Source organism: Streptomyces sp. STR69 (assembly GCF_024519455.1).
In the GTDB taxonomy this organism is placed as follows: domain Bacteria; phylum Actinomycetota; class Actinomycetes; order Streptomycetales; family Streptomycetaceae; genus Streptomyces.
This window is the reverse complement of the sequence record NZ_JALJRY010000049.1, coordinates 1-49722: the sequence shown is the minus strand read 5'-3', so window position 1 is coordinate 49722 and position 49722 is coordinate 1. Positions and strand designations below refer to the sequence as shown.

Sequence of the window (49722 nt, the reverse complement as noted above, 5' to 3'; positions counted from 1 at the left end):
CTCAAGGAACGGACGCTTCCTTTGTACTCACCCTCTCGGGCTTTCCTCCGGGCTTTTCCCTTCGGTCTTGCGTTTCCGACTCTATCAGACCGTTTCCGGTCCCGATTTCCTCGGTGCTTTCCAGGTTCCCGCTTCCGCGTTTCCCTTTCCGGCGACTCCGACTTTATCAGAAGTTCCGGGCCGTACTTACCGGCCGCTCTTTTCCGATTCATCGGGAGTGTGGCTTCTTTGGAATCGAAGTTCCCAGAAGCAGACAGACACTCGCTGTTGCCGACCGGACCAGATCCAGTTCTAGGCAACTGTTCGAATCTACCTCCCCGACCGGTCCGTGTCAACGGCTCCTTTGGGGCGAAGAGGAGACTAGCAGCTCAGCGGGAGTGCCTGCACATCAGGCAGCCGTAGGGACGGTTGAGCTGCGTTCGGATGCCTCGACGTCGCCTGTCTCACCGGCGCGTACGGCACGACCGCCCAGGACGTAGACGTACGACAGGAAGGCTCCCTCGGCGATGATGCCGATGCCGACGCGGGCCCAGGTGGGGAGGCCCGACGGGGTGACGAAGCCTTCGATGGCGCCGGAGACGAACAGGACCAGGGCCAGGCCGATGGCCATGCCCACGGCTGCTCGGCCCTCTTCGGCGAGGGCTGTGCGGCGCGAGCGTGGGCCGGGGTCGATGAGGGTCCAGCCGAGGCGCATGCCCGTACCCGCCGCTACGAATACTGCTGTCAGTTCGAGCAGGCCGTGCGGGAGGATCAGGCCGAGGAACGTGTCGAGCCGACCGGCCGACGACATCAGGCCGATGCCGACTCCGAGGTTGAGCATGTTCTCGAAGAGGATCCAGAGGACCGGTAGGCCCAGGAAGATTCCCAGGACCAGGCACATCGCGGCGGCCTGGGCGTTGTTCGTCCACACCTGCGCCGAGAAGGCAGCTGCCGGATGGCTGGAGTAGTAGGTCTCGTACTCGCCGCCGGGACGGGTGAGTCGGCGCAGTTCACTCGGGGCCGCGATGGAGGACTGCACCTCGGGGTGGGTGCCTATCCACCAGCCCAGGAGGATCGCAACGACCGTGGACAGAAGTGCGGTGGGGACCCACCAGTGGCGTGCTCGGTACACCGCGGCCGGAAAACTGTGCCCCAGGAAGTGCGTGACATCACGCCAGGAGGCACGCCGGGTTCCTGTCACGGCACTACGCGCGCGTGCCACGAGTTGGCTGAGCCGGCCGGTGAGCTGAGGGTCGGGGGCACTGGACTGGACCAAGGAGAGATGGGTCGCCGTCCGCTGGTAGAGAGCGACGAGTTCGTCGGCCTCGGCGCCGTTGAGGCGACGCTGGCGGCGGAGCAGCGCGTCGAGGCGGTCCCACTCGGCTCGGTGGGCCGAGACGAAGACGTCGAGGTCCATCTGGTTGCCTGCTCCTCGGCTGCTCGTCGACTACTCGTTGGGGATCAGCTCGTCGTACTGGGGCACGATGCGCCCTCAGCTTGGCAGACTGGCTGTTCCAGGGGCAGGGCAGGGGAAGGGCGGCAGGCGTGAGTGAGCTGGTGACGGGCGAGGCGGTGGCGCTGGAGTTGCGCCCCGCGAGGCTGCCCAGCAGGGCGCTGGCGGTGTTGCTCGATCTGATCGTGGCCATGGCCGCCTACATCGGTGTGAGCGTGGCTTTGATGTTCTCCACGGCCTCTTTGGACAACGCGGCGCAGATCGCGCTGTCGATCGCGGCCTTCGTGCTGGTCCTGGTCGGAGCGCCCATAGCGGTGGAGACGCTGAGCCATGGGCGTTCGCTCGGGAAGCTGGCGTTCGGGCTGCGAGTGGTGCGGGACGACGGCGGGCCAATCCGGTTCCGGCACGCGCTGGTGCGGGGTGCGATCGGTGTGATCGAGATCCTGATGACGTTCGGGACCGTCGCCTGTATCGCCTCGCTCGTTTCGGCGCGTGGTCGGCGACTCGGGGATGTGTTCGCAGGCACTTTGGTCGTACGGGAAAGGGTGCCCGCCGGACAGACATCCTTCGTGCCGCCTCCACCGATTTGGCTGACGGGACGTTTCGCCGAGCTTGATCTGTCCGCCGTTCCCGATGGGTTGTGGCTGGCCATTCGGCAGTACCTGACGCGGATGCAGCAGTTGGACCCGCAGGTGGGTTGGGCCATGGCCGAGCGGCTTGCCACGGATCTCGTGGCCCGTACGGGAGCCCCGGCGCCGCAGGGTGTTCCGCCGTCCGCGTATCTGGCGGCGGTGGTGCAGGAGCGGCAGGAGCGGGACATGCGGCGGGCCTTCGGGAACCGTGGGGCGGGCGCCTATTCGCCGTCCCAGCCGTTCGGGGGCGCATCGGCCGGCGGGTTCAGGCCTGGGACCGGTGTGCCTGGCGCCTTCGGGAACGCGGCGCTTCAGCCGTCGTCGGCTCCACAGCAGCCTTCGGCTCCCCCTCAGACTTCCGGTTCTGCTCCCGCGCCTGCTCCCTTTGGCTGGTCGGCCCCAGCCGCTCCCCCTTCGCCCTCCGCGAGCGGCACGGGAGCCGATCCGGTCCCGTCGGCGCCCGGCCCGCAGCCCCCGGCGCTGCAGAAGGCATCCCCCGCCGAGCCTCGGCCCTCCAGCGGATTCGCGCCGCCCGCCTGAATCTGCCGACCGCGCCTCCTCACCGGTCAGACTCACCGGGGCCGGACCGGAATCCCTTCCCCCTCGGCCGGCGGGGAACGGCGTCGCTCAGCCGAAGACGGCCGGCGGCGACTCCAGCTCCTCCAGCTCGATACCGGGTGCCGCGAGCACGACATCGCCGGCGATGTGTACGGCGTGCTGCTCGCCCGTGTCCAGGGCTGTGACCTGGTATTCGTCCACGGTCAGAGGGCCGTTGTCAGTGCCGTGTGTTTCTCTTTTCAGCAGAGCCCAGGACTGGTCCACGGTGCGTGGGGCGAGGACCGGGTCCGTGAAGGCGACCAGACGGACACGGGCCGCGGCGGAGGAAGGGGTGAGGCGCAGGAGACGGGTGGTGGCGATGAGGAACGCGGGGGAGGTGCCGGTGAAGGCGTGGGCGCGGACATTGCCTTCGGCGGCATCAGTGCCGGTGGGGTCGGTGCGGACCCAGGTGACGCCGTCGAGGGCGGCGCCGCGCACCTGCCAGTTCGCCGCGTGGAGTTCGAGGCGGATGGGGCGGCCGAGTTCGTCGAGCGTGAGGTCGACGGAGCCGTGGTGATCGCCGGAGGGGGTGGTGAGTTGGGAGACGTAGCGCCAGCCGGACGGGCCGGGGGCGCACTGGAAGTGCTCGTCTGCGAGGGGGGTGTGATCGTGCGGATCGTGGAGCGAATAACGGCCGCGGGGCATCGGAGTCCTGGGTCTTGACGGGCCGGTCCGGCCGAAGGAGCCAAAGGGGCAGGCCCCCGGCACGGGGGTGCGGGGGCCTGCCTCGGAGGATCTGCTGCTGAGGACCTGTCGCTGATAACCGCGTCAGTGCACGGACGCGGTCACAGCGGTCGGGGTCGTCGGCTCAGTAGCGGTAGTGGTCCGACTTGTACGGGCCATCGACCTCTACGCCGATGTACGAGGCCTGCTCGGGGCGGAGCGTGGTCAGCTTCACGCCGAGCGCGTCCAGGTGGAGGCGGGCGACCTTCTCGTCGAGGTGCTTGGGCAGCACGTAGACGTCGGTCGGGTACTCCTCGGGCTTGGTGAACAGCTCGATCTGGGCCAGGGTCTGGTCCGCGAAGGAGTTGGACATCACGAACGAGGGGTGGCCGGTGGCGTTGCCCAGGTTCAGCAGGCGGCCCTCGGACAGCACGATGAGGACCTTGCCGTCGGGGAACTTCCAGGTGTGGACCTGCGGCTTGACCTCGTCCTTGACGATGCCCGGGATCTTCGCCAGGCCGGCCATGTCGATCTCGTTGTCGAAGTGACCGATGTTGCCGACAATCGCCTGGTGCTTCATCTTGGCCATGTCCGCGGCCATGATGATGTCCTTGTTGCCGGTCGTGGTGATGAAGATGTCGCCCTTGTCGACAACCTCGTCCAGCGTCGTGACCTGGTAGCCGTCCATCGCCGCCTGCAGCGCGCAGATCGGGTCGATCTCGGTGACGATCACGCGGGCGCCCTGTCCGCGCAGGGACTCCGCGCAGCCCTTGCCCACGTCGCCGTAGCCGAGGACGACCGCGGTCTTGCCGCCGATGAGGACGTCGGTGGCACGGTTGATGCCGTCGATGAGGGAGTGGCGGCAGCCGTACTTGTTGTCGAACTTCGACTTGGTGACGGCGTCGTTCACGTTGATCGCCGGGAACAGGAGGGTGCCGTCGCGGTGCATCTCGTAGAGACGGTGGACGCCGGTCGTGGTCTCCTCGGTCACGCCGCGGATCTCCGAGGCGAGCTGGGTCCACTTCTGCGAGCCGTCGGTGATGGTGCGCTGCAGGACCTGGAGGACGACGCGGTGCTCGTCGGACTCGGCGGTGTCGAGGGAGGGGACCTTGCCGTCCTTCTCGTACTCGACGCCCTTGTGGACGAGCATGGTGGCGTCGCCGCCGTCGTCCAGGATCATGTTCGGGCCGCCGGTGGGGGTGTTCGGCCAGGTCAGCGCCTGCTCCGTGCACCACCAGTACTCCTCCAGGGTCTCGCCCTTCCAGGCGAAGACCGGGATGCCCTGGGGGTTCTCGGGCGTGCCGTTCGGGCCGACCGCGATGGCGGCGGCGGCGTGGTCCTGGGTGGAGAAGATGTTGCAGGACACCCAGCGGACCTCGGCGCCCAGGGCGACCAGGGTCTCGATCAGGACGGCGGTCTGCACAGTCATGTGCAGCGAGCCCATGATCCGGGCGCCGGCCAGCGGCTGGCTGGCGGCGAACTCCCTGCGGATCGACATCAGGCCGGGCATCTCGTGCTCGGCGAGGGTGATCTCCTTGCGGCCGAACTCGGCCAGGGAGAGATCGGCGACCTTGAAGTCCTGTCGGTTGTCGACAGTCGTCATTGCGAGGTACTCCTCGGGGTTGGGGCGAGGTGGGTACGGCTGGTCTGCGCGGCGGCGGACACAGGGGTGCCCCAAGGAGGACACAGGCATGCCCGCGTACGCGCAGCGCAGTCCGTCGGAGGCCCTCTCTCCCTCGGCCGGTCCGCGGTGGGACCGCCCGACCGCCATCAGCAGCGACGTCTGGCTCCGTCCCAAGTTACACCGGTAGGACCGGCGGTCCCCAGTCCGCTCCGGACAGTTCAAGCCGAACCGAGCGGGCGCCCGCCGTCGGAGCGGGCCTCCGGGAGCGCGCCAACGGGGTGCGTACGCACGTCGGACGGAAGGGCGTGGACGCAGGCGATCAGGGATGTTCGCGTCTTTGAGTCGGGCAGCGGATGTGGCGGGATCCTCAACGACAACGATGTCGGCACCGCCGACGGCAAGATCATCAGGCGGTATGGCCGCAGCAGCAACCGTGCCCAGCGTCCTGGGGGAAGTCGGTCAAGCGAAGTCGGTCAGCGGTGGTCGGCTCGTGGCTGTGGCGGGTCTCGGGTCCGCACAGTCCGTTCACAGACGCCCGCTACCCTCTGCGCCGCGGAAGTGCCGCATGGGGAGGGAAACGATGTCGGGCAAGGGGCGGGGACTTGGGGTCGCGGCTGTGGTCGTGGGGCTGTTGGGGGTGGTGCTGGCGCTCGGCTCCTTCGTGTACGCGCGGAACTCTTACGGGAGTTCCACCATCAGCAGCCAGAGCATGGCGCCGACGTACAAGCCGGGTGACCGGATCATCTTCGAGAAGGTGGGCGGCGACGAGGTGCACCACGGTGATGTGGTGCTGTTCTCGGCGCCGGACCGCTATGGGTTCACGGCGAATGTGATGCAGCGGGTCGTCGGGGTGGGCGGCGACGAAGTGGTGTGCTGCACGGGCTCGGGCACGGGTGCGCGGATCACCGTGAACGGAAAACCGCTGTCGGAGCCGTATGTCGCGCGAGGTGATGTCGACGGTGTGCACAAGACGTACGACGTGAAGGTCCCGAAGGGGCGGCTGTTCCTGCTCGGTGACAACCGTGCGAACGCGATGGACTCGCGTTTCTTCGCGAGCGATCACGACGGGACGGTGGCCGAGTCCGCCGTCCGGGGGCGGGTGACCGACGACCGTACGAGTGCTGTCGGCATCGGATCGACCGTCATCGGCGGAGTCGTCCTCGCCCTGGTCGGGATCGGCCTGGGCATCGCCGCGTTCGTCGTACGGCGGCGGAGGGCGGCCCCGGTGGCGCCGTGGCCCGTGCAGCAGGGGTAGCCGGATGGGGAGGCCCGTCGAATGTCCCGGCGGGCTCTGTTGCGTAGGCGTAGGCGCCGGGGAAGTCAGTGCTCGGCGGGGTGCTGGGCCGGGCCGCCGGGGGTGGCTTCGCGGTCGGGGCCCTTGGTGGCTTCGGACTCGCTGTAGATGTCGGGTTCGAGATAGATGACGCGGGCGATCGGGACGGCCTCGCGGATGCGGGACTCGGCGGCGTTGATCGCGGTGGCGACCTCGGTGGCCGTGTCGTCGTGCTGGACGGCGATCTTGGCGGCGACGAGCAGTTCCTCGGGACCGAGGTGGAGGGTGCGCATGTGGATGATGCCGGTGACGGTGTGGCCGTCGACGATGGCGGCCTCGATCTTCTGCACGTCCTCGATGCCGGCGGACTCGCCGAGCAGCAGGGACTTGGTCTCGGCGGCCAGAACCAGGGCGATCAGAATCAGCAGGATGCCGATGCAGAGGGTGCCGATGCCGTCCCAGATGCCGTCGCCGGTGAGCAGAGCGAGGCCGACGCCGCCGAGGGCGAGGACCAGGCCGATGAGCGCGCCGAAGTCCTCCAGGAGGACGACCGGCAGCTCGGGGGCCTTGGCGCGGCGGATGAACTGCGACCAGGAGTGTGTGCCGCGGAGTTCGTTCGACTCCTTGATGGCCGTGCGGAACGAGAAGCCCTCGGCGATGATCGCGAAGACGAGGACGCCCACCGGCCAGTACCAGTGCTCGATGTCGTGGGGGTGCTTGATCTTCTCGTAGCCCTCGTAGACGGCGAACATGCCGCCGACGGAGAAGAGGACGATCGAGACGAGGAAGGCGTAGATGTAGCGCTCGCGGCCGTAGCCGAAGGGGTGCTGGGGGGTGGCTTCGCGCTGGGCCTTCTTGCCGCCGATCAGGAGCAGTGCCTGGTTGCCGGAGTCGGCGAGGGAGTGGACGCCCTCGGCGAGCATCGAGGACGAGCCGCTGAAGGCGAACGCCACGAACTTCGATGCCGCGATCGCGAGGTTGGCGCCGAGTGCCGCCACGATCGCCCTGGTGCCGCCTGACGCGCTCATGTGTTCGCGGTGTCCCTTCGCCTTCGTACGTCTGTGCCGGACGGTCCAGGTCGGATGTCCACATCGGACGTCTGCCCCGGACGTCTGCCCGGATGGGTCGTCCGGCCGTCTTTGCCCGTCCTTTGCCGGTGGGCCATTCTTGCAGCCCTGCCCGGCGACGGCGCGTCAGGTATCCACAGGCCCGGTCATACGATCACAGTGGCCCGGAAGATCGTGCCGACTCCGGACACCTCGGCCTTGTCGCCTGCCGGGACGAACACCGACTGGCCGGGGGCGAGTTCGAACTCGCCCGCCGTCACCGCACCGGCCGTGCAGAGCAGGATCTGCGGGGTGTCGAGGGTGAGGTCGTGGACGCCTGTGCCCGCCGGGAGGACGTACCGGGACAGCCGGAACTCGTCGATGGGGGTCTCGTAGACCTCCTCGCCGTCGGGGGACGCCTCGGGGCGCAGCACTCCGGGGTCGCTCGCCTCGAAGCGGACGACTCGCAGGAGTTCCGGGACGTCGACGTGCTTGGGGGTGAGGCCGCAGCGCAGGACGTTGTCGGAGTTGGCCATGATCTCGACGCCGAGCCCGTTGAGGTACGCGTGCGGGATACCGGCGCCGAGGAACAGGGCCTCGCCGGGCTGGAGTCGGACGTGGTTCAGGAGCATGGCCGCGATGACGCCGGGGTCGCCCGGGTAGTGGTGGGCGATGTCGGCGTAGGGCGCGTAGTCGCCGCCGAGGCGGGTGCAGGCGGTGGCCGCCGCGGTGACCGTGTGGCGCATGTCCTCGGGGTCGGCGGTGAGGATCGCCGTGAGGACCTCGCGCAGGGCGGCTTCCTCGGGGTGCGCGTGCAGGAGGTCGACGTACGGCTTCAGGGAGTCGACGCCCAGGCCCGCGAGCAGGTCGGCGGCGCGCAGCGGGTCGCGGAAGCCGCACAGGCCGTCGAACTCCGTGAGCGCGCAGATCAGTTCGGGCTTGTGGTTGGCGTCCTTGTAGTTGCGGTAGGGGGCGTCCACGGGGATGCCCCGGCGCTCCTCGTCGGCGTAACCCTCCTTCGCCTGCGCCAGGTTGGGGTGCACCTGGAGGGAGAGCGGGGCGCCGGCGGCGAGGATCTTCAGCAGGAACGGCAGCCGGGGGCCGAACTTCGCGGCGGCCTCCTCGCCCAACTCCTGCTCCGGGGCCGCCTCGACGACCTCGACGAGCGTCCCGCGCGCGGTGCGCGAAGGTGCCCCCGGGTGCGCGCCCATCCACATCTCCGCCTGCGGTTCGCCGCTCGGCTCCACGCCGAGCAGCTTGGGGATGGCGGTGGTCGAACCCCAGGCATAGGGGCGGACGGTGTTGTCGAGGCGGTCCATGTGGCTCTCTACCGGTTCTCTCTGCGTACGACCCGAGGACGACCTGGGTACGACGTGGCTTCGCGCCTCGTACGACGGTGTACGGCGGCTCAGGGCTTCGACGACAAGATCAGGCGCCGGAGGCGAGCGCCAGGTAAACGGCGGCGAAATCCGTCATGGCGATCAGCTCCGCGAGGGTCTCCAACTCGCCGCCGTCCTCGGGCTCCAGCTCGCTGATCGGCGTGTCGTGGCTGAGGGCCAGGTCACGGGCGGTGGGCGCGGCGGTGAGGCCGCCGATCGGACGGTCCCGGAGCAGCACCACGCGTGCGTGCAGCGCGGGCGCCTCGTCGACGCGGTCGCGGAAGAAGTCGTCCGGGTCGGCGCTCGCGGCGAGCGGGCCGGCCAGCAGGGCGTTGTGCTCGGCGAGTGCCTCGGGCAGTTCGGAGACCAGGGCGGGGCGGCCGGCCAACTCCGCGAGCGCGGCGGCGAATCGGCGGCCGGCCGGACCGGCCGACGCGCCCTCCGTCCAGATCACCGGGAGCGAGTCGGCGAGTTCGGAGGCGAGGGTCTTCGCGGGGTTGCTGTACGTCGCGACGGCGGGCCCGCAGCGCTCGGCGACCTGGTCGAGGCGGTCGGCGACCTTCTCCAGGGCCTCCGGCGGCGCGCTGAGCAGCCCGGTGCGGTCCAGGATCGCGAGCAGCGGGGTGAGCAGCGCCCAGAGGACTCCGGGGGCGGAGGCAGCCAACGGCTCGTCGTGCTCGTACGGTGCGGTCGCCATCGGTACGAAGAGGCCGTGGGCGCCGTCCACCGCCTCCGTGAGGGGGCTGCGGGACGGGGCCACGGCGACGACGGTGCAGCCGCGGCGGTAGGCCTGCTCGGCGAGCAGGGCCAGGCCGGGTTCGCTGCCGTCCGGGGTGGTGATCAGCAGCAGGTCCACGGAGCCCGCCCAGCCCGGGAGTTCCCAGCGCAGGGCGCCGGCCGCGGGGGCGACGCCGGTGGGTGTCAGGCGGGTGACGGGGCTGCTGGCGCCGGCGAGCTTGCCGAGCAGGTCGGCGACGCAGGTGGCGGCGGCGCCGGGGCCCGCGATCAGGATGGCACGCGGGCGGCCGTCCGGTTTCAGGTCGTTCACACCGGCCTCGGCGGCGTGCCGGGCGGCTGTGCGCACCCGGGCACCGGCTTCGGCGGCACCGCGGAGCAGGGCTCGGCGGTCGGCCTCGGTCAGCGCGTCCGGGGAGTCGAGCAGCGATTCGTCGAGCATGGGCGGCGGCCTCCGATCGCGTCGTCGTCGGTTACGCGGGGTGGCGGGCCTCGTCGACGAGGAGGACGGGGATGCCGTCCCGTACGGGGTAGGCCAGGCCGCAGTCCTCACCGGTGCAGATCAGCTCGGTGTCCTGCTCCTTGAGGGGGGCGTGGCAGGCCGGGCAGGCCAGGATCTCCAGGAGGCCGGCTTCGAGCGGCATGGGGTGTCCCTCCAGGGCGAGTGTCTACGACGGTGCGTGCGGATGTGCCTGGTCAGGTTACCGCCGGTGGGAAGTGCTTGCCGGGGTTGGGGCCGACCCACCTGGGGGCTGCGCCCCCTGACCCCCGCTTCGGCCTGAACGGCCTCGTCCTCAAGCGCCGGACGGAAGCGCCGGACGGGCTGGAAATCGACCGGCGCCCAGAACGTACCGCCCGCCGTCACCCCCTGATGATCCCCAGCACCTCGTCCCGCACCTTCCCCATCGTGGCCTCGTCCCGCGCCTCCGTGTTGAGCCGCAGCAGCGGTTCCGTGTTGGAGGGGCGGACGTTGAACCACCAGTCGGCGGAGGTGACGGTGAGGCCGTCGAGTTCGTCGAGCGTCAGGTCGTCCTGGCTCTCGTAGGCGGCGCGGATCGCCGCGAGGCGGGCTCCCTGGTCGTCGACCGTGGAGTTGATCTCGCCTGAGCCCACGTAACGGTCGTACTGGGCCACGAGGGCGGAGAGCGGGCCGTCCTGGCCTCCCAGCGCGGCTAGGACGTGGAGGGCGGCCAGCATGCCCGTGTCGGCGTTCCAGAAGTCCTTGAAGTAGTAGTGCGCGGAGTGCTCGCCGCCGAAGATCGCGCCGGACTTGGCCATCTCGGCCTTGATGAAGGAGTGGCCCACGCGTGTGCGTACCGGTGTGCCGCCGTTCTCCTTGACGACCTCGGGGACCGACCAGGAGGTGATCAGGTTGTGGATGATCACGCCTTTGCCGCCGTTCCGCGCCAGCTCGCGGGAGGCCACCAGGGCGGTGATCGCGGACGGCGGGACCGGGTCGCCGTTCTCGTCGACCACGAAGCAGCGGTCGGCGTCGCCGTCGAAGGCGATGCCGAGGTCGGCGCCCTCCTCGCGGACGCGCGCCTGGAGGTCGACGATGTTGGCCGGATCGAGCGGGTTGGCCTCGTGGTTCGGGAAGGTGCCGTCCAGCTCGAAGTACATCGGGACCAGGGTGAGCGGCAGGCCGGCGAACACGGTCGGGACCGTGTGACCGCCCATGCCGTTGCCCGCGTCGACGACGACCTTCAGGGGGCGGACGGAGGTCAGGTCGACGAGGCCGCGGAGGTGCGCCGCGTAATCCTCCAACGTGTCCCGTTTCGTGATCGTTCCCGTCGGGCCGGAGGCTTCCGGGGCGCCCGAGTCCAGCCAGGACTCCACGAGTTGGCGGATCTCGGCGAGGCCGGTGTCCTGGCCGACGGGGGCCGCGCCCGCCCGGCACATCTTGATGCCGTTGTACTTCGCCGGGTTGTGCGAGGCCGTGAACATGGCGCCGGGGAGGTCGAACGCGCCCGAGGCGTAGTACAGCTGGTCCGTGGAGCACAGGCCGATCTCGGTCACGTCGACGCCGCGAGCCGCCGCCCCGCGCGCGAAGGCTGCGGAGAGTCCGGGGGACGAGGGCCGCATGTCGTGCCCGGTCACGATCGCAGTGGCGCCGGTCACCTGAACGAAGGCCGCCCCGAACAACTCGGCCAAGGACTCGTCCCACTGGTCCGGGACGACGCCCCGTACGTCGTACGCCTTCACGAGCTGCGACAAATCAGCAGACACGGCCAACCCTCCAGAAAGTCCTATCGGTCGCCCCAAACTACCCGCAGGGACCGACAGCGCGACGTGCGGTAACTGAGCCGTCCACAGACTCTTACCTGAGCTCAGGGCAGCGCTCTCGCAGCAAGGCCCGCTCGTGGGTGGCGATCACCATGGGATCGTCGAACGAACTCCCGGACAGCCGACGTCAGTTGTCCGGCGACCGCAGCACCCGCAGATGCCCCCGGCGCGCGACCTCCATCGGGTCCGCCGTACGAGCCCCGCCCCCGCCGCCGGCTCCTGCCGCCCGCTCCTGCGGGCGGGCCGCCTCGCGTACCGCGTTGGCAAGCGCTTCCAGGTCGTCGCCGCTCGGGCGGGCCGGAGCGGAGCTGTCGAGGAGGCGGACGACCTCCCACCCGCGGGGCGCGGTGAGGCGCTCGGAGTGCTCGGCGCACAGGTCGTAGCAGTGGGGTTCGGCGTAGGTGGCGAGCGGGCCGAGGACCGCGGTCGAGTCGGCGTAGACGTACGTCAGCGTCGCGACGGCGGGCCGGCCGCAAGCGGTGCGCGAACAGCGACGTACAGGGCTCACGACGTTGGACGGTACCGCACTCTTGAGCGGGCCGCGACGACTCTCCCCCAGGTCACTCCACCGTGTCGGGTTGTGAAACGCCCCACACACCTCTCCGGGAACGCGCTGCTGACCTGCGCGAACACCCCTTCCCGGGATCTCGAACGGAGTCGGGTCCGGTCACCACTCGGCACAAACACCGTCAATTGCCTTGAGAGCGACGGTCTTGGAGACATACGGAATCGAGCCCAACCTTGGCCGGAATGGTCATCCGGCGACATGGCGCCCGAGGGCCCGGACGGCGAGTGGAGTCCGGCGGCCGGACCTGACGGGGACTACGCTTCACCAGTGATGGACACCCCCGTACCGCCCCCCGCCGCCGGCCCCGGGCCCCGCCGCCGCGATCGCCACGGCCGGGGCATGCGCGGCCCGATCGCACCGCCGCAGGTTCCGCTGGCCGCGAGCCGGGCCGAGGCGTTCGCGGATCTGGTGCAGGACTCCGTGGAGCGCCTGGAGCGACGCTGGCCGCAGTTGGCCGACATCGATTTCCTCGTCCTGGAAGTCCCTCGACTGGGTGGTGCGGGCGAGGGCTGGAACGACGAGTCGGTGCCTCTGGGGGGCACGATCGCAGCCCGTGAGGGGCATCCCGCGCGCGTGGTGATCTATCGGCGGCCGGTCGAGATCCGCACGAAGGGGCGCGACGAACGCGCGGCCCTGGTCCACGAGATCGTCGTGGAGCAGGTCGCCGAACTGCTGGGCCTCACCCCGGAGACCGTCGATCCGCGCTACGGGGAGGACTGATCCCTCCCCGCGCGCGTGGGGTCGTGGACCGCTACTTCTGAAGGACCGACAGGTCCTCGTCCGTCTGCGGCACCGACACCGTCCCCCGGTCGTCGGGCAGGGTCTGGATCGTGAAGCCCGGTACGCCCTCCTCGGTCGCCGACAGCGTCCGGGCCGCGTACACCGGGCCGCCCGACTGGGGCTCGACGGTCAGCGCGTAGGTGCCCTTCAGGCCGCCGGGGACCGGGAGTTCGACGTCCTGTGTGGTGCCTGCCTTGATCGTGTACGTCTTGGAGACCGGCGTACCGCCGCCGCTGCCGGCCGACGCGGTGACCTTGACGGTCGCGGTGCGGGTGGGCGCGACCAGGGACAGCGTGGAGCCCTTGCCGCTGTTGTCGGCGGACGTCGCGCGCGTGCCGACCGGGGCGGTCGCCGGGATGAACGCCGTCTCCTGCTTGCTGCCCTTGCCCCGTACGACCTTCAGGGCGGCGACGACCGGCACGGACTGGTCGGTCGGTGTCAGGACCAGGGAGCCCGGGTCGCCGCGGGTGACGTCGCCCAGGTCGACGCCGATCGTCATGCCCGCCTTGACGTGCACGGTCTCGTGCCCGGCCGGCGTGATCATCCCGGTGGGCGAGGAGAGCCGCACCTTCAGGTCGGCGTCCGAGTCGCCCGGTGTGAAGACGATCAGCCGTACCGAGGTGGCGTCCTTCGGGATGCCCGGCATGACCAGGCTGCCCGCCGGGTCGGTGGACGCGGCCAGCCAGTCGCCGCCGAGCTTGGCGTCGAGGGCCTGTACGGACGCGCCGACCCGGCCGCTGCGCACGGTCACGTGCACGGTCAGGTCGGTCTCCTGGTCGTCGGTGAGGGTGGACAGCAGGATCGGCTCGTCGGCGTGCGGCTCGACCGTGATGCCCTCCCCCACGGTCGACTTGAGGTCGCCGTCCTTGCCGTAGAGGTCGATGTCGACGACGGCTGCGGAGTCGTCCGGGTTGGTGAGGTTCACGTAGTCGGTGCGGTCGGCGGAGGTGCTGGCGCCCGGGAACCAGAACTCGGTGTCCGGGGCGGTGCAGTTGACGCCCTGGAGGCCGCGTCCGTTGCCCGCGGCGACCTCGGTGGTCTCCTGGACGGTCCAGCCGGGCGCGTACTTGCCCTCAGCCGTGCCGAGCAGCGCGGGCGAGTCGGCGCCGGAGCTGTCGCCGGTGGCCGGCGTGCCGGGGGCCTTGGGCGTCAGGACGGGCTTGGCGGGCTTCTTCTTGCCCTTGCTGCTCGTGCCGTCGCCCGACTCCTCGCCCGCGGCCTGGAGTTCGGCCTTGCCGCTGTCGTCCGTGCCCGTAGTGACGGGCGTGAAGGACGTGTACGACGTGTCGGCGAGGTCGGAGGTGCTCGGTGCCGGGCACAGCAGGCTGGTGCGCTCCACGGGCAGCTGGGCGGCTGCCTCGGCGGTGTGGGTGCCGGACGCGGCCGGTGTCTTCATCTCGGCGAACCCGGTGACGGCGGCGAGCGCGGCCACGCCGGCGAGGAAGGACAGGGTGGTGCGGTTCACTGCTGGCTCCCGTCGGGGCGCTCACTGCCGTGCGGATGCTGTTGGGCCGGGTCGTAGGCGGGGTCGTAGTTCGGGTCGTAGTTCGGGTCGTAGCCCTGGTTCTGGCCCTGGGTCTGGCCCTGGTTCTGGTCGTAGCCCGGTTCGTACGTCGGGTCGTACGCCGGTGTCGGGGGCTGGCCGCCGTAGGCGTACGGGTCGTACTGGCCGCCCTGGTAGGGGTCCGCCTGGTACGACTGGTCGTAGGTGCCCGCCGGGTACTGCTGGTCGGCCTGGTACTGCTCGCCGCCGTAGGTGCCGTACTCGGCGCCGGCGTAGCTCGCGGCATCCCACTCGCCGTAGGACTGCTGCTGCGGGATCGCAGCGGCGACCTCCTCCTCCGCAGGAGGAGGAGTGGTGTCCGAGGCGAACGCGTCGAACTCCCCGGTGCCCGCGATGTCCGCCGCCTCGTCCGCCTGGTCGGCTGCCTCGGTCTCCGCCTGGGCGCGCAGGCGGCGGGCCCGGCGGCCCTCGCCCGCGACCGCCTGGGCCGGGATCAGCTCCTCCTCGGGGAGGTCGTCGTCGACGTCACGTCGGCGGCCCGGCAGGGCGAGCACGACGAGGACGAGGGCGAGCGCGCCCTGGGTCCACAGCCAGGCGGTGTGCCCGATCGGGTCGTCGTAGGTGACGTCCAACCTGCCGCCGGTGGCGGGGAGTTGGAAGCCCTGGGCCCAGCCGTCGACCGTGGTGCGGGTGAGCGGCTTGCCGTCCAGGGTGGCCGTCCAGCCCGCGGCGGCCGAGTCGGCGAGGCGCAGGACGCGGCCGGTGGCGCCGGACGGGATCGTGGTGTGGATGTCGACGGGTCCCGCGGCGACCGGCTTCGGGGCGGCGGTACCGGCCACGACGGCCGCACGGGAGACCTGCGCGTTGACCCGCCACAGGGCGCTGCCGTCGGCCTGGCTGAGCCTGCTGAGGCCGGGGGTGGCGTCCAGGACACGACTGACCTCGCGGGGCGCGCCCTTGTGGACGAGGACGTAGCGCACGGCGAAGCCGCCGAGTTCGTCGGCCTGGTCGGCGCCGGAGCCGGCGACGAGGTTGGCGACGACCTTGTCGAGTCTGCTGTTCTCGCCGTCCGACGCGGCGAACTCGCCGTCTCCCATGCGGGCGCCGGAGCCGCGCACCAGCATGTAGCCGACGTGGGCGGCGGAGTCGCTGTCGAGGACGAGGGTGCGGGCCTGGTCCTGGGTGTCGCTCTCCTCGGCGACGAAGGCGGGCACCTGGGTCGGGTCGCGGCGCTCCAGGGGACCGTCGGCGCCGCCGATCATCCAGCCGGCGGCGACGAGCAGTGGGCCGGCGGCCGAGGCGAAGGCGATCAGGACGGCCACCGGCTGGCGCCAGCCGAAGCTCTGTTCGGCGACACGCGCGCGTGCCCCGTCGGCGCCGAGCGCGGCGGCGGCGAGGAGGGCGAGGCCGTAGACGAGGGTCGCGGGGCCGGCCCAGGTGGAGCTGTTGGACAGGACGGCGAAGACGAGGCCCACCAGGGCGACGCCCCAGGCGGCCCGGATGCCGAAGGTGCGCTCACTGCGCAGCAGGGCGGCGAGGGCGGCCAGCACGATGCCGATGAGCATCAGGCCGTTGACCGTGCCGGGGCCGCCGGGGCTGGCGCCGAGCAGGTCGAGGGGGGACGCGGACCCGGAGCCGTACTCCAGGCCGGCCTGCTGGAAGAAGCCGAACGGGAGCAGCGTCAGGGACCAGGGCGCCAGGATCAGCAGCGGGGTGCCGAGCTGGGCCAGGAAGCGCAGGCCGTAGGCGGTGATGTCGCTCCTGCGCACGGCCAGCAGGGCGATGCCGAGGATCAGGGCGATGGGCCAGATGATCGGCGTGAAGGCGGTGGTGACGGTCAGGAGCAGGGCGTAGGCCCAGGTGGCGCGCCAGCTGCCGCGGGCGCCCGAGGAATGCGTGAGGCCGCTGGCGGCGATGCCCGCGCGGGCGGCCAGCGGGAGCAGCACGGCGAGTACGGCGGTGCCGATGCGGCCGCCAGCGAGGGCGCCGGTGGCGGCGGGCAGGAAGGCGTAGACGACGGCCGCCCACGCGCGCAGCAGGCGGGACTCGACGAGCGGGCGGGAGGCGAAGTAGGCGGTGAACCCGGCCAGCGGCACCGAGGCGACCAGCAGGACGGTGACCACGAGGCCGGTCGAGCCGAACAGCAGCGAGGAGAGCATCGCGACGAACGCGAGGTACGGCGGTGCGGACGGGGTGCCGCCGGCGCCCACCGGGTGCCAGGAGTCCAGGAAGCGGGACCACAGTTCGCCGGAGTCGCCGGGCGCGGGCAGCATCGCGCCGCCCGTGAGCGCGCCGCTGCCGAGCAGGCCGCGGCAGGCGACGAGGGAGACGAGCAGCAGCACCAGGAACAGCACCGGGCCGGGCTTGCGGGCGATGCGCTTCACGCGCGCGAACTGCTCGATCTCCAGGAAGTCCGCGTCGTCGCCGCCGGGTCCGGACTCGACCGCTCCGCCGTGCCGGCCGGCCCCCGAGGTGATCTCGGGGTCGGAGGTGTCGACGAAGCTGGCGGCGGCCTGTTCGAAGGTGGCTCGCAGGGTCGCGCCGGGCGGCGGGAAGAGCGGCTTCAGCTCCGCCTTGTCGATCTGCGGGGTGCCGCGCCTGCGCCGTCCGGCGATGATCCGCTCGGGGCGCAGCAGGGTCCCCAGGAGACCGCGGATCTCGTCGAGGGCCTGTCCGGGGACCTTGCCGACGAGATAGGCGAGGGTCCGCAGCACGGTGCCGACGACGAGCCTGACGAGGACCCAGGGCAGCACGGCCGTACGGCTGTTGACGAGCAGGGTGTAGACGGCGCCGGCCTTGTCGACCTTGTGCGGGGAGGCGACGGTGCGGCCCGCGCAGTCGACCGCGCGGCGCTCGCGGGAGGCCGCCTCGGCGTGCCGTACGACCGCCTCTGGGGCGACCAGGACGCGGTGGCCGGCGGCGGTGGCGCGCCAGCACAGGTCGACGTCGTCGCGCATCAGGGGCAGCCGGCGGTCGAAGCCGCCGAGTTCGTCGAAGACGTCGCGCCGGATCAGCATGCCGGCGGTGGAGACGGACAGCACGGGCCGGACGTGGTCGTGCTGTCCCTGGTCCTGTTCGCGGCGGTCGAGGCCGGTCCAGCGGCGCCCGGAGTGGGCGATGGTGACGCCGACCTCCAGGAGCTGCCGGCGGTCGTACCAGCCGCGCAGTTTGGGGCCTACGACGGCCACGTCCTCGCGGCCGAGCTCGTACTCCTGGTCCACCACGCGCAGCAGTTGGGCCAGGGCGTCGGGCTCCGGGGCGGAGTCGTCGTGCAGCAGCCACAGCCACTGGACGGGCTCGCCGTGCGGGAGTTCCGGCATGTCGTAGGCGTCGTCGCGCCATGTGCGCGTGACGGGGTCCCAGCCGCTGGGGCGCTTCAGGTACGGCAGGTCGTCCGGGGTCAGCACAGGGGCGGTGCGGTTGGCCTCCTCGACGGCCTGGCCGAAGCCGGTGCGCCGGGCGAGGTGCAGCACGCGGTCGGCGCCGAGGGTGTCGGTGACCAACTGGGCGGAGTCGTCCGCGCTGCCGGTGTCGGCGGCCATGACGCTCTGCACGGGGCGCTCCTGGCCGAGCAGCCCGGCGAGCGCGTCGGGCAGCCAGCGGGCGCCGTCGTGGGAGACGAGCACCGCGGTGACTACGTGACGCGGGAACTCAGGAGTGGCAGCGTCGTGTTGGGCTGCCGTGTGGCTGTGCACGGACATCGAGGTACGGGCCCCGGTTCGATGGACTGCGGTGGACGCATGCGTCCCGAGGGGACTGCGGTACGTCTCGGACGAGCGCCCACACTATCGGCTGGGCACAGCGACGGCCCGCCGCCTGTGGATAACCCAGTCGCGACGGGCCGTTCAGTAGGTCCCGAGGTATGTCCCGAGGTGTGCCGTGCGGTTCAGACGGCGGCCTTCTTGAGCCGGCGGCGTTCCCGCTCGGAGAGACCGCCCCAAATACCGAAGCGTTCGTCGTTGGCGAGGGCGTATTCGAGGCATTCGGAGCGGACCTCGCAGGCGAGGCAGACCTTCTTGGCCTCGCGGGTGGAGCCGCCCTTCTCGGGGAAGAAGGACTCGGGGTCGGTCTGGGCGCACAGCGCGCGCTCCTGCCAGCCGAGTTCCTCGTCCGCGTCGTCGACCAGCAGTTGCTGCACCAGCTCGGTCATGTGCGCCCCTCGTCTGTCTTTCGCGTCCCCGTGATGTAGCCGTTACCGATGTCGGCTGAACGACACGAGTGAAATTACAAGTGTGCTGCTCCGGGCGAGTCAAGCCGAGATCTGCTATTGGGCCCCTTATTCACTCTGCGGAACCAAGGCCTAGCGGAAAGTGTTCAAATCGGCATAAACCTTGACAGGCAGCGGAGACCCTCGTGCGCCTCCTACCCCGAGACAGGGCCTGTACGGGGGAGGACGCTCAGGAGTTCGATCTCGTTCCCACGGGGTTTGTGCGCCCGGTTGTGCGCCATGTGTCCCGATAGCCTCCTGAACAAACCTTTCACCTCTCAGATGAACCGGATGAGGTGAAACATGTCCCACATACCGGGCGTCGAGTTGACAGTGCGGGTGTGAACCGATGTCCTTGTGGGCATGCTCGCGAACTCGGCACTCACCTCGACCCGCTCCGCCGGGTCCCTCGGTGCTGCCCACGCTCGCTGCAGCTGTTGTTGCTGTTCCGGCTGTTGAGCCCTTCGCGCTCCGGCCCCACTTGCTCTCTCTTCTTTTTGGTGACACCCATCCCCCGCCGTTACTTCTTACGCCGAGGAACCACCGCACCCCCATGAACAGCGACAGCGACCTCCAGATCGCCGGCGACATCCTCGAAGTCCCGCACCTCCTCCGGGCACCGCGCGAACACCCGGCCACCGTGGCCGAGTTCGTCGGCCTGGCGCGCTCGATCGCCGCCGACCGCGCCCAGTGGGAACACCTCGTCGAGTACGACGCGACGACCCGCTGGTACCACCGGCTGAGCACCGGCCCCGGCTACGAGGTGTGGCTGCTGTCCTGGGTGCCCGGACAGGGCAGCGGACTGCACGACCACGGCCCCTCCTCCGGTGTGCTGACCGTCCTGGACGGCACGCTGACCGAGCGCACCGAGCGGGGCACGCGCGCGTTGGGGGCGGGCGCGCAGCGGGTGTTCGCGCCGGGGTACGTCCACGAGGTCGTCAACGACACCCTCGAACCGGCCATAAGCCTGCACGTCTACTTCCCCGGCCTCACCGAGATGCCGATGCACACCGCGTGCGCGCGGCGCGACGGGGCGGAAGCGGTCGACGCCGTGACCGCCTGATCAGAACCGGTCGACGTGGTGGCCGTCCGGCCCTCGATGCGGTGGCCGTCCGGCCCGCGATGCGACGACTGCCTGCCGCGTTGTCACCCCCGCCTGCAAGACTTGTCCCCATGCGCATTGTGGTTCTTGCAGGAGGTATCGGTGGTGCCCGGTTCCTGCGCGGTCTTCAGCAGGCCGTGCCGGACGCCGACATCACGGTGATCGGCAACACGGGGGACGACATCCACCTCTTCGGGCTGAAGGTCTGCCCGGACCTCGACACGGTGATGTACACGCTCGGCGGTGGCATCAACGAGGAGCAGGGCTGGGGCCGTGCCGACGAGACCTTCCACCTCAAGGAGGAGCTCGGGGCGTACGGGGTCGGGCCCGAGTGGTTCGGGCTCGGCGACCGGGACTTCGCCACGCACATCGTGCGGACGCAGATGATCGGCGCCGGCTATCCGCTGAGCGCGGTCACCGAGGCGCTGTGCGACCGCTGGCAGCCGGGGGTGCGGCTGATCCCCATGACGGACGACCGCGTCGAGACGCATGTCGCCGTCGAGCTGGACGGCGAACGCAAGGTGATCCACTTCCAGGAGTACTGGGTACGGCTGCGCGCGTCGGTCGCCGCCGAGGCCGTCGTACCGGTCGGGGCCGAGCAGGCCAAGCCCGCGCCCGGGGTCCTGGAGGCGATCGCGGAGGCGGACGTCATCCTCTTCCCGCCGTCGAACCCGATCGTGTCCGTCGGCACCATCCTCGCCGTGCCCGGCATCCGTGAGGCGATCGCCGAGGCCGGGGTGCCCGTGGTCGGCCTCTCCCCCATCGTCGGGGACGCGCCCGTGCGCGGGATGGCCGACAAGGTGCTCGCGGCGGTGGGCGTGGAGTCCACGGCGACCGCGGTGGCCGAGCACTACGGCTCCGGGCTGCTCGACGGCTGGCTCGTCGACACCGTGGACGCCGCCTCCGTACCGGACGTCGAGGCGGCCGGGATCCGCTGCCGGGCCGTACCGCTGATGATGACCGACACCGAGGCGACCGCGCGGATGGCGCGGGAGGCGCTGGCGTTGGCGGAAGAGGTGCGGGCCGTATGAGCGAAGTGCCACCGGTGGAGGGTTACCGGGTCTGGGCCGTGCCCGGGATGCCGGAGGTCGCGGCGGGCGACGACCTCGCCAAGCTGATCGCCGCCGCCGAGCCCGGGCTCGTCGACGGGGACGTGCTCCTCGTCACCTCGAAGATCGTGTCCAAGGCGGAGGGGCGGATCGTCGAGGCGACCGACCGGGAGGCCGCGATCGACGCCGAGACCGTACGGGTCGTGGCGCGGCGCGGGGCCCTGCGGATCGTGGAGAACCGGCAGGGCCTGATCATGGCCGCCGCCGGCGTCGACGCCTCCAACACCCCTGCCGGGACAGTGCTGTTGCTGCCCGAGGACCCCGACGCCTCCGCCCGCGCGATCCGCGACGGGCTGCGGGACGCACTCGGCGTCGACATCGGCGTCGTCGTCACCGACACCTTCGGGCGGCCCTGGCGCACGGGGCTCACGGACGTCGCGATCGGCGCCGCGGGGGTGCGGGTGCTGGACGATCTGCGCGGGGGCACGGACGCGTACGGCAATCCGCTCAGCGCGACGGTCGTGGCGACGGCGGACGAGCTGGCTGCCGCCGGTGATCTGGTGAAGGGCAAGGCCGCGGGGTTGCCGGTCGCGGTGGTGCGGGGGTTGCCGCATGTCGTGACCGCCGAGGATGACGGGTTGGGCGCGCGGGCCATCGTGCGGGGCGGCCGCGACGACATGTTCCGGCTGGGGACGTCGGAGGCCGTACGGGAGGCGGTGACCCAGCGTCGTACCGTGCGGGCCTTCACGGATGAGCCGGTCGACCCCGGTGCGGTACGGCGGGCCGTGGCCGCGGCGGTGACCGCACCGGCGCCGCATCACACGACGCCGTGGCGGTTCGTGCTGCTGGAGTCGGCCGAGTCGCGGGGTGCGTTGCTGGACGCGATGCGGGACGCGTGGATCGCGGATCTGCGGCGGGACGGCAAGTCCGAGGAGTCCATCGCGAAGCGGGTGCGGCGCGGGGACGTGTTGCGCGGGGCGCCGTATCTCGTGGTGCCGTGTCTCGTCATGGACGGGTCGCACACGTACGGGGACGCGCGGCGGGACGGGGCCGAGCGGGAGATGTTCGTGGTGGCCGTGGGGGCGGGTGTGCAGAACTTCCTGGTCGCGTTGGCCGGGGAGCGGTTGGGGTCGGCGTGGGTGTCCTCGACGATGTTCTGCCGGGATGTCGTGCGGGAGGTGTTGGGGCTGCCGGAGGGGTGGGATCCGATGGGGGCGGTGGCTGTGGGGCATGCGGCGGCGTCGCCTGCGGCTCGGGCCGAGCGGGATGCGGGGGCGTTTATCGAGGTGCGGTGAATCGCCGTTGGGGCTGAACTCGTCTGCGAGTGCGGGTCGTTTGTGGCTGAGCGCGCAGTTCCCCGCGCCCCTGAAGGGGCGCTACCACCTAGGTTCGTAGGACATTTCCGTGGCCGGACGTTTTGCTTCTCGGCCCACTCGTACGACTGTGCGGGGTGGGGATGTTGTTGTGCCTGGGGGTGTGCCTCGGCAGGCTGCTGCCCCTGGGCGGGTGCGGAACTGGGTGCCGGACTGGCCGCTTGATCTCGGGCTGGTGCTGGGGCCGTTGCGGCGGGGGGCCGGCGATCCCACGTTCAGGGCGGACGCCGACGGGTCCGTGTGGCGGGCCAGTCTCACACCTGTCGGGCCGGGGACCTTGCGGGTGTCCGCGCACGGGGGTGAGGTGCGCGGGGAGGCCTGGGGGCCGGGGAGTGCGTGGCTGTTGGAGCGGTTGCCGGAGCTGCTCGGTGCCGCTGACGATCCCGACGCGTTCGTGCCCCGGCATCGGCTGGTGGCTGTCGCCCAGCACCGGCGGCCGGGGTTGCGGCTCACGCGGACCGGGCTGGTGCTGGAGTCGTTGATTCCGTCGGTGCTGGAGCAGAAGGTGACGACCGACGAGGCGTACCGGGCCTGGCGGCTGCTGGTGCGGAAGTTCGGGTCGCCGGCGCCGGGGCCTGTCGGCGGGCGGATGTGGGTGATGCCGGCGCCGCGCGCGTGGGCGTTGATTCCGTCCTGGGAGTGGCACCGGGCCGGGGTCGACGACAAGCGGGCGTCGACGATCCTGCGTGCCGTGCGGGTCGCCGCGCGGCTGGAGCAGGCGGTGTCGATGTCGGCGGAGGATGCGCGGGCCCGGTTGGAGGTCGTACCGGGGGTGGGGCCGTGGACGTCCGCGGAGACCGTGCAGCGGAGTCATGGGGCGGCGGACGCGGTGACCGTGGGGGATCTGCATCTGCCGGGGATCGTGGGGTGGGCGCTCGCGGGGGATCGGGACGCGGACGACGCGGTGATGTTGTCGTTGCTTGAGCCGTATGCGGGGCAGCGGCATCGGGCGGCTCGGTTGATCCTGCTGAGCGGGCGGACTCCGGCTCGGCGGGCGCCGAAGATGCCTCGCGGGGACATCGGGAAGTTGTGAGCGCGCCGGGCGGGTGGGGGTCCGGGGGCGCAGCCCCTGGGACGGCGCCCCTCCCCACCCGCACGAACTACCGGTCCGAAGAGAACCGCACCGCCCCCGCCGGGATCCGCGCGTCGCACCACACCCGCATGCCGTCCCGGAGTTCGTTGTCGGCGCCGATGACCGCGCCGTCGCCGATGACCGCGCCGGTGAGGACGGAACGTTCGCCGACTCGGGCTCGGGTGCCGATGAGGGAGTCGGTGATGACGGCGCCCGGTTCGATGACCGCGCCGGGGAGGATCGTCGAACCGAAGACCCGTGCGCCCTCCGCCACGAACGCGCCCTCGCCCACCACCGTGCCGCCCGTCAGCTTGGCGTCGGGGGCGACGCGGGCCGTGGGCAGGACCAGGCGGTCGCCGCAGCGGCCGGGGATCGCGGGGGACGGGGCGCGGCCCAGGACCAGGTCCGCCGAGCCGCGTACGAAGGCGGCCGGGGTTCCCAGGTCCAGCCAGTACGTCGAGTCCACCAGGCCCTGGAGGTGGGCGCCGGCGGCGAGGAGGTCCGGGAACGTCTCCCGTTCCACCGACACCGGGCGGCCCGCCGGGATCGTGTCGATGACGGAGCGGCGGAAGACGTACGCCCCCGCGTTGATCTGGTCGGTGACGATCTCCTCGGGCGTCTGGGGCTTCTCCAGGAAGGCCAGGACGCGGCCTGTCCCGTCCGTGGGGACCAGGCCGTAGGCGCGCGGGTCCGTGACCTTCGTGAGGTGGAGGGAGACGTCCGCACCGGTCGCCTCGTGGGTGTCCACCAGCGCCCGGATGTTCAGGCCGGTGAGGATGTCGCCGTTGAAGATCAGGACCGGGTCGTCGGGGGCCGAGTGGAGGCGCGGGGCCACGTTGCGGATCGCGCCGCCCGTGCCGAGGGGCTCGTCCTCCGTGACGTACTCGATGTGGAGGCCGAGGGCCGAACCGTCACCGAAGTGCGGTTCGAACACCTCCGCCAGATAGGAAGTGGCCAGGACGATGTGTTCCACGCCCGCCGCTCTCGCCCGCGCCAGCTGATGCGTGAGGAACGGCACCCCCGCCGCCCTGACCATCGGCTTCGGGGTGTGCACCGTGAGGGGGCGCAACCGGGTGCCCTTGCCGCCGACCAGGAGGATCGCTTCTGTCACCTGTCGTCTCTGCTTCCTGCCGGGACCGGCCGAGCTGTCTCTTCGGCCGGCCAGTGTGTGCGGACCGTGCACGCGTCCCGCAGACCCTTCCCCGGCACCCCCGCCGTCAGCGGCCCTGGAACCGGGCCGACGTGGAGCGGGCCGAGCCGAGCTTGCCGTAGAGCTGCCGTCCTGGGCACTCCGTGGCGAACCCGTCCCGATGGCCGGAGATCACATTGAGTCGTACGTTCTTTCCTTTTCGGTAGAGATTGCCACCCCCGGACTTCAGGTATGTCTTGCCGCGCGGATTGACTCCGTAGAGCCCGAGCTTCCATGCGGCGAGGCGGGCGATGGCCGTCACTGCCGCCGAGGACGGTTTGGCGGTGCCGAAGGTTCCGAGGACGGCGATCCCCATGCTGTCGGTGTTGAAACCGAGGGTGTGGGCGCCCATGACCGGTTTCGCCACTCCCCCGGCGCGCCCCTCGTAGATGGTTCCGCACTTGTCCACGAGGAAGTTGTAGCCGATGTCGCGCCAGCCGCTGCTCTCGACGTGGTAGCGGTAGATACCACGAATGACTGAAGGCGCTTGCGAGCAGCTGTAGTTGTTGCCGGAGGCGGTGTGGTGCACGAAGGCGGCCTTGACCTTCTTCGTGTAGACGAACCCCTTCTCGCGCAGCTTCTCGTCGGCGCCCCAGCCGCTCCGGGTGATGATGCGCGGGCGCGGGCCGATGTACGGCTGGGCCCGGCCGTACATCGTGACCGCCTCCCGCTCGGTGGCCTCCCGGCTGAGCGCCGGGAGCTCGGTGGCGGCGAGGGGCAGGGCGGCGCGGCGGGCGGTCGGACGGGCGCCCGCGGCCGGGGGTTCCGCGCCCGGGTCCACGAGTTCCAGGTGCAGGCCGGTGGGGAGCGGGGACGGCTGGTTCCCTACGGTCCGTGTCGCACCCGGGTCCGCTCGCACACGTACGTCCACTCCGTCCGAGTCGCCCACCCACAGCGGAGCGGTGGAGCCGTGGACGTGGCCCGAGTCGCGCTCGGCGGTGCCGGGGTCGGCGCCGTGGTCCTCGTTGTGGGTGTCGACGTCCTGCCAGCCGGACCACTCGCCGGTGCCGGTGGCCCGGGTGCGGACCTGGACCCGGCCGCGGAGTTCGGTGTCGGGGTCGGTCCAGGTGACGCCGACGAGAGAGAAGCGGTGGACGTCGGCGCGGGTCAGGCCCTGTTCGGGGGCCGCGCCCAGGGTGCGGTCGCGGGTCGCGGGGGCGAGGGGCAGCGACTCGGTGCTGCCGGGGAGGTCCGGTGCGGCGGCCGGCGGCGCGGATCTCGCGCCGCTCGTCGGCTGCGCCGCCTGAGCCGAAGCCATAGCCGTGGCCGGGGCGGCGGCTGCGGGCAGGGTGAGCGGGAGGGCCAGTGCGGCGGCGCAGGTGACGCCGATCGAGGAAGCAAGAAATCCACGCATGCTCCTGATCCTGAACATGGTCATACATATCTGTCTATTTGGGATTTGACGGACCGTCGGGTGCGGTTCGTCCGAACCGGTGGTCCCGCACTCCGTGCACGGCCGCGTGCCCGCGTACGCTTTCGCGGGTGAACGCCACCGATCGCACCCCTGCCGACCTGCTGCGTTCCGCGCTTGCCGCGGATCCCGGCCGTCCCCTGGTGACCTTCTACGACGACGCCACGGGGGAACGTGTCGAATTGTCCGTGGCCACCTTCGCCAATTGGGTGGCCAAGACCGCGAATCTCCTTCAGGGGGATCTTGGGGCCGGACCCGGTGATCGGGTCGTGTTGTTGCTGCCGGCGCACTGGCAGACGGCGGTGTGGCTGCTGGCGTGTTCGTCCGTGGGGGTTGTCGCGGACGTGGGCGGGGATCCCACGGCTGCCGATGCAGTGGTGAGCGGGCCGGAGTCGCTGGAGGCGGCCCGGGCTTGTCGCGGCGAGCGGGTGGCTCTCGCGCTACGGCCTCTTGGAGGACGTTTTCCGCAGACTCCCGCCGGGTTCGCCGACTACGCCGTCGAGGTGCCGAGCCAGGGGGACCGGTTCGTGGCGTTCTCGCCGGTCGACCCTGAGGAACCCGCCCTGGTCGTGGGCGGGGTGGAGTCGACGGGCGCGCAGGTTGTCGAGCGGGCTCGGGCCGACGGGGAGGCGGGGGCCCGGGTGTTGTCGGGGCTGTCGTACGACACGTGGGAAGGGTTGAGCGCGGGGTTGTATGCGCCGCTCGCCTCCGGGGGCTCTGTCGTCCTGTGCCGGAATCTCGCGGAGCTGAGTGCGGAGTCCTTGGCCAAGCGGGTCGAGAGCGAGCGGGTGACAGTCACCCGAACGGGTCAGTAACGCCCGCCTCCCCACCCCCGTCCACGCCATGGTCGTAGGAGCAGAACCACACGCAGGACCACGCGCTCCCACGACGGCCATGAGGGGTGGAACCGCACGTGTTGGACGACACCGCAGGACGGGTTCTCGGGCCGGGTGCGGGGGGTTCCGCTTCCGGGGCGGGGCTTGTGCGGCGGCGGCGCCGGCGGTGGGTGCGTGGGGTGGGGGTCGGGGTGGGGGTCGTCGTCCTCGGGGCCTTCGGGGCCGGGTGGGCCGTCTACGCGAAGCTCGACGGGAACATCACGCCGGACAACGCCGCCGCGGCCGAGCTAGCCCGGTACGAGAAGGAGCGGCCGACCGCGTTGGTCAAGGGGGCGCAGAACATTCTGCTCATCGGGTCCGACTCGCGGTCCGGGGACGGGAACGCGGAGTACGGGCGGGACTCGGGGACCGAGCGGTCGGACACGACGATCCTGTTGCATCTGGCGGCCGACCGGCGCAGTGCCACCGCGGTGTCGTTGCCCAGGGATCTGATGGTGGATGTGCCGGGGTGTCTGCGGCCGGACGGGACGCGGACCGAGCCGATGTTCGCGATGTTCAACTACGCGTTCCAGGTGGGGGGTTCGGGGTGCACGATCCGGACCGTGGAGAAGCTGACGAACGTGCGGATCGACCATCACATGGTGGTGGACTTTCACGGGTTCAAGGACATGGTCGATGCCGTGGACGGGGTGGAGGTGTGTCTCACGGCTCCCATTCGGGACAAGGCCGCCAGGTTGAGGCTGCCGGCGGGCCGGGTCACGCTCGACGGGGAGCAGGCGCTGGGATATGTGCGGGCGCGGAAGTCGCTGGGCAATGGCAGTGACACCGACCGGATGGACCGTCAGCAGCGGTTCCTGGGTGCGCTCGTCAACAAGGTGCAGAGCGACGACGTGCTGTTCAATCCGGCGAAGTTGTATCCGGTGCTGGACGCGGCCACCTCGTCCCTGACGACCGATCCGGATCTCGCGAGTCTGCGCGGGCTGTACGAACTGGTGCGCGGCGTACGGGACATCCCCACCGAACATGTGCAATTCCTTACCGTTCCGCGGGAGTCGTACATCTACAACGCGAATCGCGACCAACTCGTGGAGCCCGAGGCCGAAAAGCTGTTCGCCCGGATTCGCACGGACGCGACGGTCGCGGTGGCCGGGGAAGTTCCCGAAGTTCCACGGGATTCCGGTGCAAACGCCCTTAATCCGGCGCCCGGTTCGGGGGCCACGCCCGCGCCGACGTTTCGCGGAAACACCGCCGCCGAGGACGGCTGCGGGTAAAGCGCGCACCAAGTCGACGAACTTCTGTTCCGAAAAATAGGGCGGATTGACCGGTTGTAGGGAAGTGGAATTTGTCACCGCCGTCACTTGACGCTCAACTGGCCGGATAGTGTGAGCGATCCGGTGTGCTCGCGCACCGGATGAACGAGACCCGAGCGCCTGAAGGGGGAAGGCGCCGCGTGGCCCCGACGGAGGATTCGGTAAACCGTGGACGCGCAAGGCCGTGGGCGGGCGGACAACATCGACCCCGCAGACCAGTGGGTAATCAATCCGAACACTGGCGAATACGAACTGCGACTGACTCCTTCCACACCGCAGTCAGCGGTGCCTGGGCCCCGTAGAGCCACTGTGCGGAACAGCACGGTGGCTCCGGAGCGGGAGACGGTCCCGAAGAGCCCCGGGCGTGAGGTGCCCGCGCCGCGCAGACGGCGGGGCGCACCCGAGGAGCCACCGGCCCGGCGCGGTCGCCGGCCGGTCAAGAAGAAGGCCAAGGGCAAGAAGATCCTGATGTGGACCGGCGGCGGTCTGGCCTTCGTGCTGATCGCCGTCTCCGCGGCCGGATACCTCTACATCCAGCACCTCAACGACAACATCACGACCGCCTCGGACGACGGCGCGAGCACCGGTGGCTTCAGCAAGGGCAAGGCCATCAACCTGCTGGTGATCGGCACCGACAAGCGCACGGGCGCGGGCAACGAGGGCTACGGCGACGCCGGCAGCGTCGGCCACGCGGACACCACGATCCTGCTGCACGTGTCCAAGGACCGCTCGAACGCGACCGCGCTCAGCATCCCCCGTGACCTGATCACCGACGTCCCGGACTGTCCTACGACCCAGTCGGACGGCACGTCGAAGGTCATCCCGGGCTCGACGGGCGTCCGCTTCAACACCAGCCTGGGCCAGAGCGGCCGTACGCCCAGCTGCACCGTGCGAACGGTCACCGAGCTGACCGGGATCCAGCCCGACGACTTCATGGTGGCCGACTTCAACGCCGTGAAGACACTGACGGACGCGGTCGGCGGGGTCGAGGTCTGTCTCGCGAAGAACATCGACGACTCGGACTCGCATCTGAAGCTGTCCAAGGGCACGCACAACCTCACGGGCGAGCAGGCGCTGGCCTTCGTGCGGACCCGGCACTCGGTGGGCTTCGGCGGTGACCTGAGCCGGATCACACTGCAGCAGCAGTTCCTCAGCGCGCTGATGCGGAAGCTGAAGTCCAACTCCACGCTCACCAACCCCACGAAGATGGTGAAGCTGGCGGAGGCCGGCACCAAGGCGCTGACCGTCGACTCCAACCTCGACACGATCGGCAAGCTGAAGGACCTCGGTCTGGAACTGGGCAAGCTCAACCCGAAGAACCTCACCTTCACCACCGTGCCGGTCGTCGACAACCCGGCGGAGAAGACCCCGGTGACGGTCGTCCTCAACAACACGACCGCCCCGCAGGTGTTCTCGCTGATCAAGAGCGACACCTCCTTCACCGCGGTCAAGCAGAAGGCCGCGAAGGAGAAGGCCGCCGTGGCCGCCCGGCTCAAGGGCACCAAGTCCGCCGCCTCCGCCGTGCGGGTGCGGATCCTCAACGGAGGGGCCGACGCCGGCAGCGCACAGGAAACTCTTACGTGGCTGCAGAATGATGAGGGCGTGCTCAAGTCCGAGAACGCGGGCAACGCTCCGGCGGCGCTCGCGAAGACGACCCTTGAGTACGCACCCGACCAGGCGGACCAGGCTCGCAGGCTCGCCGCCATCATGGGCCTCTCGGGGTCCGCGATGAAGCCGGGCAAGAGTGTGCAGAACTCCCAGGGACTCCCGGCGATGACGCTGACCCTGGGCAAGGACTTCAAGGGAGCCGGCGTCCCGCTCACCTCGACCGCGGGGTCGACGCCGGAGGGGGTCCAGAAGTCCACGGCGGACAAGGTTGAGTGCGCCAAGTAAGTGACCACACGGGTCCGTTCCGCGTCTAACGGGGCGCGGGGCGGACCCGTGTGTCAGAGCGCGGCGTGGGAGGGGTGGGGACTTGACTCGGAGCAGCGTGCGTGGGGAGGGACCGGCGGTTGAGGACACGATGTCGCTCGCGCCGGTGGACGGGAAGAGACCGGCGGACGGTAAGGAACCGACGGGCGGGAACGGACCGGCGGACGGCGGCGGAGGCAGACGCAAGGGTCGTAGACGCCGGGTGCTGCGCTGGTCGGCGATCGTCCTCGCGGTGGTCATAACCGGGACGGCCGGCGCCGGATATCTGTACTACGAGCACCTCAACGACAACATCAACAAGGACCCCCTGTACATCGGGGACGAGAAGGACCGGGCGGCCGAGTCCAAGGCCAACGCGGCCGGGCAGAAGCCGTTGAACATCCTGCTGATCGGTTCGGACGCGCGGGACTCCGCGGAGAACCAGAAGCTCGGCGGCGCGAAGGACACCTACGGAACCCCGGCCCGCGCCGACGTCCAGATGCTGCTGCACGTCTCGGCGGACCGCTCCAACATGTCGGTCGTGAGCATGCCGCGCGACACGTTGACGGACATCCCCAAGTGCACGGACCCGGACACCGGCAAGACGTACGCGGCCGAGACCGACGTCATCACGAACGACTCGCTGGGCCGCGGCGGCCCCGGCTGCACGGTGGCGACCTGGGAGAAACTGACCGACATCCACATCGACCACTTCATGATGGTCGACTTCTCGGGTGTGGTGTCGATGGCGGACGCGATCGGCGGGGTGCCGGTCTGTGTGACCGCGAACATCTACTCGCACACCTCCTCCGGCAAGGGTTCCGGCCTGAAGCTGAAGGCGGGCACCACGTCCATCAAGGGCAAGCAGGCCCTGCAGTGGCTGCGCACGCGCTACGGCTTCGAGGACGACACCGACATCGCCCGCACCAAGGCGCAGCACCAGTACATGAACTCGATGGTCCGCCAGCTGCGCGAGAACGCCACGCTGAGCAACCCGACCGAGCTGCGCAGCCTCGCCGAGACGGCCACCAAGGCGCTCACGGTCGACAACGGTCTCGGGACGGTCGCCAAGCTCTACGACCTGAGCAAGGAACTGAAGAAGGTTCCGACCGGCCGGATCACCATGACGACGATGCCGTGGGAGTACTCGGGCAGCAGCGGCCGGGTGGTGCCCAAGCCGACCGACGCGGCGAAGCTGTTCCGGCTGGTCCGTGAGGACATCGCGCTGGACGGCAAGGACAAGAAGAAGACGACGACCCCGGTGAAGGCGTCCACCGATCCGGCCGCCGCCGACGACAAGATCGCCGTACAGGTGGAGAACGGCACCCGCACCAGCACGACGAGCGCGGTACGCGGGCGGGCGACGGCGGTGGCCGGGCTCCTCGTCGGCAAGGGCTTCAAGGAGGCCGTGGCGGACTCGTCCTCGGCCCCCAGCGAGGCCACGACGGTCGTCCGCTATCCGAGCGCCGATCTGGAGGGCGACGCCCAGCGGGTCGCCAAGGCGCTCGGCATCCCGACGAGCGCGGTGAAGAAGTCGACGAGCGTCTCCGGGGTCACCCTGGTCGTCGGCGCGGACTGGAGCACCGGCACGAAGTACAAGGCCCCGGCCGACGACGACACGACCCCGACATCGGCGGACGCCCTCAACGGCTCGGACACCACGGCCTGTATGCACGTCGACCCGAACTACGTCTGGTGAGCGGACTGTTGCCGGGGCGGGCCGGGGAGACCCGGCTCGCCCTCGCGCTCCTGACCGTCACGATCGCGCACTTCGCGACCGCCGTCGCCTTCGGCCACTCCGTCGCGGGCGCGCTGGAGTCGTTGGCCGAGGACCTCGTCATGCTCGTCGCCGTGGTCGCGACGGTCGCCTGGGTCAGGTCGCGGATGCGGCGGCGGAGGCCACAGGCGGGCTGAGCGGCTCACGGGCCCGACGCCCGCGGTACTTCAGCTGCTGGTCGAGCTGAGTACCGCCGGCCGCCGGGACGCGATGACGCGCTTCGCGAGGGACTTGGGGCTGGTGAGGAAGCCGTAGCCCCACGACATGTGCATGGTGGCGAGGGCGAGCGGGATCTGCAGGCGGGCCTTCAACGACAGGCCCTTGCCCGCCGGGAGTGAGCCGAGCGCGATCGCCGCGAGGTAGCCGCCGGGGATCAGGAAACCCCACGGGGTCAGGGCCGCGCCGACCACGATCCCGGCCGCGATCGCGCACACGGCGGTCGGCGGGGCGAGGTAGCGCAGGTTGATGGAGCCCTCGTGGTAGCGGGCGACGACGTGCCGCCAACGGCCGTAGTCCTTGTACTGCTTGGCGAGTGCCTTCACGCTCGGCCTCGGGCGGTACGACACCTTCAGCTCCGGCGAGAACCAGATCAGGCCGCCCGCCTCGCGGATGCGGAAGTTCAGCTCCCAGTCCTGGGCGCGGATGAACTCCTCGTTGTAGCCGCCCTGTTGCTCCAGCGCCTCGCGCCGGAACACCCCGAGGTAGACCGTCTCGGCGGACCCCGCTTCCCCTCCCGTATGGAAGGCGGCGTTGCCCACGCCGATCTTCGAGGTCATCGCGGCGGCGACCGCGTCCTCCCAGGCGTTCTCGCCCTCGGCGTGCATGATGCCGCCGACGTTCTGCGCGCCGGTCTCCTCCAGGAGCCGTACGGCGGTGGCGATGTAGTTCGGCGAGAGCATGCCGTGGCCGTCGACGCGGACGACGATCGGATGGCGGGAGGCCTTGATCGCGGCGTTGAGGGCCGCGGGTGTGCGGCCGGCCGGGTTCGGGACGGTGTGGACACGCTTGCTCTTAAAAGATGCAGTTTCGGCCACGAGCTCGGCCGCGATCTCGTCCGTGCGGTCCTTCGAGGGACCGAGGGCGAGCACGACCTCCATCTCGCCGGCGTACTCCTGCGCGAGGATCGCCTGGACGGCTCCGCGCAGATGCCGCTCCTCGTCGAGAACGGGCATGATCACAGAAACGGCGGGGAGTCGCACGTCGGGCTTGGCGTTCATAGAGGGCTCACGTTACCGCGAACGGGGGACACGGACGCGCCCCGCCCGGGCGGCTGCGGTGGTATCAGATCGTATGGGCCTACGGTGCTCAAGATCCCACGTACGGCCCTCGCGGAGGTGTCCCCCATGCCCACGCCGCCCCGCCGCTCTCCCGCCGCCCGTCCGCCGCAGCGCCGCCCACGGCCCCCCGTACGGCCCAAGAAGCCGCGCTGGGCCATGCGGGCGGCGACGACGCTGTCCGTGGTGGTGCTCGCGTCCGCCGGGATCGGGCACGCGGTGGTCACCAGCCTCGACGCGGACATCGCCCGCGTCGACCCCTTCAAGGACATGAAGAACCGCCCCCGCGCGGGCCACGGCATGAACGTCCTGCTCGTCGGCACCGACGGCCGCGACAGGATCACCGAGCAGGAGCGGCACAAGTACCACCTGGGCGGCGCGCCCTGTCACTGCACCGACACCATCATGATCGTGCACATCTCGGAGGACCGGGAGCGGGCCAGCGTGGTCAGCCTGCCGCGCGACTCCTACGCCGAGACGCCCCCGCACACCGACCAGACCACCGGCGCACGCCACAACCCGCACCCCATCAAGCTCAACGCGGCGTACGCGGAGGGCGGCCCCAACCTCACCGTGCAGACCGTCGAGAGCATGACCCACGTGAAGATCGACCACTACCTGGAGGTCGACTTCACCAGCTTCATGAAGACGGTCGACGTCCTGGGCGGCGTGAAGATCTGCACCGCCGAACCCCTGAAGGACTCCTACACGGGTCTCGATCTGCCCGCCGGCGCGCACACCCTGATGGGCGGTCAGGCCCTCCAGTACGTCCGCTCGCGGCACGTCGATGGCGCCTCCGACCTCGGCCGCATGAAACGCCAGCAGCGCTTCCTCGCCGCGCTGATCGACCAGGCCACCTCCTCCGGGGTGTTGCTGAACCCGCTGAAGTTCCGTGACGTGACCCGCGCGGTCCTCGGCTCGGTCCGCGCGGACAAGGGCTTCGGCACCGACGAACTCCTCGACCTCGGCCGCGCGATGCGCACCTTCTCGCCCTCCTCCTCCGAGTTCACCACCGTGCCCATCGGACAGATGGGTTACGTCGTGAAGGGCATCGGTTCCACCCTGAAGTGGGACGAGCCGAAGTCGGCGAAGCTCTTCGAGGCCCTGCGCGACGACAAGCCGCTGACCGTGCACCGGGCGCCGCGCGCCAACGCCGTGAAGGTGGATGTGGCCCCGCAGCAGATCCGGGTCCAGGTGGAGAACGGGACGGCGGCGGCCGGCCTCGGCAAGCGGGTCGACGCGGCACTGGCGGCGATCGGCTTCCGTACGACACATCTGCCGGTGAGCGCCGCCGACCACGCCGTACGACGGACGGTCGTCACCTACGACCCCCGCTGGGACCGGTCCGCGAAGTCCCTCGCGGCGGCGCTGCCCGGGAGTGAGCTGCGGGCGGTGAAGGGGCAGGGGCCGCTGCTGAAGGTGATCGCCGGGAGCGACTTCAAGCAGGTCGTGCGGGTGCGGGCGGCGGATGTGCCGCAGGGCGGGTTCGGGGTGGTGACCGGGGACGAGGTGGGGTGCTCCTGAAAAAAGTGTGTCACTTTAGGCGATTTCCGTGACACTTTTTCGGAGAGGGTCCCCCGCCCCGGCCCGACAGGACCCAGGTCAGTCGTCGAGGCCCTCCGCCGCCCGCTTCTCGCGCAGTTCCATGATCGCGCGGCGGCGCGACAGCCGGTGGGTGCGGCGGATCTGAGCCTCCTGGCAGCGGCGCTCGTCACGCTCGGTCTCGGGGATCACCGGCGGCACGGCCCGGGGCCTTCCGTCGGCGTCGACGGCGGCGAACACCAGATACGCCGAGCCGACCTGGGTGGCCGGGGTCGACTCGTTCCAGCGCTCGGCCAGGACCCGCACGCCGACCTCCATCGAGGTCCGGCCGGTCCAGTTGACCTGCGCCTTCACATGGACGAGGTCGCCGACCCGGACCGGTTCCAGGAACGCCATCTCGTCCATCGACGCGGTGACCGCCGGTCCGCCGCTGTGCCGCCCGGCGACCGCGCCCGCCGCGTCGTCGACCAGCTTCATGATCACACCGCCGTGCACGGTCCCCAGCAGGTTCGTGTCGGCATTGGTCATGATGTGGCTGAGGGTGGTGCGGGAGGCGGACGTCGGCTTGCCCGGCAGATCTGTCATGGTCATCACCCTATGCCGGTGGACATCTGCGGACTTTGTGTTGGCTTCGCAACAGCAGTGCCCTGATTTTCCTACGACCCTTGTATTGGGCATGGTCGCAACCTGCACACTGGGCCCCATGAACGATTGGCCCGAGGGATGGTCCGGCGGCAACCGCGGCAACGAGTACGGACGCGGTGGCGCGAACGCACAGCCGGAGAGCGCACGCGTGATGCGCCAGGTACGACGCGGCCCGCAGGCCCCGCCGTACGGCGCCGGAGTCCCGCCGCAGCCGTCGTACACGGGCGGCCAGGGCTATGACGAGGGCCAGCAGGGCTACGGCCAGGGCGGCTACGACAACGGCTACGACGGCTACAACACCGGCCAGGTCTACGGCGGCGGTGGCCCGGCCGGACCCGAGGGCCCGGACGGCGGGCGCGGTCCGCGGCGCGCGCCGAACTGGAGGCGTCGTATCAAGTGGACCGCGATCACCGTGGTCACCGTGCTGGTCGTGACCACCATCGGCACCTACTTCTGGGCCGACTCCAAGCTGAACCGCGATGTCGACCTGTCGAAGGTGATCGACCGGCCGGCGGGCGGCGACGGCACGAACTACCTGATCGTCGGCTCCGACAGCCGCGAGGGGCTGACGGCCGCCGAGAAGAAGAAGCTGCACACCGGTTCCGCGGCGGGCAAGCGCACCGACTCGATGATGATCCTGCACGTCGGCGACAGCGGCGACACGCTCATCTCGCTGCCGCGCGACTCGAACGTCACGATCCCGTCGTACGTGGGCTCCACCTCGGGCAAGACGTACAAGAACACGGGCCGCCAGACGAAGCTCAACGCCGCGTACGCGGAGGACGGGCCGACGCTGCTCGTCCGGACCGTCGAGTACAACATGGGCCTGCACATCGACCACTACGTCGAGATCGGCTTCAACGGCTTCGCGGACATCGTGGACGCGGTCGGCGGGGTCACCATCGACATCGACAAGGGCTTCAAGGACTCGTACTCGGGCGCCGACTTCAAGGCGGGCAAGCAGACGCTGAACGGCGAGGAGGCCCTGGCCTTCGTCCGGACCCGGCACGCGTTCGCCGCCTCCGACCTGCAGCGCACGAAGAACCAGCAGAAGTTCCTGTCCGCCCTGGCCCACCAGGTGGCGACGCCCGGGACCCTGCTCAACCCCTTCAAGCTCTACCCGACGCTCGGCGCCGGCCTGGACTCCCTGTCCGTCGACAAGGACATGTCCCTCTGGGACCTGGCGTCCATGTTCTGGGCGATGAAGGGCGTCAGCGGCGGCGACGGCACCTCGATGAACATGCCGATCTCCGGCTCCACCGGCGGCAACCTCATCTGGGACAAGGCGAAGGTCAAGACCCTGGTGAACGAGCTGAACAACGACCAGAAGGTCACGGTCTCCGGCAACTGACGCGACCGGTGGCACGAAGAAGGGGGCCCTTGTCGGACAAGGGCCCCCTTCTTCATGCCAACTCCGGTGCCTTTACGGCAGGTTGCGCGCCATCACGATCCGCTGGACCTGGTTCGTGCCCTCGTAGATCTGGGTGATCTTCGCGTCGCGCATCATGCGCTCGACCGGGTAGTCGCGGGTGTAGCCGTAGCCGCCGAGGAGCTGGACCGCGTCGACGGTGACCTCCATCGCCACGTCCGAGGCGAAGCACTTGGCCGCCGCGCCCTGGAAGGTGAGGTCCTTGTCGCCGCGCTCGGACTTGGCCGCCGCCGCGTAGGTCAGCTGGCGGGCGGCCTCGATCTTCATGGCCATGTCGGCCAGCATGAACTGGATGCCCTGGAAGTCGGCGATCGGCTTGCCGAACTGCTTGCGCTCCTTGACGTAGCCCTTGGCGTAGTCGAGGGCGCCCTGCGCGATGCCGAGGGCCTGTGCCGCGATCGTGATGCGGGTGTGGTCCAGGGTCTTCATCGCCGTGGCGAAGCCGGTGCCCTCGGCGCCGATCATGCGGTCTGCCGGGATACGGACGTTGTCGAGGTAGACCTCGCGCGTCGGGGAGCCCTTGATGCCGAGCTTCTTCTCCGGGGCGCCGAAGGAGACACCCTCGTCGGACTTCTCGACCACGAACGCGCTGATGCCCTTGGAGCGCTTCTCGGGGTCCGTCACCGCCATCACCGTGTAGTACTCGGAGACGCCCGCGTTGGTGATCCAGCGCTTCACGCCGTTGAGGACGTAGTGGTCGCCGTCACGGACCGCCTTCGTCTTCATGCCGGCCGCGTCCGAGCCCGCGTCCGGCTCGGAGAGGGCGTACGAGAACATCGCGTCACCCTTGGCGAGCGGCGTCATGTACCTCTTCTTCAGGTCCTCGGAGCCCGAGAGGATCACGGGGAGCGAGCCCAGCTTGTTCACCGCCGGGATGAGGGAGGAGCTGGCGCACACACGGGCCACCTCCTCGATCACGATCACCGTGGCCAGCGCGTCCGCGCCCGCGCCGCCGTACTCCTCGGGCACGTGGACGGCGTGCAGGTCGTTCGCCACCAGGGCGTCGAGCGCCTCCTGCGGGAAGCGGGACTCCTCGTCCACCGCTGCGGCGTACGGCGCGATCTTCGCCTCGGCCAGTGAGCGGATCGCGTCGCGGAGCATGTCGTGCTCCTCTGACGGGCGGTACAGGTCGAAGTCAGCCGATCCGGCCAAGGTCTCTCACGCTCCAAGGACGCTGTGATGACGGTGCTAATTACTGTTAAGTAACCCAAATTTTAGGGGCCCGCCCACGGGAGTGATACGTGAGCTTGGCGACAGGGGGAAAGTTGCCCGTCAGGACCTCCGACTATGCTCGGGCGCGCATCGCCCCCGTACCCCTTCTGGAGCATTCATGGCCCTCAAGATCACCGTGATCGGCACCGGCTACCTGGGCGCCACGCACGCCGCGGCCATGGCCGAGCTGGGCTTCGAGGTGCTGGGTCTGGACGTCGTACCCGAGAAGATCGCGATGCTCCAGCGGGGTGAGGTCCCGATGTACGAACCGGGGCTCGAGGACCTGCTGCGCAAGCACGTCGCCGGTATCGAGGGATCGAGCGGGCGGCTGCGCTTCACCATGGACTGGGCGGAGGTCGCCGCGTTCGGCGATGTCCACTTCGTGTGTGTGAACACCCCGCAGAAGCACGGGGAGTACGCCTGCGACATGAGTTACGTCGATGCCGCCGTCGCCTCGCTCGCACCGCATCTCACCGGCCCCGCGCTCGTCGTCGGCAAGTCCACCGTGCCGGTCGGCTCGGCGGACCGGCTGGCCGCCTATCTCGCCGCGCACGCGCCCGCCGGCACGGACGCCGAGCTGGCCTGGAACCCGGAGTTCCTGCGCGAGGGCCTCGCCGTCGAGGACACCCTGCGCCCGGACCGGATCGTGGTCGGCGTACGCAGCGAACGGGCCGAGAAGCTGCTGCGCGAGGTGTACGCGGTGCCGGTCGGGGCCGGGACGCCGTTCGTGGTGACCGACTTCCCGACCGCCGAGCTGGTGAAGACGGCCGCGAACTCCTTCCTCGCCACCAAGATCTCCTTCATCAACGCGATGGCCGAGGTCTGCGAGGCCGCCGACGGCGATGTGGTGAAGCTGGCCGAGGCGATCGGGCACGACGAGCGGATCGGGAAGAAGTTCCTGCGGGCCGGGATCGGCTTCGGCGGCGGCTGCCTGCCCAAGGACATCCGGGCCTTCATGGCGCGCGCCGGTGAACTGGGCGCCGACCAGGCCCTGACCTTCCTCCGCGAGATCGACTCCATCAACATGCGGCGGCGCGGCCAGATGGTGGAGATGACCCGCGAGGCGCTCGGCGGCGGGTCCTTCCTGGGCAAGCGGGTCGCCGTGCTCGGCGCGACCTTCAAGCCCGACTCGGACGACGTCCGCGACTCCCCCGCGCTGAACGTCGCCGGCCAGATCCACCTCCAGGGCGGCCAGGTCACGGTCTACGACCCCAAGGGCATGGACAACGCGCTACGGCTGTTCCCGACGCTCGGCTACGCCGACACCGCCGTGGAGGCCGTACGGGGCGCCGATGTCGTCCTGCACCTGACGGAGTGGCGGGAGTTCCGCGAGCTGGACCCGGCGGCGCTCGGCGAGGCCGTACGCGCCCGGGTGGTCCTGGACGGGCGCAACGCGCTCGACCCGCAGCTGTGGCGGAAGGCGGGCTGGACGTTCCGCGCGATGGGCCGCCCCACCGCGTAACACGGCGCGAGCCAAGGCGACGCCGGTCCGGCCGAGGCTCAGTCGGCCGGACCGGCGTCTGGCTGCATTCTGCACCACTGGGCTGCGCTCGGCGCCCGGACCGCTCAAGTCACCTCCGGCCAGGCCCTGTCGCCGAATTCCCGTCGTCCGCCCGGAGGGCGGGCGGGAACTTGACGACAGGGCCTAGGGCTACTTGGCCCGGTACCGGCGCATCTTCGCGCGCGCCCCGCACACCGCCATCGAGCACCAGCGCCCCCGGCCCGCCGGACTGCGGTCGTAGTACGCCCAGTGGCAGGTCGGTGCCTCGCAGGCCTTCAGGCGGGGCCAGGTGCCCGCGACGAGGGACTGGGCGATCGCCGCCGCGACACGGGAGAGCAGGGGTTCCGGGTCGGCGGGCGCGAGGCGGGCGGAGCCGTCGTGGGCGTCGAGCGCGAGCAACAGCGGGGCGCGCGCGAGGAGTTCACCGAGCGGGGGCACGTCCTGGTGCGCGGGGTGGCCCGCGTGGGCGAGCAGGGTGGCGCGCAGGGACTCGCGGAGTTCACGGGCGTGCGGGACCTGGTGCGCGGTGAGTCCGAAAGGGGCCCGGCCGTCCTCCGTGTCGAGTGCGTCGGTTCCCGCCTCGATGTCCAGCGTGTTCACCAGGGCCTCGATCAGGGCCAGGTCGCCGGGCGCGGGAACTCTCTCACTCATGCTTGCGACGTTACCTCCTATGCGGGAGCATGAGGTAACCGTTACCGGCTGACGCCACATATGGGTAACCCGAAGGAGTCCGTCATGGCCATCGCCAAGCTGGGTACCGTCGTCCTGGACTGTCCCGACCCGCGCGCACTCGCCGCGTTCTACGCCGGCGTCCTGGGCGGCACCGTCGAAGCCGAGGACGGCGGCGACTGGGTGGACCTGACCGCGCCCGGCGGCCAGACGCTGGCGTTCCAGGAGGCACCCGGGCACGTACCGCCGAAGTGGCCCGCGCCCGGCGACTCGCAGCAGTTCCACCTGGACCTGACCGTGGAGGACCTGGACGCGGCCGAGAAGGGCGTCCTGGCGCTCGGCGCGACACCGCTGGACACCGACGACCGCTCGCGCGCCTGGCGGGTGTACGCCGACCCGGCGGGGCACCCGTTCTGTCTCTGCGCCTGCTGACGTCGGTCCCGGAAATTCTGGAGGTCGCCTTGAGTGCCGTAGCACGTTTCCGTTCCACCGTGATCGACTGCCCGGACCCGCTCGCGCTCGCCGCGTTCTACGCCGGCGTCCTGGGCGGCACGCCCCGCGCCGCCGACGAGGAGTGGGTCGTCCTCGACATCCCGGACGGGCCGCGGATCGCCTTCCAGCGGGTGACGGAGTACGTCCCGCCCGAGTGGCCGCGCGCGGACCGGCCGCAGCAGTTCCACCTCGACTTCGACGCCGGGTCGACCTGGGAGGAGATCGAGGCGGCGGAGAAGGCCGTACTGGCGCTCGGCGCGCGGCTGTTGGAGCGGCAGGACAAGGAGGACTTCCGGGTGTACGCCGATCCGGCGGGGCATCCCTTCTGCCTCTGCCGGATCGACCACCCGTAGAACGGCTCGGCTAACCGTCCAGCTCGGCGATCTTCGCCGTCGACGGCTCGCGGCGCTGCTGGGCGGCGCGGGCCGTGAAGTCGGCGCTGCGCAGGGCGCGTTGGACGTTGCCCCAGCTCAGCAGCGCGAGGTCGGGCTCGGACCAGCCGCGGTGGATGAGTTCGGCGAAGAGGCTCGGGTAGCAGGAGGCGTCGGCGAGGTCCTGCGGGTGGGCGGTGCCGGCGTCGTAGGTGCCGGACAGGGCGACGGACTCCGGGCCCGCGACCCGGCAGACGTGGTCGAGGTGGTCGGCGACGTCCCGGACCGACGGGCCGGTCTGTTCGGCAGTGAGCGGCACCATGCACAGGCCCTTGGCGGCGCCGACCGCGGCGAGGAGTTCGTCGGGGAGGTTCGCCGGGTGGGGGCGCAGGGTGCGGGCGGCGGAGCGGGTGAACAGCACCGGTGCCTTCGAGGCCGCGAGCGCGCGGCGGATCGTCTCCTCGGAGGCGCCGGAGAGGTCGGCGAGCACCCCGAGCCGGTTCATCTCCCGGACGACCTCCTCGCCGAACCGGGTCAGCCCCGCCTCGCTCGCCCAGGACACCCCGGACAGCGTGAGGACCCGCAGCCCCAGCGCGTGCAGCGAGCGCAGGATGCCCAGCGAGTCACCGAGCGCGGCGGCTCCGGCGGGGCCCAGCAGCACGGCGACACGGCCGCAGTTGCGCACGTCGGTGGTCTGCCCCGCGGTGTACGCCAGGCGCAGGCCCTCGGGATGGGCACGGACCACCGTGTTCACCAGGTCCAGCTGCTCCAGGGTGGCACCGACCGCCCGGTCCCCGGCCAGCCCCTCGGGCAGGTGCAGCGACCAGAACAGCGCGCCCACATGCCCCTCCCGAAGCCGCGGCACATCGGTGTCCACGGAACTCTCCCCCAGCTCCAGGTCGAACCACGGCAGATGCCGCAGCGCCCACGGCAGCCCGCTGTAGCCGTCGGCGACCGGGTGCGCGGCGAGGATGGCCCGGGCGCGCTCCAGCGGGGCCGCGGCCGGGTCGGAGACGGGGTCGTACGGTTCCGGGGTGTCCGGCGGGAACGGCCCCGCGGGAAAGGGCTCATGGACCAGGTCGTCGAGCTCGCCGACCTCGGTCGTCGCGTGCAGTTGGTCCTGGAGGTCGGCCATGGCGGGCTCCGTACGTCGTTACGGCAGTACGGTCACCGTCGCACGCCGACGAGGGGGCTTCCTGGTGGGCGGGGCGTTCGGGGTACGGCGCGGAAGTGGGCACTCCCGCGCCGCGCCGGTCACCCCGTTCCTCAGCCGTCCAGCGACTGGATCGTCGCGTTGGACGGCCCCCGCGTCGCCTGGACGTCCCGCGCCACGTCCTCCGCCGCGCCCAGCACCCGTACCGCGTTCTGCCAGGTCAGCTTGGCCAGGTCGGTCCTGGACCAGCCGCGGTCCAGCAGTTCCGCGATGAGGTTCGGATAGCCCGAGACGTCGTTCAGCCCGTCCGGGGTGAAGGCCGTCCCGTCGTAGTCGCCGCCGATGCCGAGGTGGTCGACGCCCGCGGCCTCGCGCATGTGGTCGAGGTGGTCGGCGACCGTGGAGACGGTGGCGACCGGACGCGGGTTGAGCTCCTCGAAGGCGCGGTGCACCTTCATCGCCTCGGCGGTGGTCTCCAGGTGGTGCAGCCCGTGCGCGCGCATGTTGTCGTCGGCGGCGGCCGTCCAGTCGACGGCCGCCTGGAGCACGAACTTCGGCACGAACGTCACCATCGCCATACCGCCGTTGGCGGGCAGCCGCTCCAGCACGTCGTCCGGGATGTTGCGCGGGTGATCACAGACGGCCCGCGCCGACGAGTGCGAGAAGATCACCGGCGCGCTCGTCTCGTCCAACGCGTCGCGCATCGTCGTCGCCGCCACGTGCGAGAGGTCGACGAGCATGCCCTCGCGGTTCATCTCCCGCACGACCGCCCGGCCGAACGCCGACAGTCCGCCGACCCCCGGTTCGTCCGTCGCCGAGTCCGCCCACGCCACGTTGTCGTTGTGGGTGAGCGTCATGTAGCGGACGCCGAGGGCGTACAACCCCCGCAACGTACCGAGGGAGTTGGCGATCGAATGCCCGCCCTCCGCACCCATCAGCGAGGCGATACGGCCCTCCGCGCGCGCCGACTCCATGTCCGCGGCGGTCAGCGCGGGCGCCAGGTCCTGCGGATAGCGGGCCAGCAACTGCCGTACGCAGTCGATCTGTTCGAGCGTCATCGGCACCGGGTCGGGCAGGTCCGAGCGGACGTACACCGACCAGTACTGCGCACCGACCCCGCCCTCGCGCAGCCGCGGGAGGTCGGTGTGCAGATGCGCGTTCTGGTGTACGGCGATGTCGCGGGCGTCGAGGTCGTAGCCGACCTGGTTGCGCAGCGCCCAGGGCAGGTCGTTGTGCCCGTCGACGACCGGGAACTCACGGAGCAGTTCCCGGGCCTGACCGAGTGACGTCGTCCCCGTCGTCCCCGTCATCCCGGTCACTTCCCGAAGCCGAAGCCGCTGCCGCCGGCGCCGCTCTCGACCTTGGCGCGCAGCCGCTTGCCCTTCTCGGTGGCCTGGTCGTTCAGCTCCTGCTGGAACTCCCGCATACGGACGAGGAGTTCCTCGTCGTGGGTGGCCAGGATGCGGGCGGCGAGCAGGCCCGCGTTGCGCGCGCCGGCGACCGAGACGGTGGCGACGGGGACACCGGCCGGCATCTGCACGATGGAGAGCAGCGAGTCCATGCCGTCCAGGTACTTCAGCGGTACGGGGACGCCGATCACCGGCAGCGGGGTCACCGAGGCCAGCATGCCCGGGAGGTGGGCGGCACCGCCCGCGCCCGCGATGATCACCTTGAGGCCGCGGCCGTCGGCCTGCTCGCCGTACGTGATCATCTCGCGCGGCATGCGGTGCGCGGAGACGACGTCGACCTCGTAGGCGATCTCGAACTCGTCGAGCGCCTGCGCGGCGGCCTCCATGACGGGCCAGTCGGAGTCCGACCCCATGACGATTCCTACGACGGGTCCTGCGACGGAGCTCATTCGGTGATCGTGCCTCTCAGATAGCCGGCTGCGTGGCGGGCGCGGTCCAGGACGTCGGCCAGGTCGGTGCCGTAGGTGTTGACGTGGCCCACCTTGCGGCCGGGCTTCACGTCCTTGCCGTACATGTGGATCTTCAGCTGGGGGTCGCGGGCCATGCAGTGCAGATACGCGGAGTACATGTCCGGGTAGTCGCCGCCCAACACGTTGCACATGACGGTCCAGGGGGCGCGGGCGCGCGGGTCGCCCAGCGGGAGGTCGAGGACCGCGCGGACGTGGTTGGCGAACTGGCTGGTGATCGCGCCGTCCTGGGTCCAGTGACCGGAGTTGTGCGGGCGCATGGCGAGTTCGTTGACGAGAATGCGGCCGTCCGCGGTCTGGAACAGCTCGACGGCGAGATGGCCGACGACCCCGAGCTCCTTGGCGATGCGCAGCGCCATCTCCTCCGCCTGGAGGGCGAGGGACTCGTCGAGGTCGGGGGCGGGCGCGATGACCGTGTCGCAGACGCCGTTCACCTGCTGGGACTCGACGACCGGGTAGGCGACGGCCTGGCCGTGCGGGGAGCGGACGACGTTCGCCGCCAGCTCCCGCACGAAGTCGACCTTCTCCTCGGCGAGCACGGGGACACCGGCCCGGAAGGGCTCGGCAGCCTCCTCCACGGAGTCGACGACCCACACGCCCTTGCCGTCGTAGCCGCCGCGGACGGTCTTGAGGACGACCGGGAAGCCGTCCCCTTCCTCCGCGAAGGCGACCACGTCCGCCGGGTCGGCGACGATGCGGTGCCTAGGGCACGGCACACCGATCTCGACGAGCTTCGCCCGCATCACACCCTTGTCCTGGGCGTGCACGAGCGCGTCCGGGCCCGGGCGCACGGGGATGCCGTCCGCCTCCAGGGCGCGCAGATGCTCGGTGGGTACGTGTTCGTGATCGAAGGTGATCACATCGCAGCCCCGCGCGAAGTCACGCAGCGTGTCGAGGTCGCGGTAGTCGCCGATGACGACATCGCCGACGACCTGCGCCGCGGAATCCTGAGGGGTGTCACTGAGGAGCTTGAATCTGATGCCGAGCGGGATGCCCGCCTCGTGTGTCATACGAGCGAGCTGCCCCCCGCCGACCATGCCGACTACCGGGAACGTCACTCCCCCAGGGTATCGGTCACGCCACGGCGGCCCGATTTCCGTACCTCTTACCGTTCTTTTCCGGGTCTCTTCCCGACCTGTGAGCGGCTTCACGGGCGGCGGAGGAATGCGATGGTTAGCATGGCTGGGTCGACGAATCCGCGATGACACCCGAGATGACAGGGGCCTGCACACCCATGGAACGTGGTTCCGAAGGGCCTTTCAAACGGCTCGCGCGCGAGGTCGCCAAGTTCGGCGCGGTGGGCGTGGTGGGCACCGTGGTGAACTTCGCGGTCTCCAACCTGCTGTGGCATCTGACCAGCCTGCAGGCCGTGCGCGCCAACGTGATCGCCACCGTCGTCGCCATCGCGTGCAACTACGTCGGCTTCCGCTACTTCACCTACCGCGACCGCGACAAGAGCGCCCGCACCAAGGAACTCACCCTGTTCCTGGCGTTCAGCCTGGTCGGCCTGGTCATCGAGAACGGCGTCCTGTTCGCGGCGATCTACGGCTTCGGCTGGGACAGCTCGCTGCAGCGCAACGTCTTCAAGGTGCTCGGCATCGGCATCGCCACACTGTTCCGCTTCTGGTCGTACCGCACCTGGGTGTTCAAGGCGCTGCCGGCCGAGGAAGAAGCCGGGGCCCCGGTCGCTGAGGCCTTCCCGGAGCCGAGGCCGCTGCCCCGCCCCAAGCAGCACGTGAGCTGAACCACCCCGCCCGTCGCCGCTCTCAGCGGACCGTGGGCTCCTCGTCCTGCACAGGCAGCCGCTTCGTCGGCGCCGTACGCGAGAGGAACAGCCCGAACACCGGCGGCTGCAGCTGCAGCATCTCCAGCCGGCCGCCGTCCGCCTCCGCGAGGTCACGGGCGACCGCAAGGCCGATCCCCGTGGAGTTGCGGCCGCTGATCGTCCGCTCGAAGATCCGCGCACCGAGATCGGTCGGAACCCCCGGACCCTCGTCCGTGACCTCCACGACGGCCTGATTGCCGGTGACCCGGGTGCGCAGGGCGACCGTGCCACCACCGTGCATCAGGGAGTTCTCGATCAGCGCGGCCAGCACCTGGGCGACCGCGCCCGGAGTGCCGACAGCCTGCAGATGCCGCTTGCCGGAACTGACGATCGCGCGGCCGGAGCTGCGGTAGGCGGGCCGCCACTCGGCGAGCTGCTGCTGGATGACCTCGTCGAGGTCGAAGGAGACGGCGGAGCCGGTACGGGGGTCACGCGCGTTGGTCAGCAGCCGCTCCACGACGTCGGTGAGCCGCTCGACCTGCGTGAGCGCGATCGTCGCCTCCTCCTTCACCGTGTCCGGGTCGTCCGTGAGGGTGATCTCCTCAAGGCGCATGGACAGCGCGGTCAACGGCGTACGCAACTGGTGCGAGGCGTCGGCGGCGAGTCTGCGCTCGGCGGTGAGCATGCGGGCGATGCGCTCGGCGGAGGAGTCGAGGACATCGGCGACCCGGTCCAGCTCCGGGACGCTGTACCGCTTGTGCCGGGGCCGCGGGTCACCGGAACCCAGCCGCTCGGCGGTCTCCGCGAGGTCGGTGAGCGGCGAGGCGAGCCGGTTGGCCTGCCGTACCGCGAGCAGTACGGCGGCCACCACGGCGAGCAGCGCCACGGCGCCGATGATGAGCAGCGTCCGCCCGACCTCGCGGGTGACGTTCGAGCGCGGCTCCACCACGGTGACCGTCTCGCCCTCCTCGCCCTTGGCTGTGGAGTGGATGACATCACCCGTCGGCTTGGTGCCGACCTCGATCACCGGGTCGCCCGGGATGCGGATCACGGCGTAGCGATCCTCCGTGACCTGCGTGCGCAGCACCTCCGAGTCGACGATCTCCGCGCCGAGGATCCGGCTGTCCACGATGCTCGCCAGCCGGAGCGCCTCGGAATCCACACGTTCCTGGGCGCTGTTGCTGATCGTGCGCGTCTCGACGATGACAAGGGACACACCGAACACGGCGATGACCACGAGCACCACGGCGAGCGTGGACTGGATGAGCCGACGGCGCACGGGGTGCTAGCTCTTCTCGAAACGGAACCCGACACCCCGCACCGTGGCGATGTACCGGGGGTTGGCCGCGTCGTCGCCGAGCTTCTTGCGCAGCCAGGAGATGTGCATGTCGAGGGTCTTGGTGGACGACCACCACGTGGTGTCCCAGACCTCGCGCATCAACTGGTCACGGGTCACCACCCGCCCGGCGTCCCGCACGAGCACCCGCAGCAGGTCGAACTCCTTGGCGGTGAGCTGGAGTTCCTCGTCGCCCATCCACGCACGGTGCGACTCGACGTCGATCCGGACGCCGTGCGTGGCGGGCGGCTGCGCGGGCTCGGCGGCGCCGCGCCGGAGCAGGGCCCGGACACGGGCGAGCAGTTCGGCGAGCCGGAAGGGTTTGGTCACGTAGTCGTCGGCGCCCGCGTCGAGGCCTACGACGGTGTCCACCTCGTCGGCGCGCGCGGTCAGGATGAGGATGGGGACGGTGTGGCCTTCGGCGCGCAGTCGGCGGGCCACTTCAAGGCCGTCCATGCCGGGCAGGCCCAGGTCCAGGACACACAGGTCGATGCCGCCCTGGATGCCGGCATCGAGCGCTGTCGGTCCGTCCTCGCGCACCTCGACCTCGTAACCTTCCCGTCGCAAAGCGCGGGCCAGCGGCTCCGAGATGGACGCGTCGTCCTCGGCGAGCAGTACACGGGTCATGAGGTGATGGTAGTCCGCCTCGGACAGCGGTCGGGGTGTGATCGCCACGAGTGATTCTTACCTTGGGGCAAGACGGGTGTGCTCCGGTGAAGGATGTGGTCGGAACCTGTGCCTGTGGGGTGTCATCCTGATATCCACCTTCGAATCGGCGCCTGCGGTTCCACTTCTCCCTGTGATCCGCGCCTCAAGTCCTTCCATATCCGGCAGTGTCCTGCCGTATGGTGACCTGACCGCTTGTAGTGGCACCGGGGACCTTTGGCGAGCATTTACTGCTGAAGGTCTTTTTTGTGTGCGGCCCCCGGCCAACAAGGCCCGACCAGCAAGGATCGACCATGGCGTCCAGCCTGACGAAGGACTCGGTGACTCCGGGCACCCCCGGTTCCGAGAAGACCTTCTTCGGCCACCCCCGCGGACTGACCACGCTCTTCATGACCGAGATGTGGGAGCGCTTCTCCTACTACGGCATGAGGGCCCTGCTCCCCCTGTACCTGGTCGCCCCCGGCGGCCTCCACCTGAGTGCGGCCACCGCTACCGCGATCTACTCGGTGTACCTGTCCCTCGTGTACCTGCTCGCCCTGCCCGGCGGCTGGTTCGCGGACCGCGTCCTCGGCCCCCGCAGGACCGTCGCGGTCGCCGGCGTGATCATCATGCTCGGCCACCTCACGCTCGCCCTCCCCACCTCGGGCACGTTCTTCGCGGGCCTCGGCCTGGTGGCGATCGGCTCGGGTCTCCTGAAGGCCAACATCTCCACGATGGTCGGCCACCTCTACGAGGGCCCCGACGACCCGCGCCGCGACGGCGGCTTCACCCTCTTCTACATCGGCATCAACGTCGGCGCGTTCGCCGCACCACTGGTCATCGGCACCGTCGGCGAGAACGTCAACTGGCACCTCGGCTTCGCGCTCGCCGCGGTCGGCATGGCGCTGGGCCTCGCGCAGTACCTGCTGGGCACCCGCCACCTCAGCTCCCGCTCGGACGTCGTCCCCACGCCGCTGTCCGCCGAGGAGAAGGCGGCCACGCTGCGCAAGTCGGGTCTCTGGGCGGCCGTCGCGATCGTCTTCTACGCGGTCGTCGGCTTCTCCGGCCACTACACGCTGAACTGGCTGCTGGTCCCCATCACCGTCGCCGGTCTGCTCATCCCGGTGCTGGTCATCGCCCGCATCAAGCGCGACAGGACCCTCGACCGCGCCGACCAGTCGAAGATGTCCGCGTACATCTGGTTCTTCGTCGCCGCGGCCGTGTTCTGGATGATCTACGACCAGGGCGGCTCGACGGTGTCCCTGTTCGCCGACTCCTCCGCGAAGAACACCGTGTTCGGCTGGGACTTCCCGGTCTCCTGGTACCAGTCGGTCAACCCGGTCCTCATCATGGCCCTCGCCCCGGTCTTCGCCTGGGCCTGGCTGGCCCTGGCCCGCCGCGGCAAGGAGCCGAGCACGGCGACGAAGTTCGCGATGGGCCTGATCCTGATCGGCGCGTCCTTCTTCCTCTTCCTGGCCCCGCTCGCGATCGCCGACGGCGGTCACAAGGCGGCGGCGATGTGGCTCGTGGCGATCTACTTCGTCCAGACGGTCGGCGAACTGACCCTCTCCCCCGTCGGCCTGTCGGTCACCACGAAGATGGCTCCGGCCAAGTACGCCTCCCAGATGATGGGCGTCTGGTTCCTCGCGGTCACGGCGGGCGACGCGACGACGGGTCTGCTGTCGATCGCCGGAGTGGACCTGAACAAGACGGGCATCGTCGCGTTGCAGGCGGTGCTTGCGGTGCTCGCGGGTGCGGCGGTGTGGATGTACCGGAAGAAGGTGCGGGAGCTCATGGGGGATGTGCACTGACGCCGGGGTTCGTGCTGTCGGTGTTTTGAAGGTGCTGGTTGGCCACTCGCTTCTTTGCCAGTGTCGGGCTTCCACGGACCGAGTAAAGGGCGCTCCGCTTCGCTACGCGTCGGCTACGCCGATGACCCTCCGGGTCACCCTTGACTAGGTCCGCTCCAGCCCGTCTTAGAAGCGAGCGAGCGGCCGGG

Annotated in this window: 43 protein-coding genes; 19 read left to right on the top strand and 24 right to left on the bottom strand. The window is 70.4% G+C overall.

Annotated elements, in window-relative coordinates; translation table 11 throughout:
• Nucleotides 1-388 precede the first annotated feature (388 nt).
• Entirely contained in the window at nt 389-1396 is a 1008-nt protein-coding gene (locus OC490_RS47265; protein WP_262064242.1) for a stage II sporulation protein M, read from the bottom strand.
• Between the two features lie 128 nt (nt 1397-1524).
• On the opposite strand from OC490_RS47265, the gene OC490_RS47260 reads away from it, so the two are divergent.
• Entirely contained in the window at nt 1525-2604 is a 1080-nt protein-coding gene (locus OC490_RS47260; protein WP_262064241.1) for an RDD family protein, read from the top strand.
• Between the two features lie 87 nt (nt 2605-2691).
• Here OC490_RS47260 and OC490_RS47255 read toward each other — a convergent pair whose 3' ends face one another.
• Both OC490_RS47255 and ahcY read right to left on the bottom strand, forming a co-directional pair.
• Nucleotides 2692-3306 carry a hypothetical protein gene (locus OC490_RS47255; RefSeq protein WP_262064240.1) on the bottom strand — a complete coding sequence of 205 codons (615 nt, stop codon included), beginning with the start codon at nt 3304-3306 and terminating at the stop codon, nt 2692-2694.
• 163 nt (nt 3307-3469) lie between these two features.
• Nucleotides 3470-4927, bottom strand: a complete 1458-nt coding sequence (ahcY, locus tag OC490_RS47250) for an adenosylhomocysteinase (RefSeq protein WP_262064239.1) — start codon at nt 4925-4927, stop codon at nt 3470-3472.
• Nucleotides 4928-5513: 586 nt separating this feature from the next.
• On the opposite strand from ahcY, the gene lepB reads away from it, so the two are divergent.
• On the top strand, nt 5514-6203 hold the full coding sequence (gene lepB, locus OC490_RS47245) for a signal peptidase I (RefSeq protein WP_315986736.1): 690 nt from the start codon (nt 5514-5516) through the stop codon (nt 6201-6203).
• 65 nt (nt 6204-6268) lie between these two features.
• Here the strand turns inward: lepB and OC490_RS47240 are convergent, their stop codons facing one another.
• From OC490_RS47240 to OC490_RS47215, 6 genes are all read right to left on the bottom strand, one after another.
• Nucleotides 6269-7249, bottom strand: a complete 981-nt coding sequence (locus OC490_RS47240; RefSeq protein ID WP_262064238.1) for a cation diffusion facilitator family transporter — start codon at nt 7247-7249, stop codon at nt 6269-6271.
• 185 nt (nt 7250-7434) lie between these two features.
• Nucleotides 7435-8586 (bottom strand): mannose-6-phosphate isomerase, class I, encoded by a 1152-nt coding sequence (gene manA, locus OC490_RS47235; protein WP_262064237.1) that lies wholly within the window; start codon nt 8584-8586, stop codon nt 7435-7437.
• A 109-nt stretch (nt 8587-8695) separates the two neighbouring features.
• Entirely contained in the window at nt 8696-9823 is a 1128-nt protein-coding gene (locus OC490_RS47230; RefSeq protein ID WP_262064236.1) for an SIS domain-containing protein, read from the bottom strand.
• A 31-nt stretch (nt 9824-9854) separates the two neighbouring features.
• Entirely contained in the window at nt 9855-10025 is a 171-nt protein-coding gene (locus OC490_RS47225; protein WP_019072213.1) for a Trm112 family protein, read from the bottom strand.
• A 217-nt stretch (nt 10026-10242) separates the two neighbouring features.
• Nucleotides 10243-11607, bottom strand: a complete 1365-nt coding sequence (locus tag OC490_RS47220; RefSeq protein WP_262064235.1) for a phosphomannomutase/phosphoglucomutase — start codon at nt 11605-11607, stop codon at nt 10243-10245.
• 184 nt (nt 11608-11791) lie between these two features.
• The gene (locus OC490_RS47215; protein ID WP_078532602.1) at nt 11792-12223 is read right to left on the bottom strand and encodes a DUF3499 domain-containing protein; all 432 of its coding nucleotides are present in this window, start codon (nt 12221-12223) and stop codon (nt 11792-11794) included.
• 279 nt (nt 12224-12502) lie between these two features.
• Between OC490_RS47215 and OC490_RS47210 the strand changes: the two genes are divergently transcribed.
• Nucleotides 12503-12952 (top strand): metallopeptidase family protein, encoded by a 450-nt coding sequence (locus OC490_RS47210; protein WP_262064244.1) that lies wholly within the window; start codon nt 12503-12505, stop codon nt 12950-12952.
• Between the two features lie 31 nt (nt 12953-12983).
• Here OC490_RS47210 and OC490_RS47205 read toward each other — a convergent pair whose 3' ends face one another.
• From OC490_RS47205 to OC490_RS47195, 3 genes are all read right to left on the bottom strand, one after another.
• Nucleotides 12984-14477, bottom strand: a complete 1494-nt coding sequence (locus OC490_RS47205) for a DUF5719 family protein (RefSeq protein ID WP_262064234.1) — start codon at nt 14475-14477, stop codon at nt 12984-12986.
• The gene (locus tag OC490_RS47200) at nt 14474-18217 is read right to left on the bottom strand and encodes a glycosyltransferase family 2 protein (RefSeq protein ID WP_262064233.1); all 3744 of its coding nucleotides are present in this window, start codon (nt 18215-18217) and stop codon (nt 14474-14476) included. Before OC490_RS47200 ends, OC490_RS47205 begins: the two co-directional genes overlap by 4 nt.
• Nucleotides 18218-18402: 185 nt before the next feature.
• Nucleotides 18403-18666: a WhiB family transcriptional regulator gene (locus OC490_RS47195; RefSeq protein WP_003975777.1), complete on the bottom strand. Its 264-nt coding sequence runs from the start codon at nt 18664-18666 to the stop codon at nt 18403-18405.
• A gap of 610 nt (nt 18667-19276) precedes the next feature.
• Here OC490_RS47195 and OC490_RS47190 point away from each other — a divergent pair.
• The 4 genes from OC490_RS47190 (at nt 19277) to OC490_RS47175 (ending at nt 23280) form a co-directional block, all read left to right on the top strand.
• On the top strand, nt 19277-19786 hold the full coding sequence (locus OC490_RS47190) for a cysteine dioxygenase (RefSeq protein ID WP_262064232.1): 510 nt from the start codon (nt 19277-19279) through the stop codon (nt 19784-19786).
• A gap of 110 nt (nt 19787-19896) precedes the next feature.
• Nucleotides 19897-20856: a 2-phospho-L-lactate transferase gene (gene cofD / locus OC490_RS47185; protein ID WP_262064231.1), complete on the top strand. Its 960-nt coding sequence runs from the start codon at nt 19897-19899 to the stop codon at nt 20854-20856.
• Nucleotides 20853-22169: a coenzyme F420-0:L-glutamate ligase gene (locus OC490_RS47180; protein WP_262064230.1), complete on the top strand. Its 1317-nt coding sequence runs from the start codon at nt 20853-20855 to the stop codon at nt 22167-22169. The genes cofD and OC490_RS47180 overlap by 4 nt, the downstream gene beginning before the upstream one ends.
• 109 nt (nt 22170-22278) lie before the next feature.
• Complete coding sequence (locus OC490_RS47175) at nt 22279-23280, top strand: DNA-3-methyladenine glycosylase family protein (protein WP_262064229.1); 1002 nt, start codon at nt 22279-22281, stop codon at nt 23278-23280.
• A gap of 67 nt (nt 23281-23347) precedes the next feature.
• Here the strand turns inward: OC490_RS47175 and OC490_RS47170 are convergent, their stop codons facing one another.
• Nucleotides 23348-24430: an NDP-sugar synthase gene (locus OC490_RS47170; RefSeq protein WP_262064228.1), complete on the bottom strand. Its 1083-nt coding sequence runs from the start codon at nt 24428-24430 to the stop codon at nt 23348-23350.
• A 106-nt stretch (nt 24431-24536) separates the two neighbouring features.
• Nucleotides 24537-25862: a peptidoglycan recognition protein gene (locus tag OC490_RS47165; RefSeq protein ID WP_262064227.1), complete on the bottom strand. Its 1326-nt coding sequence runs from the start codon at nt 25860-25862 to the stop codon at nt 24537-24539.
• Nucleotides 25863-25990: 128 nt separating this feature from the next.
• On the opposite strand from OC490_RS47165, the gene OC490_RS47160 reads away from it, so the two are divergent.
• The 5 genes from OC490_RS47160 to OC490_RS47140 all read left to right on the top strand — a co-directional run bounded on the left by OC490_RS47160 (nt 25991) and on the right by OC490_RS47140 (nt 31890).
• The gene (locus OC490_RS47160; protein WP_262064226.1) at nt 25991-26734 is read left to right on the top strand and encodes a TIGR03089 family protein; all 744 of its coding nucleotides are present in this window, start codon (nt 25991-25993) and stop codon (nt 26732-26734) included.
• A gap of 101 nt (nt 26735-26835) precedes the next feature.
• The gene (locus tag OC490_RS47155) at nt 26836-28026 is read left to right on the top strand and encodes an LCP family protein (RefSeq protein ID WP_262064243.1); all 1191 of its coding nucleotides are present in this window, start codon (nt 26836-26838) and stop codon (nt 28024-28026) included.
• A gap of 207 nt (nt 28027-28233) precedes the next feature.
• The gene (locus tag OC490_RS47150) at nt 28234-29958 is read left to right on the top strand and encodes an LCP family protein (RefSeq protein ID WP_262064225.1); all 1725 of its coding nucleotides are present in this window, start codon (nt 28234-28236) and stop codon (nt 29956-29958) included.
• Nucleotides 29959-30088: 130 nt separating this feature from the next.
• Complete coding sequence (locus OC490_RS47145) at nt 30089-31675, top strand: LCP family protein (RefSeq protein ID WP_262064224.1); 1587 nt, start codon at nt 30089-30091, stop codon at nt 31673-31675.
• Entirely contained in the window at nt 31672-31890 is a 219-nt protein-coding gene (locus OC490_RS47140; protein ID WP_262064223.1) for a hypothetical protein, read from the top strand. Before OC490_RS47145 ends, OC490_RS47140 begins: the two co-directional genes overlap by 4 nt.
• A 30-nt stretch (nt 31891-31920) precedes the next feature.
• Here OC490_RS47140 and OC490_RS47135 read toward each other — a convergent pair whose 3' ends face one another.
• Nucleotides 31921-32970, bottom strand: a complete 1050-nt coding sequence (locus OC490_RS47135) for a glycosyltransferase family 2 protein (protein ID WP_262064222.1) — start codon at nt 32968-32970, stop codon at nt 31921-31923.
• Between the two features lie 126 nt (nt 32971-33096).
• Here OC490_RS47135 and OC490_RS47130 point away from each other — a divergent pair, with 126 nt between their 5' ends.
• Nucleotides 33097-34551, top strand: coding sequence for an LCP family protein (locus OC490_RS47130; RefSeq protein ID WP_262064221.1), 1455 nt, complete (start codon nt 33097-33099; stop codon nt 34549-34551).
• A 78-nt stretch (nt 34552-34629) separates the two neighbouring features.
• Here OC490_RS47130 and OC490_RS47125 read toward each other — a convergent pair whose 3' ends face one another.
• Entirely contained in the window at nt 34630-35154 is a 525-nt protein-coding gene (locus tag OC490_RS47125) for an acyl-CoA thioesterase (RefSeq protein ID WP_093627275.1), read from the bottom strand.
• A 118-nt stretch (nt 35155-35272) separates the two neighbouring features.
• Between OC490_RS47125 and OC490_RS47120 the strand changes: the two genes are divergently transcribed.
• Nucleotides 35273-36565 (top strand): LCP family protein, encoded by a 1293-nt coding sequence (locus OC490_RS47120; RefSeq protein ID WP_262064220.1) that lies wholly within the window; start codon nt 35273-35275, stop codon nt 36563-36565.
• A 72-nt stretch (nt 36566-36637) separates the two neighbouring features.
• Here OC490_RS47120 and OC490_RS47115 read toward each other — a convergent pair whose 3' ends face one another.
• Nucleotides 36638-37795: an acyl-CoA dehydrogenase gene (locus OC490_RS47115; RefSeq protein ID WP_262064219.1), complete on the bottom strand. Its 1158-nt coding sequence runs from the start codon at nt 37793-37795 to the stop codon at nt 36638-36640.
• 178 nt (nt 37796-37973) lie between these two features.
• Between OC490_RS47115 and OC490_RS47110 the strand changes: the two genes are divergently transcribed.
• Complete coding sequence (locus tag OC490_RS47110; RefSeq protein WP_262064218.1) at nt 37974-39317, top strand: UDP-glucose dehydrogenase family protein; 1344 nt, start codon at nt 37974-37976, stop codon at nt 39315-39317.
• A gap of 189 nt (nt 39318-39506) precedes the next feature.
• Here OC490_RS47110 and OC490_RS47105 read toward each other — a convergent pair whose 3' ends face one another.
• Nucleotides 39507-40007, bottom strand: coding sequence for a CGNR zinc finger domain-containing protein (locus OC490_RS47105; RefSeq protein ID WP_262064217.1), 501 nt, complete (start codon nt 40005-40007; stop codon nt 39507-39509).
• An 84-nt stretch (nt 40008-40091) separates the two neighbouring features.
• On the opposite strand from OC490_RS47105, the gene OC490_RS47100 reads away from it, so the two are divergent.
• A complete protein-coding gene (locus OC490_RS47100; protein WP_262064216.1) occupies nt 40092-40457 on the top strand; it encodes a VOC family protein in 366 nt (121 codons plus the stop codon).
• 29 nt (nt 40458-40486) lie between these two features.
• Complete coding sequence (locus OC490_RS47095; protein ID WP_262064215.1) at nt 40487-40870, top strand: VOC family protein; 384 nt, start codon at nt 40487-40489, stop codon at nt 40868-40870.
• Between the two features lie 10 nt (nt 40871-40880).
• Here OC490_RS47095 and OC490_RS47090 read toward each other — a convergent pair whose 3' ends face one another.
• The 4 genes from OC490_RS47090 to OC490_RS47075 all read right to left on the bottom strand — a co-directional run bounded on the left by OC490_RS47090 (nt 40881) and on the right by OC490_RS47075 (nt 45035).
• Nucleotides 40881-42023 (bottom strand): dipeptidase, encoded by a 1143-nt coding sequence (locus OC490_RS47090; RefSeq protein WP_262064214.1) that lies wholly within the window; start codon nt 42021-42023, stop codon nt 40881-40883.
• Between the two features lie 131 nt (nt 42024-42154).
• On the bottom strand, nt 42155-43351 hold the full coding sequence (locus tag OC490_RS47085) for a dipeptidase (protein WP_262064213.1): 1197 nt from the start codon (nt 43349-43351) through the stop codon (nt 42155-42157).
• A gap of 5 nt (nt 43352-43356) precedes the next feature.
• On the bottom strand, nt 43357-43899 hold the full coding sequence (purE, locus tag OC490_RS47080) for a 5-(carboxyamino)imidazole ribonucleotide mutase (RefSeq protein ID WP_262064212.1): 543 nt from the start codon (nt 43897-43899) through the stop codon (nt 43357-43359).
• On the bottom strand, nt 43896-45035 hold the full coding sequence (locus tag OC490_RS47075) for a 5-(carboxyamino)imidazole ribonucleotide synthase (RefSeq protein ID WP_262064211.1): 1140 nt from the start codon (nt 45033-45035) through the stop codon (nt 43896-43898). Before OC490_RS47075 ends, purE begins: the two co-directional genes overlap by 4 nt.
• A 176-nt stretch (nt 45036-45211) precedes the next feature.
• Between OC490_RS47075 and OC490_RS47070 the strand changes: the two genes are divergently transcribed.
• Nucleotides 45212-45721 carry a GtrA family protein gene (locus OC490_RS47070; RefSeq protein ID WP_262064210.1) on the top strand — a complete coding sequence of 170 codons (510 nt, stop codon included), beginning with the start codon at nt 45212-45214 and terminating at the stop codon, nt 45719-45721.
• 22 nt (nt 45722-45743) lie between these two features.
• On the opposite strand, the gene OC490_RS47065 is transcribed toward OC490_RS47070, so the two are convergent.
• Together OC490_RS47065 and OC490_RS47060 are read right to left on the bottom strand one after the other, a co-directional pair.
• Nucleotides 45744-47021: an ATP-binding protein gene (locus OC490_RS47065; protein WP_262064209.1), complete on the bottom strand. Its 1278-nt coding sequence runs from the start codon at nt 47019-47021 to the stop codon at nt 45744-45746.
• Between the two features lie 6 nt (nt 47022-47027).
• Complete coding sequence (locus tag OC490_RS47060) at nt 47028-47705, bottom strand: response regulator transcription factor (RefSeq protein WP_174447603.1); 678 nt, start codon at nt 47703-47705, stop codon at nt 47028-47030.
• Nucleotides 47706-48037: 332 nt separating this feature from the next.
• On the opposite strand from OC490_RS47060, the gene OC490_RS47055 reads away from it, so the two are divergent.
• Nucleotides 48038-49534, top strand: a complete 1497-nt coding sequence (locus tag OC490_RS47055) for an oligopeptide:H+ symporter (RefSeq protein WP_262064208.1) — start codon at nt 48038-48040, stop codon at nt 49532-49534.
• Nucleotides 49535-49722: the final 188 nt, after the last annotated feature.

What these genes read in the sequence shown, in the direction of transcription:
- OC490_RS47085 (WP_262064213.1), bottom strand. Translation starts at nt 43,351, where the DNA reads ATGACGGGGACGACGGGGACGACGTCACTCGGTCAGGCCCGGGAACTG.
- OC490_RS47135 (WP_262064222.1), bottom strand. Translation starts at nt 32,970, where the DNA reads ATGAACGCCAAGCCCGACGTGCGACTCCCCGCCGTTTCTGTGATCATG.
- OC490_RS47165 (WP_262064227.1), bottom strand. Translation starts at nt 25,862, where the DNA reads ATGCGTGGATTTCTTGCTTCCTCGATCGGCGTCACCTGCGCCGCCGCA.
- OC490_RS47210 (WP_262064244.1), top strand. Translation starts at nt 12,503, where the DNA reads ATGGACACCCCCGTACCGCCCCCCGCCGCCGGCCCCGGGCCCCGCCGC.
- OC490_RS47120 (WP_262064220.1), top strand. Translation starts at nt 35,273, where the DNA reads ATGAACGATTGGCCCGAGGGATGGTCCGGCGGCAACCGCGGCAACGAG.
- OC490_RS47190 (WP_262064232.1), top strand. Translation starts at nt 19,277, where the DNA reads ATGAACAGCGACAGCGACCTCCAGATCGCCGGCGACATCCTCGAAGTC.
- OC490_RS47200 (WP_262064233.1), bottom strand. Translation starts at nt 18,217, where the DNA reads ATGTCCGTGCACAGCCACACGGCAGCCCAACACGACGCTGCCACTCCT.
- OC490_RS47255 (WP_262064240.1), bottom strand. Translation starts at nt 3,306, where the DNA reads ATGCCCCGCGGCCGTTATTCGCTCCACGATCCGCACGATCACACCCCC.
- manA (WP_262064237.1), bottom strand. Translation starts at nt 8,586, where the DNA reads ATGGACCGCCTCGACAACACCGTCCGCCCCTATGCCTGGGGTTCGACC.
- purE (WP_262064212.1), bottom strand. Translation starts at nt 43,899, where the DNA reads ATGAGCTCCGTCGCAGGACCCGTCGTAGGAATCGTCATGGGGTCGGAC.
- OC490_RS47225 (WP_019072213.1), bottom strand. Translation starts at nt 10,025, where the DNA reads ATGCCGCTCGAAGCCGGCCTCCTGGAGATCCTGGCCTGCCCGGCCTGC.
- OC490_RS47130 (WP_262064221.1), top strand. Translation starts at nt 33,097, where the DNA reads ATGCCCACGCCGCCCCGCCGCTCTCCCGCCGCCCGTCCGCCGCAGCGC.
- OC490_RS47055 (WP_262064208.1), top strand. Translation starts at nt 48,038, where the DNA reads ATGGCGTCCAGCCTGACGAAGGACTCGGTGACTCCGGGCACCCCCGGT.
- OC490_RS47180 (WP_262064230.1), top strand. Translation starts at nt 20,853, where the DNA reads ATGAGCGAAGTGCCACCGGTGGAGGGTTACCGGGTCTGGGCCGTGCCC.
- OC490_RS47100 (WP_262064216.1), top strand. Translation starts at nt 40,092, where the DNA reads ATGGCCATCGCCAAGCTGGGTACCGTCGTCCTGGACTGTCCCGACCCG.
- OC490_RS47195 (WP_003975777.1), bottom strand. Translation starts at nt 18,666, where the DNA reads ATGACCGAGCTGGTGCAGCAACTGCTGGTCGACGACGCGGACGAGGAA.
- OC490_RS47230 (WP_262064236.1), bottom strand. Translation starts at nt 9,823, where the DNA reads ATGCTCGACGAATCGCTGCTCGACTCCCCGGACGCGCTGACCGAGGCC.
- OC490_RS47110 (WP_262064218.1), top strand. Translation starts at nt 37,974, where the DNA reads ATGGCCCTCAAGATCACCGTGATCGGCACCGGCTACCTGGGCGCCACG.
- OC490_RS47070 (WP_262064210.1), top strand. Translation starts at nt 45,212, where the DNA reads ATGGAACGTGGTTCCGAAGGGCCTTTCAAACGGCTCGCGCGCGAGGTC.
- cofD (WP_262064231.1), top strand. Translation starts at nt 19,897, where the DNA reads ATGCGCATTGTGGTTCTTGCAGGAGGTATCGGTGGTGCCCGGTTCCTG.
- OC490_RS47240 (WP_262064238.1), bottom strand. Translation starts at nt 7,249, where the DNA reads ATGAGCGCGTCAGGCGGCACCAGGGCGATCGTGGCGGCACTCGGCGCC.
- OC490_RS47145 (WP_262064224.1), top strand. Translation starts at nt 30,089, where the DNA reads ATGTCGCTCGCGCCGGTGGACGGGAAGAGACCGGCGGACGGTAAGGAA.
- ahcY (WP_262064239.1), bottom strand. Translation starts at nt 4,927, where the DNA reads ATGACGACTGTCGACAACCGACAGGACTTCAAGGTCGCCGATCTCTCC.
- OC490_RS47060 (WP_174447603.1), bottom strand. Translation starts at nt 47,705, where the DNA reads ATGACCCGTGTACTGCTCGCCGAGGACGACGCGTCCATCTCGGAGCCG.
- OC490_RS47090 (WP_262064214.1), bottom strand. Translation starts at nt 42,023, where the DNA reads ATGGCCGACCTCCAGGACCAACTGCACGCGACGACCGAGGTCGGCGAG.
- OC490_RS47105 (WP_262064217.1), bottom strand. Translation starts at nt 40,007, where the DNA reads ATGAGTGAGAGAGTTCCCGCGCCCGGCGACCTGGCCCTGATCGAGGCC.
- OC490_RS47125 (WP_093627275.1), bottom strand. Translation starts at nt 35,154, where the DNA reads ATGACAGATCTGCCGGGCAAGCCGACGTCCGCCTCCCGCACCACCCTC.
- lepB (WP_315986736.1), top strand. Translation starts at nt 5,514, where the DNA reads ATGGGGAGGGAAACGATGTCGGGCAAGGGGCGGGGACTTGGGGTCGCG.
- OC490_RS47265 (WP_262064242.1), bottom strand. Translation starts at nt 1,396, where the DNA reads ATGGACCTCGACGTCTTCGTCTCGGCCCACCGAGCCGAGTGGGACCGC.